General features: G+C 68.9%; 48 protein-coding genes, 6 pseudogenes and 1 riboswitch (1 of these 55 cut by a window edge). Of the genes and pseudogenes, 21 read left to right on the top strand and 33 right to left on the bottom strand.

Going from position 1 to position 56,933, the window contains the following annotated elements; genetic code table 11:
• Both ACZ3IC_RS19850 and bioB read right to left on the bottom strand, forming a co-directional pair.
• Positions 1 to 955, bottom strand: the 5' portion of a protein-coding gene (locus tag ACZ3IC_RS19850) for an adenosylmethionine--8-amino-7-oxononanoate transaminase (RefSeq protein WP_467417791.1). It extends 350 nt beyond the left edge of the window; 955 of the gene's 1,305 nt are visible here — the first part of the coding sequence; its start codon is at positions 953 to 955; the stop codon falls past the left edge of the window.
• On the bottom strand, positions 948 to 2,243 hold the full coding sequence (gene bioB, locus ACZ3IC_RS19845; RefSeq protein ID WP_467417790.1) for a biotin synthase BioB: 1,296 nt from the start codon (positions 2,241 to 2,243) through the stop codon (positions 948 to 950). Before bioB ends, ACZ3IC_RS19850 begins: the two co-directional genes overlap by 8 nt.
• Before the next feature lie 142 nt (positions 2,244 to 2,385).
• Between bioB and ACZ3IC_RS19840 the strand changes: the two genes are divergently transcribed.
• The gene (locus tag ACZ3IC_RS19840) at positions 2,386 to 3,528 is read left to right on the top strand and encodes an 8-amino-7-oxononanoate synthase (protein WP_467417789.1); all 1,143 of its coding nucleotides are present in this window, start codon (positions 2,386 to 2,388) and stop codon (positions 3,526 to 3,528) included.
• Here ACZ3IC_RS19840 and ACZ3IC_RS19835 read toward each other — a convergent pair.
• Both ACZ3IC_RS19835 and ACZ3IC_RS19830 read right to left on the bottom strand, forming a co-directional pair.
• Positions 3,521 to 3,727, bottom strand: coding sequence for a DUF397 domain-containing protein (locus ACZ3IC_RS19835; protein ID WP_467417788.1), 207 nt, complete (start codon positions 3,725 to 3,727; stop codon positions 3,521 to 3,523). The genes ACZ3IC_RS19840 and ACZ3IC_RS19835 overlap by 8 nt on opposite strands.
• A 25-nt stretch (positions 3,728 to 3,752) precedes the next feature.
• Positions 3,753 to 4,613 (bottom strand): helix-turn-helix domain-containing protein, encoded by an 861-nt coding sequence (locus tag ACZ3IC_RS19830; RefSeq protein WP_467417786.1) that lies wholly within the window; start codon positions 4,611 to 4,613, stop codon positions 3,753 to 3,755.
• A 203-nt stretch (positions 4,614 to 4,816) separates the two neighbouring features.
• On the opposite strand from ACZ3IC_RS19830, the gene ACZ3IC_RS19825 reads away from it, so the two are divergent.
• The gene (locus tag ACZ3IC_RS19825; RefSeq protein ID WP_467417785.1) at positions 4,817 to 5,248 is read left to right on the top strand and encodes an ATP-binding protein; all 432 of its coding nucleotides are present in this window, start codon (positions 4,817 to 4,819) and stop codon (positions 5,246 to 5,248) included.
• A gap of 88 nt (positions 5,249 to 5,336) precedes the next feature.
• Positions 5,337 to 5,465: pseudogene (locus tag ACZ3IC_RS19820) on the top strand (LysE family translocator); the annotation flags it as partial.
• Positions 5,466 to 5,646: 181 nt separating this feature from the next.
• On the opposite strand, the gene ACZ3IC_RS19815 reads toward ACZ3IC_RS19820, so the two are convergent.
• The 6 genes and pseudogenes from ACZ3IC_RS19815 to ACZ3IC_RS19790 form a co-directional block, all read right to left on the bottom strand.
• The gene (locus tag ACZ3IC_RS19815; protein WP_467417784.1) at positions 5,647 to 6,120 is read right to left on the bottom strand and encodes a C40 family peptidase; all 474 of its coding nucleotides are present in this window, start codon (positions 6,118 to 6,120) and stop codon (positions 5,647 to 5,649) included.
• Between the two features lie 3 nt (positions 6,121 to 6,123).
• Positions 6,124 to 6,296, bottom strand: a riboswitch (cyclic di-AMP (ydaO/yuaA leader).
• A 432-nt stretch (positions 6,297 to 6,728) separates the two neighbouring features.
• Entirely contained in the window at positions 6,729 to 7,037 is a 309-nt protein-coding gene (locus tag ACZ3IC_RS19810; RefSeq protein WP_467417783.1) for a hypothetical protein, read from the bottom strand.
• Between the two features lie 7 nt (positions 7,038 to 7,044).
• Complete coding sequence (locus ACZ3IC_RS19805; RefSeq protein ID WP_467417922.1) at positions 7,045 to 7,680, bottom strand: ATP-dependent Clp protease proteolytic subunit; 636 nt, start codon at positions 7,678 to 7,680, stop codon at positions 7,045 to 7,047.
• Between the two features lie 180 nt (positions 7,681 to 7,860).
• A complete protein-coding gene (locus ACZ3IC_RS19800; RefSeq protein WP_467417782.1) occupies positions 7,861 to 8,067 on the bottom strand; it encodes a hypothetical protein in 207 nt (68 codons plus the stop codon).
• 287 nt (positions 8,068 to 8,354) lie between these two features.
• Positions 8,355 to 8,468: pseudogene (locus ACZ3IC_RS19795) on the bottom strand (DUF6766 family protein); the annotation flags it as partial.
• A 562-nt stretch (positions 8,469 to 9,030) separates the two neighbouring features.
• Positions 9,031 to 9,156: a hypothetical protein gene (locus ACZ3IC_RS19790; protein WP_467417780.1), complete on the bottom strand. Its 126-nt coding sequence runs from the start codon at positions 9,154 to 9,156 to the stop codon at positions 9,031 to 9,033.
• A gap of 113 nt (positions 9,157 to 9,269) precedes the next feature.
• On the opposite strand from ACZ3IC_RS19790, the gene ACZ3IC_RS19785 reads away from it, so the two are divergent.
• The 8 genes and pseudogenes from ACZ3IC_RS19785 to ACZ3IC_RS19750 all read left to right on the top strand — a co-directional run bounded on the left by ACZ3IC_RS19785 (position 9,270) and on the right by ACZ3IC_RS19750 (position 18,057).
• On the top strand, positions 9,270 to 10,160 hold the full coding sequence (locus ACZ3IC_RS19785; protein ID WP_467417778.1) for an SDR family oxidoreductase: 891 nt from the start codon (positions 9,270 to 9,272) through the stop codon (positions 10,158 to 10,160).
• Positions 10,161 to 10,730: 570 nt separating this feature from the next.
• Positions 10,731 to 11,228, top strand: a pseudogene (locus ACZ3IC_RS19780) (DUF2867 domain-containing protein); the annotation flags it as partial.
• A gap of 4 nt (positions 11,229 to 11,232) precedes the next feature.
• The gene (locus ACZ3IC_RS19775; RefSeq protein WP_467417777.1) at positions 11,233 to 12,603 is read left to right on the top strand and encodes a cryptochrome/photolyase family protein; all 1,371 of its coding nucleotides are present in this window, start codon (positions 11,233 to 11,235) and stop codon (positions 12,601 to 12,603) included.
• Positions 12,604 to 12,616: 13 nt separating this feature from the next.
• A pseudogene (locus tag ACZ3IC_RS19770) lies at positions 12,617 to 13,049 on the top strand (cryptochrome/photolyase family protein); the annotation flags it as partial.
• 317 nt (positions 13,050 to 13,366) lie between these two features.
• A complete protein-coding gene (locus ACZ3IC_RS19765) occupies positions 13,367 to 14,509 on the top strand; it encodes a polyprenyl synthetase family protein (RefSeq protein ID WP_467417776.1) in 1,143 nt (380 codons plus the stop codon).
• Entirely contained in the window at positions 14,506 to 16,071 is a 1,566-nt protein-coding gene (gene crtI, locus ACZ3IC_RS19760) for a phytoene desaturase family protein (RefSeq protein ID WP_467417774.1), read from the top strand. Before ACZ3IC_RS19765 ends, crtI begins: the two co-directional genes overlap by 4 nt.
• The gene (locus tag ACZ3IC_RS19755; protein ID WP_467417772.1) at positions 16,058 to 17,053 is read left to right on the top strand and encodes a phytoene/squalene synthase family protein; all 996 of its coding nucleotides are present in this window, start codon (positions 16,058 to 16,060) and stop codon (positions 17,051 to 17,053) included. The genes crtI and ACZ3IC_RS19755 overlap by 14 nt, the downstream gene beginning before the upstream one ends.
• Positions 17,050 to 18,057: a DUF5914 domain-containing protein gene (locus tag ACZ3IC_RS19750; protein WP_467417770.1), complete on the top strand. Its 1,008-nt coding sequence runs from the start codon at positions 17,050 to 17,052 to the stop codon at positions 18,055 to 18,057. Before ACZ3IC_RS19755 ends, ACZ3IC_RS19750 begins: the two co-directional genes overlap by 4 nt.
• Positions 18,058 to 18,131: 74 nt before the next feature.
• On the opposite strand, the gene ACZ3IC_RS19745 is transcribed toward ACZ3IC_RS19750, so the two are convergent.
• From ACZ3IC_RS19745 to ACZ3IC_RS19725, 5 genes are all read right to left on the bottom strand, one after another.
• Complete coding sequence (locus tag ACZ3IC_RS19745) at positions 18,132 to 19,625, bottom strand: FAD-dependent oxidoreductase (RefSeq protein ID WP_467417920.1); 1,494 nt, start codon at positions 19,623 to 19,625, stop codon at positions 18,132 to 18,134.
• Between the two features lie 53 nt (positions 19,626 to 19,678).
• Positions 19,679 to 20,410 carry a methyltransferase domain-containing protein gene (locus ACZ3IC_RS19740; RefSeq protein WP_467417769.1) on the bottom strand — a complete coding sequence of 244 codons (732 nt, stop codon included), beginning with the start codon at positions 20,408 to 20,410 and terminating at the stop codon, positions 19,679 to 19,681.
• Entirely contained in the window at positions 20,407 to 21,630 is a 1,224-nt protein-coding gene (locus tag ACZ3IC_RS19735) for a lycopene cyclase family protein (RefSeq protein ID WP_467417768.1), read from the bottom strand. Before ACZ3IC_RS19735 ends, ACZ3IC_RS19740 begins: the two co-directional genes overlap by 4 nt.
• A complete protein-coding gene (locus ACZ3IC_RS19730) occupies positions 21,627 to 22,337 on the bottom strand; it encodes an SDR family NAD(P)-dependent oxidoreductase (RefSeq protein ID WP_467417766.1) in 711 nt (236 codons plus the stop codon). Before ACZ3IC_RS19730 ends, ACZ3IC_RS19735 begins: the two co-directional genes overlap by 4 nt.
• 408 nt (positions 22,338 to 22,745) lie before the next feature.
• On the bottom strand, positions 22,746 to 23,729 hold the full coding sequence (locus ACZ3IC_RS19725; protein WP_467417919.1) for a MerR family transcriptional regulator: 984 nt from the start codon (positions 23,727 to 23,729) through the stop codon (positions 22,746 to 22,748).
• 164 nt (positions 23,730 to 23,893) lie between these two features.
• Between ACZ3IC_RS19725 and ACZ3IC_RS19720 the strand changes: the two genes are divergently transcribed.
• On the top strand, positions 23,894 to 24,499 hold the full coding sequence (locus ACZ3IC_RS19720) for an RNA polymerase sigma factor (RefSeq protein WP_467417764.1): 606 nt from the start codon (positions 23,894 to 23,896) through the stop codon (positions 24,497 to 24,499).
• Positions 24,500 to 24,853: 354 nt separating this feature from the next.
• Entirely contained in the window at positions 24,854 to 25,138 is a 285-nt protein-coding gene (locus tag ACZ3IC_RS19715) for a type II toxin-antitoxin system Phd/YefM family antitoxin (RefSeq protein WP_467417763.1), read from the top strand.
• An 87-nt stretch (positions 25,139 to 25,225) separates the two neighbouring features.
• Here the strand turns inward: ACZ3IC_RS19715 and ACZ3IC_RS19710 are convergent.
• From ACZ3IC_RS19710 to ACZ3IC_RS19680, 7 genes and pseudogenes are all read right to left on the bottom strand, one after another.
• Positions 25,226 to 25,536 (bottom strand): annotated as a pseudogene (locus ACZ3IC_RS19710) (ABC transporter permease); the annotation flags it as partial.
• Between the two features lie 142 nt (positions 25,537 to 25,678).
• Positions 25,679 to 26,248: pseudogene (locus ACZ3IC_RS19705) on the bottom strand (amino acid permease); the annotation flags it as partial.
• Positions 26,249 to 26,379: 131 nt separating this feature from the next.
• Positions 26,380 to 30,558 carry a hypothetical protein gene (locus ACZ3IC_RS19700; RefSeq protein WP_467417761.1) on the bottom strand — a complete coding sequence of 1,393 codons (4,179 nt, stop codon included), beginning with the start codon at positions 30,556 to 30,558 and terminating at the stop codon, positions 26,380 to 26,382.
• Positions 30,559 to 30,567: 9 nt separating this feature from the next.
• On the bottom strand, positions 30,568 to 31,461 hold the full coding sequence (locus ACZ3IC_RS19695) for a carbohydrate ABC transporter permease (RefSeq protein ID WP_467417759.1): 894 nt from the start codon (positions 31,459 to 31,461) through the stop codon (positions 30,568 to 30,570).
• The gene (locus ACZ3IC_RS19690) at positions 31,458 to 32,420 is read right to left on the bottom strand and encodes a carbohydrate ABC transporter permease (RefSeq protein ID WP_467417757.1); all 963 of its coding nucleotides are present in this window, start codon (positions 32,418 to 32,420) and stop codon (positions 31,458 to 31,460) included. The genes ACZ3IC_RS19695 and ACZ3IC_RS19690 overlap by 4 nt, the downstream gene beginning before the upstream one ends.
• Entirely contained in the window at positions 32,417 to 33,724 is a 1,308-nt protein-coding gene (locus ACZ3IC_RS19685; RefSeq protein ID WP_467417756.1) for an ABC transporter substrate-binding protein, read from the bottom strand. Before ACZ3IC_RS19685 ends, ACZ3IC_RS19690 begins: the two co-directional genes overlap by 4 nt.
• Complete coding sequence (locus tag ACZ3IC_RS19680; protein ID WP_467417755.1) at positions 33,721 to 36,642, bottom strand: alpha-L-rhamnosidase; 2,922 nt, start codon at positions 36,640 to 36,642, stop codon at positions 33,721 to 33,723. The genes ACZ3IC_RS19685 and ACZ3IC_RS19680 overlap by 4 nt, the downstream gene beginning before the upstream one ends.
• Before the next feature lie 309 nt (positions 36,643 to 36,951).
• Here ACZ3IC_RS19680 and ACZ3IC_RS19675 point away from each other — a divergent pair, with 309 nt between their 5' ends.
• Positions 36,952 to 38,556, top strand: coding sequence for an alkaline phosphatase D family protein (locus ACZ3IC_RS19675; protein WP_467417754.1), 1,605 nt, complete (start codon positions 36,952 to 36,954; stop codon positions 38,554 to 38,556).
• 470 nt (positions 38,557 to 39,026) lie between these two features.
• On the opposite strand, the gene ACZ3IC_RS19670 is transcribed toward ACZ3IC_RS19675, so the two are convergent.
• The 5 genes from ACZ3IC_RS19670 to ACZ3IC_RS19650 form a co-directional block, all read right to left on the bottom strand.
• Entirely contained in the window at positions 39,027 to 39,185 is a 159-nt protein-coding gene (locus tag ACZ3IC_RS19670; protein WP_393696294.1) for a hypothetical protein, read from the bottom strand.
• A 66-nt stretch (positions 39,186 to 39,251) separates the two neighbouring features.
• Positions 39,252 to 40,202: a cytochrome c oxidase assembly protein gene (locus ACZ3IC_RS19665; RefSeq protein WP_467417753.1), complete on the bottom strand. Its 951-nt coding sequence runs from the start codon at positions 40,200 to 40,202 to the stop codon at positions 39,252 to 39,254.
• Positions 40,203 to 40,314: 112 nt separating this feature from the next.
• Positions 40,315 to 41,340 (bottom strand): 6-phosphofructokinase, encoded by a 1,026-nt coding sequence (locus tag ACZ3IC_RS19660; RefSeq protein WP_467417751.1) that lies wholly within the window; start codon positions 41,338 to 41,340, stop codon positions 40,315 to 40,317.
• A 344-nt stretch (positions 41,341 to 41,684) separates the two neighbouring features.
• Entirely contained in the window at positions 41,685 to 42,413 is a 729-nt protein-coding gene (locus ACZ3IC_RS19655; protein WP_467417749.1) for a type 1 glutamine amidotransferase, read from the bottom strand.
• Positions 42,414 to 42,447: 34 nt separating this feature from the next.
• Positions 42,448 to 43,686 (bottom strand): Mur ligase family protein, encoded by a 1,239-nt coding sequence (locus ACZ3IC_RS19650; RefSeq protein ID WP_093893409.1) that lies wholly within the window; start codon positions 43,684 to 43,686, stop codon positions 42,448 to 42,450.
• Between the two features lie 114 nt (positions 43,687 to 43,800).
• Here ACZ3IC_RS19650 and def point away from each other — a divergent pair, with 114 nt between their 5' ends.
• Entirely contained in the window at positions 43,801 to 44,346 is a 546-nt protein-coding gene (def, locus tag ACZ3IC_RS19645) for a peptide deformylase (RefSeq protein WP_467417748.1), read from the top strand.
• A 12-nt stretch (positions 44,347 to 44,358) separates the two neighbouring features.
• Here the strand turns inward: def and ACZ3IC_RS19640 are convergent, their stop codons facing one another.
• Entirely contained in the window at positions 44,359 to 45,009 is a 651-nt protein-coding gene (locus tag ACZ3IC_RS19640) for a TetR/AcrR family transcriptional regulator (protein ID WP_467417747.1), read from the bottom strand.
• A 175-nt stretch (positions 45,010 to 45,184) separates the two neighbouring features.
• On the opposite strand from ACZ3IC_RS19640, the gene ACZ3IC_RS19635 reads away from it, so the two are divergent.
• Complete coding sequence (locus tag ACZ3IC_RS19635; protein WP_467417746.1) at positions 45,185 to 46,411, top strand: acyl-CoA dehydrogenase family protein; 1,227 nt, start codon at positions 45,185 to 45,187, stop codon at positions 46,409 to 46,411.
• Positions 46,412 to 46,558: 147 nt separating this feature from the next.
• Here the strand turns inward: ACZ3IC_RS19635 and ACZ3IC_RS19630 are convergent, their stop codons facing one another.
• A complete protein-coding gene (locus ACZ3IC_RS19630) occupies positions 46,559 to 47,047 on the bottom strand; it encodes a glutathione peroxidase (RefSeq protein ID WP_467417744.1) in 489 nt (162 codons plus the stop codon).
• Between the two features lie 190 nt (positions 47,048 to 47,237).
• Between ACZ3IC_RS19630 and ACZ3IC_RS19625 the strand changes: the two genes are divergently transcribed.
• Entirely contained in the window at positions 47,238 to 47,375 is a 138-nt protein-coding gene (locus ACZ3IC_RS19625; protein WP_467417742.1) for a DUF7144 family membrane protein, read from the top strand.
• Between the two features lie 33 nt (positions 47,376 to 47,408).
• Here ACZ3IC_RS19625 and ACZ3IC_RS19620 read toward each other — a convergent pair whose 3' ends face one another.
• Together ACZ3IC_RS19620 and ACZ3IC_RS19615 are read right to left on the bottom strand one after the other, a co-directional pair.
• Positions 47,409 to 48,764: a chloride channel protein gene (locus tag ACZ3IC_RS19620; RefSeq protein ID WP_467417918.1), complete on the bottom strand. Its 1,356-nt coding sequence runs from the start codon at positions 48,762 to 48,764 to the stop codon at positions 47,409 to 47,411.
• 473 nt (positions 48,765 to 49,237) lie between these two features.
• Positions 49,238 to 51,007 (bottom strand): cation:proton antiporter, encoded by a 1,770-nt coding sequence (locus ACZ3IC_RS19615; protein ID WP_467417741.1) that lies wholly within the window; start codon positions 51,005 to 51,007, stop codon positions 49,238 to 49,240.
• Positions 51,008 to 51,443: 436 nt separating this feature from the next.
• Between ACZ3IC_RS19615 and ACZ3IC_RS19610 the strand changes: the two genes are divergently transcribed.
• The 3 genes from ACZ3IC_RS19610 (at position 51,444) to ACZ3IC_RS19600 (ending at position 52,551) form a co-directional block, all read left to right on the top strand.
• On the top strand, positions 51,444 to 51,890 hold the full coding sequence (locus tag ACZ3IC_RS19610; protein ID WP_467417739.1) for a DUF6325 family protein: 447 nt from the start codon (positions 51,444 to 51,446) through the stop codon (positions 51,888 to 51,890).
• Between the two features lie 89 nt (positions 51,891 to 51,979).
• Positions 51,980 to 52,276 carry an SHOCT domain-containing protein gene (locus ACZ3IC_RS19605; RefSeq protein WP_467417737.1) on the top strand — a complete coding sequence of 99 codons (297 nt, stop codon included), beginning with the start codon at positions 51,980 to 51,982 and terminating at the stop codon, positions 52,274 to 52,276.
• Positions 52,277 to 52,311: 35 nt separating this feature from the next.
• On the top strand, positions 52,312 to 52,551 hold the full coding sequence (locus tag ACZ3IC_RS19600; protein WP_467417735.1) for a DUF6011 domain-containing protein: 240 nt from the start codon (positions 52,312 to 52,314) through the stop codon (positions 52,549 to 52,551).
• A 12-nt stretch (positions 52,552 to 52,563) separates the two neighbouring features.
• On the opposite strand, the gene ACZ3IC_RS19595 is transcribed toward ACZ3IC_RS19600, so the two are convergent.
• Positions 52,564 to 53,436 (bottom strand): acyl-CoA thioesterase, encoded by an 873-nt coding sequence (locus ACZ3IC_RS19595; RefSeq protein ID WP_467417734.1) that lies wholly within the window; start codon positions 53,434 to 53,436, stop codon positions 52,564 to 52,566.
• A gap of 46 nt (positions 53,437 to 53,482) precedes the next feature.
• On the bottom strand, positions 53,483 to 55,996 hold the full coding sequence (locus tag ACZ3IC_RS19590; RefSeq protein WP_467417733.1) for a DEAD/DEAH box helicase: 2,514 nt from the start codon (positions 55,994 to 55,996) through the stop codon (positions 53,483 to 53,485).
• Positions 55,997 to 56,134: 138 nt separating this feature from the next.
• Between ACZ3IC_RS19590 and ACZ3IC_RS19585 the strand changes: the two genes are divergently transcribed.
• Positions 56,135 to 56,926: a metal-dependent hydrolase gene (locus ACZ3IC_RS19585; RefSeq protein WP_467417731.1), complete on the top strand. Its 792-nt coding sequence runs from the start codon at positions 56,135 to 56,137 to the stop codon at positions 56,924 to 56,926.
• Positions 56,927 to 56,933: the final 7 nt, after the last annotated feature.

Here is a 56,933-nt window from a genome sequence, read left to right as displayed (position 1 = left end):
TCGGTCCGTGTGCCAGCACCGGCACTTTGCCGCGCGAGATGACCTCCGCCACCCGTGACGTGCACAGTGTCGCCGCCATCGTCAGATAGCCACCGGTCAGTGCCTTGCCCACGCACATGACATCGGGCGAGACCCCCGTGTGCCCGGCGGCGAACAGCTTTCCCGTACGGCCGAAACCCGTGGCGATCTCGTCGAACACCAGCAGCACGTCATGCGCATCGCACGCCTCGCGCAGCACCCTCAGATAGGCGGGGGAGTGGAATCGCATTCCACCCGCGCCCTGCACCACCGGCTCCACGATCACCGCGGCCAGCCGGTCGGCGTGCTCCGCGATCAGTTCCCACAGATGACGCACGTAGGCGGCATCCGGCTCCGCGTCGAAGCCGGCCGGGGGCTCGTCGGCGAAGATCTGCCGGGGCAGTACGCCCGACCACAGCTCGTGCATGCCACCCTCGGGGTCGCACACCGACATCGGCTGCCAGGTGTCCCCGTGATATCCGCCGCGCCAGGTCAGCAGCCGCTGCTTGGCGGGCCGCCCGGCCGAGCGCCAGTACTGCAGACACATCTTCACCGCGACCTCGACCGACACCGACCCCGAGTCGGCCAGGAAGACGTGGCGCAGAGGCTCCGGGGTGATCTCGACGAGCCGAGTGGCCAGCCGCACGGCGGGCTCATGGGTGAGCCCGCCGAACATCACATGACTCATCCGGTCCAGCTGACCGCGAGCCGCCTCGTTGAGCACCGGGTGGTTGTAGCCGTGCACCGCCGACCACCACGACGACATGCCGTCGATCAACTCGTGCTGTCCGTGGGCAGGTTCGGCGAGCCGGAGCCGCACCCCGGACGCGGATTCCACGACCAGCGGCTCCTGGCGTCCCGGCATCGGGCCGTACGGGTGCCAGACGTGAGCCCGGTCCAGAAACCGCAGCTCGGCCGGGGAGAGGGCCTCAGGCATTGGGGGCGAGATCCGTGCCCGCGCCGCGACGGCGGACCGCCACCAGATCCGTGCGTGCAGCCGGTGCCTCGGAGATCTCGGCAGTCGCCGCCCGAGCGGCTTCCGCGGGCGCGTCGCCGCAGGGCGCGCACCCGCCGTCGTGCGAACCGCAGCCGCCACCCGCCCGAGTATGGTGTGCGGGCAGCGTCGTCGTCTCGGCAGTCGCCGCCCGAGCGGCTTCCGCGGGCGCGTCGCCGCAGGGCGCGCACCCGCCGTCGTGCGAACCGCAGCCGCCACCCGCCTGAGCACGGTGTGTGGGCAGCGTCGTCGTCTCCGCTCCCTCCACCTCGAAACCGGCATCCGCGATCATGTCCAGATCCGCCTGCCCCGCCTGTCCCTCACTGGTGAGGTAGTCGCCCAGGAAGATCGAGTTGACCAGGTGCAGGGCGAGCGGTTGCATCGAGCGCAGATGCACCTCGCGCCCACCCGCGAGCCGCACCTCCACATCCGGGCAGACGAACCGGACCATCGCCAGAATGCGCAGACACCGCTGCGGGGTGAGGTTCCACTCCTTGGCCAGCGGGGTCCCCTCGAACGGGATCAGGAAGTTCACCGGCACCGAGTCCGGATCCAGCTCACGCAGCGAGAAGACGACATCGACCAGATCGGCGTCGCTCTCGCCCATCCCGGCGATCAGCCCGGAGCACGCCGAGAGCCCGGCGACCTGCGCCTGCCGCACGGTCTGCACCCGGTCCGCATAGGTGTGGGTGGTGGTGATGTCCCCGTACGTCCCCTCGGACGTGTTGAGGTTGTGGTTGTACGCGTCGGCGCCCGCCGAACGCAGCCGATCGGCCTGTCCGTCGGAGAGCAGGCCGAGGCAGGCACACACCTCGACGCCCTCGTGTCGCTCCTTGATCGCCTCGATGGTCTGCGACACCCGGTCGACATCACGGTCGGTCGGACCGCGGCCGCTCGCCACGAGACACACCCGCTTGGCGCCACCCGCCACCCCGGCGGCGGCTGCCTTCGACGCCTCGTCCGGTTTCAGCCAGGTGTACTTGAGGATCTCGGCCTTCGAGCCGAGCCGCTGCGAACAGTACGAGCAGTCCTCGGGGCAGAGCCCGGACTTGAGATTGACCAGATAGTTCAGCTTTACGCGCCGCCCGAACCACTGACGGCGCACCTTTCCGGCCGCGGCCACCACTTCGAGCAGATCGTCGTCCGAGGTCGCCAGTACGGCGAGCGCTTCTTCGCGGGTCGGCAGCTCGCGCCGCAGCCCCTTGTCCACCAGCGTGTTCAGGAGGTCCATGGTGTTGATCCTGACCTACGGCACGGCCCGCAGCCAAGGAGGAACCGGACAACAGGGCCCGTCGAGGGTGTGTGTATTGCCACACCATGACCTGCTGCGCCCCCGGTTAGGCTCTGTGAGCTGCCTACAAAAGGGACCACTCATGCCCTTCGCTCCGTTCGACTGGATCGACGACGAGGCGCGCCGCCGCGCCGACGCCGGACTTGTCCGCACGCTCCGCCCCCGGCCTGTCGAACCGGAACTTCTGGACCTTGCGAGCAACGACTATCTGGGCCTGACCCGGCACCCCGAGACCACCGCTGCCGCGGCCGAGGCCGCCCGCCGGTGGGGTGGGGGTGCGACCGGATCGCGACTCGTCACCGGCTCCACCGCGCTGCACACCGAACTCGAATGCGCGCTGGCCGAATTCTGTGGTTTCGAGGCGGCTCTGGTGTTGTCGTCGGGCTACGCGGCCAATCTCGCTGCCCTCACCGCCCTCACCGACCGCGGCTCGCTGATCGTCTCCGACGCGGGCAACCACGCCTCGATCGTGGACGGTTGCCGACTCTCCCGGGCCGAGACCGTTGTCGTGCCGCATGCCGATCCCGATGCCGTGCGCAAGGCCCTGCAGACACACGAGGGGCGCGCGCTGACGGTCACCGACTCGGTCTTCTCGGTCGACGGTGACGCCGCGCCGCTGGCAAAACTGGCCCGTGCCTGCCGGGCGGAGGGCGCCGCGCTGCTCGTCGATGACGCGCACGGGCTGGGCGTGCTGGGGGAAGGCGGCCGGGGCGCCCTCGCCGCCGCCGGTCTCGCGGGCGGCGAGGGAATCGTCACCACGCTCACCCTCTCCAAGTCCCTGGGCAGCCAGGGCGGAGCGGTCCTCGGTCCGGCCCGGGTCATCGAGCACCTGGTCAACACGGCCCGTACATTCATCTTCGACACGGGCCTCGCACCGGCCGCGGCGGGCGCGGCCCTGGGCAGCCTGCGGCTGCTCCGCCGCGAGCCGGAGCGCGCCGGCCGGGCCCGTGCGGTCGCCACCGCCCTGTACGAGCGGCTGACCGCCGCCGGTCTGACCGCCGTACGCCCGGACGCCGCCGTGGTCTCGGTGCGGGCCCCCTCGGCGGAAGCGGCGGTGCGCTGGGCGGCCGACTGCCGCACCGCGGGAATCGCGGTGGGGTGCTTCCGACCGCCGTCGGTGCCGGACGGCATCTCCCGGCTGCGACTGACCGCGCGAGCCGATCTGACCCAGGAGCAGATCGCCACCGCCGTGGCGATCGTGCGGCGAACCGCTCCCGTCAGCTGACCGAACCCCGGTGCAGGCCGGAGACGAAGGATGTCCAGGCCGCCGCGGAGAACCGCAGCGGTGGCCTGGACACGTCCTTGGAGTCCCGCACGGCCAGCCGTCCATCATCGAACGGTGCGGCCTCCACGCAGTTGTTCATACCCGTGCTGCGGCTGCTGCGCCGCCACCGTAGCTCGTGCTGTGCGAGGCAATCCGACATGACGCCCCCCTCGGGCGGTCCGGAGTCACTGACCGTCGCGGTCGATCGCGGCGATGAGGTCCAACGAGTGCTGCGGCGACAGCGCGTGTGACTGCATCGTGCGGAAGGCCGAGCTGTACGCCTCAAGGTCTTCTTTCCGCTCCAGATAGAGGCTACTCGTCAAATGGTCGAGAACTACCACGTCCAGATCAGAAGTGTTCGGAAATGAGAAGATAACGAAAGGTCCGGTGAGGCCGGCATAGCCGCCGACCGAGAACGGAAGCAACTGAATCTGTACGTGGGGAAGTTGAGCCACACGGGCCAGGTGGCGCAGCTGGTTTCTCATCACTCGGCGCCCGCCGACCTCGCGCCGCAGCACCGCCTCGTCGAGGACCGCGCTCAGTCGCAGCGGCGGATCGGTCCGCAGCACACCCTGCCGGGAGAGCCGCACCTCCACCAGCGAGTCCAGCTGGCCGGCGGGTAACCCGTCCAGCGATGCCCGGGTCACCGCGCGTGCGTAGTCGGCCGTCTGAAGGAGCCCCGGTACCACCGAGGTCTCCAGGGTGCGTGCGGTCCGCGCCTGGGACTCCAGACTGATGAAGTCGCGGTACTGGGGCGGGATCAGTCCGCGATAGGCATGCCACCACCCGGTGCCGCCACCGCCCGCCGAACCCGCCAGGGTCCCCAGGAGCGTCCGCAGCTGAGCGTCGTCCACGCCGTACGCGTCCAGCAGCCGGGCCACATCGACCGGCCGCACCCCACTGACACCGGTCTCGATCCGGCTCACCTTCGACTGGTGCCAGCCGAGCATCCGCGCGGCGTCCCGACTGGTCAGTCCCGACGCATGGCGCAGACTCCGGAGCTCCTCCCCGAGCTTGCGGCGTCGTACCGCGGGGCCGTGCTGCATCTGCGGCCTCCCTCCCTTTTCTGCCGAGCGGACAGTGTGACGCCCACTGACGGTCCTGCGGGGCAGGGTTCACCGCATTGAGCGACAGATATATGCATATCTTGGTGGATCGCCATCACAGAGGGCAGCATCAGTGGCAATCTGGCGCGAAGCGCAACCGGGCCGATCGCGGGTCGGTCCGGGTGGGAAAGGGACGGCTCGCCATGGCAGACCATCAAGAAGCAAGTGTCACTCTGCCGAGCGAGCCGGTCTCGGTCTCGGTGGCCCGGAGATATGTGGCCGGAGTGCTCACCGAATGGGGCCTGGTCACCGACACGGAGTTCGCTGACGGAATCCAGCTCATCGTCTCGGAGCTGACGACCAACGCCGTCCAGCACACGTTCGGACAGTCACCCACCTTCACCGTGGACCTGAGACTGGAGCGGGAGGAGCAGCTGCATCTGGGGGTGACGGACAGTCACCCGCGCTGGCCCCGGCGGCTGCCCGCCGCCGTTCAGCAGGACAACGGGCGCGGCATGGTGATCATCCGTGGCCTGACCAAGGAGTGCGGGGGCCGGCTCACCGTCACCCCCACCGCCGACGGCGGCAAGACGGTCTGGATCGCGCTCCCGTGGAGCATCCCCGTACAGAGCTGACGGACCTCCCGATCCGTCCGCTTCCCTCTCTCAATCCGCCCGTCTCTGCTCTCTCGAGCGCACGATCACCCGCCCTCGCCGCCCGGCCGCGCTCCTGGTGGACGGGCTGGGCGGGTGGCTGCGCCGGCCGCGTACCGCCCGCACCATCGAGGGTGGCAGCGGCGCGGCGCTCACCGCGTTAAGGCTGGTACTGGTGTTCGGCCCCCTGCTGCGCTGAGAACGAGCGGATCAGTGGCGGAGACCAGCGCTTGTCCGGCGGCCGAGCGTGGAGTCCAGCGCCTGTCCGGCGGCCGGACGGTGGAGTCAAGCGCCTCCGGCGGCCGGGCAGCGGGGCCCAGGGGACTGCCCGGCGGATCACGGCACGGCCGGGACCGCGCCCCTGATCCGCCGGACAGGCATCAGCGGACCCGCCCGTAATAGACACCCTTTGTCCAGATCTTCTCCAGCCGGACCACCGCGCCGGTCCGCGGCGAGTGCCAGATCTTGCCGTGACCGGCGTAGATCCCCACGTGGTAGACGCTGCGGCCGTAATGGAAGAAGACCAGATCGCCGCGTTTCCTGCGCGAGGGCTTGATATGGCGGGACTTGTTGTACTGCTGCTGGGCCGTGCGGGGGAGCTTCTTGCCCGCCTTCTTGAACGAATAGGCCGTCAGGCCCGAGCAGTCGAAGCGGTTGGGGCCCGTGGCCCCCCACCTGTACGGCGATCCTTTCTTCGACGCGGCGATGTTGAGTGCCTTCATCGAGAGAGTCGCTGCCTGGGCTTCTGTCGCGGCGCCCGGGGCCAGTATGGTGCCGCCGACGGCGGCCAGAGTCAGAACCGAGGCCGTACCGGCCCGGGCGAGCAGAGACGGGACATGAACCTGCGCAGCCATGCGCAACCCTTCGTCAGCCGCCTGTGAAGGATGACCTGTCGGGTTCGGGCTGGCGAAGTTGCCCGGCCGCGCTCGGCGGCTTCACCCCGAGGGTCGACCGGTGATCCGGCCGACCCGTTGTGCTCGGGTCCTCCACTCCTGCCGATCCACTTCTGTCGACCAGGCATCCGGACAGCGGCAGGACTCGGCGTCCGCCCGGACCGCCCCGCCGCGGTGGCGGGGGCTTGTCGTCCCAGGGATCTTGACTCACCTGCTGCCGGATTTCCGAGGGAGAACAGCGATATGTGTGGTTCCTCGCGACTGCACCGTTCGGGTGGACTTGATGATTTCGACGGCCGAGCCGGTTACTCGGACCGGCGTCGTACCAGGGGTGGAATGAAGGATTCCGCTCACTGGCCACGCGGAATACGCAAGTTGAGCTATCCCTCGTGAGGGGGAGTTTCTACGCCGAATGAGCGAGGAATTTCGAATTGCCTGCCGGGCGTGTCGAGCAGGGGAGTTGAGCGAAGCTGGTGGGAAGCGGGTGGAGTGAGTTGAGCGAGCCCCGTCGGGGGTGGGATCAGGGGGAGCTGACCGGTCCCTGCCGGGCGTGGAGACGAAGGGGCCGATCAACTCGTGGGAGCGGGGGGTACGGTGACGCGTCCGGCCCGCTGTTCCCCGTCGAGCACACGCAGCGCCCGCGCCAGGGTGGCGGCATGGATCCGCGTCTCGCCGCGCTCGTGCATCAGCGTGAGGGCGTCGCGCAGCGCACCCGCCCGTGAGACCAGCGCCTGTGCGGCGCGTAGTGCGCCGTAGGTGTCGCTGCCACGGGCCGGGTTGATCCGGCCCAGTTGATCGAGGACTTCGAGATAGCAGTCGATGAACTCCCCCTCGGCGCGCGTCAGTGCGGGGAGCGGCGGCAACTCCGGTGGCTGCACCTGGCGTTCACCTCGCACTGTGCGGCGGGAGCGATGACATTCGGTTCTCCATGATGTGGTCCACCAGGCCGTACGCCTTGGCGCCCGGCGCGTCGAGAATGAGGTCGCGCTCGATGTCGGAGGCGATCTGCTCGGCGCTGCGGCCCGTGTGACGGGCCAACATTGCGGTGAGCATCTCGCGGACCCGCTCCAGTTCCTGTGCCTCGATCTCCAGATCGGACGGCTGGCCCTGCACCGGCTCGGTGAGCGCGGGCTGCTGTACGACGACCCGGGCCCCGGGCAGTGCGTGCCGTCGGCCGGGAGCGCCTGCGGCGAGCAGTGTCGACGCACAGGAACCGGCCTGGCCGAGGCAGTAGGTCTCCACCTCGCAGGTGAGGTACTCCATCGTGTCGTAGATCGCGGACATGGCTCCGAACGATCCGCCGGGGGAGTTGATGTAGAGGGAGATGGGCCGGTCCGGGGCGGCGTGTTCCAGATACATGAACTGGGCGATCAGATCGTTGGCCACGGTGTCGTCGACCGGCGTGCCGAGGAAGACGATCCGTTCGGCGAGCAGCTTGGAGTACGGGTCGAGGGTCCGCGTCCCGTTGGTCGTGCGCTCGGTGAACTCGGGCAGTACGTAGCGGGCGGTGGGTCGGAACAGCATGGCGATGCCTCTCCTCCGGGGTTGTGCGGGGCCTGCGCAAGCGTCTGTACAAAATGTACAGGACGTACAGAAGGATATAATGGAGCGTGATCCTAGTGATCCACTAAAAGTCCCAGGTCGGAGGCTGTTTTCTGTTCGCTGAGGGCGGATATCTCACCATCTCTAGACGCTTGATCATCAGGCTGCTTCGCCCTCACTGAAACCGAGTACAGAAGTGAGGTGGTCCGAGGCGACGCGGAGGTCCTCGTGGCTCGGGTGGACGTACACCCGCTTGGTGAAGGTGGCTTTGGCATGCCCGGCCCATGCGGCGAGGACGACGTCCGGCACGCCGTTGACGGCAAGAACCTCGCCGCCATTCGAAAGCCAGTCGAGGTCGCAGGCCATCCCGTCACCTTCTGGGAGGAGCTGCCGCCTTACCGGCATGGCAGCCCGACGGAGGGTGCACAACTTCTAAAAATTTCACGCCTTGGCGGCCCCCGGCTTCGAGCTTGGGTATTTGAACCCCTTCGTGCGCATCGGCGAGCGCTTGAGTGCGACAATGCCTCTTCGAAACAGAGACCGTGATTGGCTCAAGGGGCTCTATGCGGATTTGAAGAATGCGTGCGCCGAGTGCCCATCGGGACGTGCAGATTGCGCCGTGCATGGGGATGCCTGGCCCGGCAACCGACGCGTCATCCCTCGACTCCGTTGGTTCCGTGAGGTGTTCCGACGGGTTTGGACTCCGGGGACCCACGCTGGCGTAGGTATACGGAGAAGGTGGCCATGCAGGCCACTGCGAGCAGCTCGGACTGCGAAGATGTAGAGGAAGAACTGCAGGTATTCCGATTGCCAGTTCTCCGTCACGTCGACGGCGAAGTCCGAGGGGACATCAGATGGGCGCCGAACCCGGTGCGCGCGAGGCCGTTGGTCGCGAGCTGGTCGTTGAACTCCGCGCTGCGTACGCCTTCGGGCCGTCCGTCAGCACAAGGTGAAGGGCTCTCCCGTTCTGGCGGACGGAGAGTCGCTATCGAAGGGAAGGTCGTCGGGCTGGCCCATAACGACAGCGACCTCGTCGAATTCCTGAGGTGTGCCGGGCTCGACGACGCGTGGGAACTTGTTGACGACCCCCACTGGATCGAATGGCAATGCCGTTGCTTTTAGTGGTACGTGCCACCGGTAGTTCAGGGTGACAACGGCCGGCGAACGATGGCTGCTGGCGGTTTCACCTGGGGCTTTGCTGGCGTAGCTGGTGATGCACGACCGGATTCTGCGGGGGCAGTCACGGGATTGTCGGCGGGTCAGCAGGCTGCGGCCGATTTCGGCGAGTCCGAGGCGTCGGTCCCGCCTGCGGGCCGAGGCGGTACTCGATCACCCGTACGGCGGGGCCTTGACGGTTCCGGCCGCCTCGCTGTGCTTGTTCGCCTCGATCCGGGCGAGGTAGCTGCCATCGGGCAGGACGCCTTGGTGGCCCAGTGTCCTGGCCCGTCCCGTCAAGGGGGGCCAAGGACGGGGCTGCTAAAAGTCGGTGTGACAGCGCCCGAGTGCTGACGGCGGCGTCCACCCCTACCGTGGGCTGGGAGACGCCGCCGCAGCGAGAGGAATGTTCCATGCCGGTCGCCAAGGGTCCACTGAACGGACGGACAGCTGTCGTGACCGGAGCGGCCCGTGGTTTGGGTGCGGCTATGGCCCGAGAGCTGGCCAGTCGGGGGGCGAAGGTAGCACTGCTCGGCCGTGAGGAGAGAACACTGGCCCAGGTCAGGGCATCTCTGCCGGGCACGACTGCCTGTTGGGAAGTCGATGTCACGGATGACCTGGCCATGGCCCGGGCCGGCGCAGAAGTTCGTGCGCGGTTCGGACCTCCTTCCGTGGTTGTTGCCAACGCAGGAGTGGCCGAGGGCGGCCCGTTCGCCGAGTCCGATCCGGCCACCTGGCGGAGGGTCGTCGAGGTAAACCTCATTGGTAGCGCCGTGACCGCGAGGTCGTTTCTGGGGGACTTGTTTGAGACCTGCGGTTACATCCTCCAGGTTGCGTCGCTTGCGTCCATCGGTGCGGCCCCCATGATGAGCGCCTACTGTGCTTCGAAGGCAGGAGTCGAGTCCTTTGCTCACGCGCTGCAGGCAGAGGTCGCCCACCGGCATGTAGGGGTGGGGATCGCTTACATAAACTGGACGGACACCGACATGGTGCGCGAAGCCGACGAGTACGCCGTGCTGCGGCAGCTTCGTGGTCACATGCCGCCGCCGGCGCGCAAGGTGTACCCCGTCGAGTACGTGGCTGGCCGGTTGGTCGCGGCGATTGAACGGCGCCGTCCGTCCGTGTATGTTCCCCGCTGGTTGTGGTCGGCCCAACTCGTGCGCGCCGCGATGCCTCCTGTGGTCACGATGCTGTCGCGACGCGAACTGCCTCGTCTTGCCGCACGGGAGCGGTTCGAGGCCACGGGGCTGCTCGGCGCAGGTGGCCAGGCCGACCAAGCCGGTTCCCGCTCGTCGCAGCGCTGAGCCTCTGCGCAGGTTTCCGGCCTGATTCAGGACACCAGGCGCCTTTCGCTTCCCCATCAAGAGGACTGGACGCGTCAGATCGGAGCGCTCTGACGCGCACCCTGCATCCATCAGCCCGCAGATCCGTGAAGTAGGTGGTGAGGCGGTACGGCCCGCTACTCCGGCAGGAAACGCTCATGACTCATGAACGGTGTGATGGTGGACATGGCGCACGCGGTCGGGGGCGGCTGGGCAAGGCAGCGACAGAGTCCGCTGATCACTTTTGGTGATTGCACCGCTACGGAAGGCGCGGTCACGCTGTGTTGGGAGGAGTGCTCGTGAACAGGGACGAACAGTGGAACGGGGAGCGACTGCACTGTCTGGTCACCGGCGCGTCCGAGTACGTCGGCGGGCGCCTGGTGCCTGAACTGCTGAGAACCGGTCACCAAGTCCGGTCCTGGCACGGTCCCCCAGTAAACTCCGAGACCACCCTGGACGAAGAACGCCGAAACGGTCCGTGGCGATGTCACGGATGCCACCTCCGTCGCCCAGGCCATGTTCGGCATCGATGTCGCTTACTACCTGGTGTGCGGCGAAAACGGCTGGTACTCCTTCCGCTCGCCTGGGCGGTCAGGGGGTGGCTGGACCGGTTCGTCGGCGGTGTGGGGCTCCGCCGTGGCCGACGCGACGCCGAGCACCTGCGCGTCGGGGACTCGCTGGACTTCTGGCCGGTCGAGGAGATCGAGCCCGGACGGCTGCTGCGGCTGCTGCGGCTGCGCGCGGAGATGCGGCTGCCGGGCCTCGCCTGGCTGGAGATGTACGCCGAGACCGGCGCCGACGGCCGCACCCGCTACCGGCAACGAGCGCTGTTCCACCCGCACGGCCTGCTGGGCCACGCCTACTGGTGGTCCGTCTTTCCCCTTCCACGCCGTGGTCTTCGGCGGCATGGCCCGCAACATCACCCAGGCCGCAGCCAAAGGCATGAGCGCGCACAAGACCAATTACCCGACGACCGCGTCCGGTAGGCCCACAGCAGGTGAAGAGTCCAAAAGCACAACGCACATCACCACTTCACGGCACCAGGAGTGACGCCATGACCGTCGCGGTCGTCCTGTTCACCTCGGATCTTCGTCTGCACGACCATCCCCCATTGCGCGCCGCGCTCGCGGCGGCAGACGAGGTGGTGCCTCTGTTCGTACGCGATCCGGGTGTACACGCGGCGGGCTTCGACGCACCCAATCGCAATGCCTTCCTCGCCGACTGCCTGGCCGACCTCGACGCTTCACTCTGCCGGCGCGGAGGCCGGCTCATCGTGCGCACGGGACCGGTCGCCCGCGAGGTCGCCGAGGTCGTCGCCAAGTGCGGCAGCACGGAGGTGCACATGGCCGCAGGCGTGACCAGGTACGCCCACCGGCGGGAGGAGGAACTGCGTGACAGCCTCGGCGAAAGAGGCGCGAAATTGCTTGTTCATGACAGTGTCGTCACGGCCGTCGCCCCCGGCAGCGTTACACCGGCTGACTCAGACCACTACGCCGTGTTCACTCCCTACTTCCGCCGCTGGAAGGGTGAGAGGCTGCGAGAGACATGCCCGGCACCGAAAGTCGTACGTGTCCCCGACGAGGTAATCGGCGAACCTCCGCCGCCCCGCGACGCTGCCGGAATCTCGCCGGGCCTGTCGAAGGGAGGCGAGAAGGAGGGGCGTAAGCGGTTCTCGCGTTGGATGCGGTCAGGATTGTCCGGGTACGAGGAACGACACGACGACCTCGCGGGCGACGAGACCTCCCGGCTGTCGCCGTTCTTGCACTTCGGCGCCATGTCACCGGTGGAGCTAGTCCACAGCACCCGCGCACACGGGGGGCCTGGTGCGGAAGCGTTTGTTCGTCAGCTGTGCTGGCGGGACTTTCACCACCAATTGCTGGCGGCCAGGCCGGAGGCGTCAATCCGGGACTACCGCACCCGTAACGACCAGTGGCGCGGTGAGGACGAGGCGTCCGATGATATCGCCGCGTGGCAAGAAGGGCGTACTGGCTATCCGGTCGTTGATGCGGGGATGCGACAACTGCGTCATGAGGGCTGGATGCACAATCGCGCCCGCCTGCTGGTGGCGAGCTTTCTGACCAAGTCGCTCTACGTTGACTGGCGGATCGGAGCCCGGTACTTCCTGGACCTACTCGTGGACGGCGACATCGCCAACAACCAACTCAACTGGCAATGGGTCGCCGGCACCGGCACCGACACCCGCCCCAATCGCGTCCTGAACCCCGTGCTGCAGGGGAAGCGTTACGACCCGGACGGCACCTATGTACGCCGCTGGGTGCCGGAACTGGCGGACGTGGACGGTAGGGCAGTGCACGAGCCCTGGCGTCTTCCGGCCGAACAGCGCGCTCAGCTCGACTATCCTGCTCCGCTGCTCGACCTCGCCGACGGGCTGGCGCGCTTCAAGCGCGCCCGTCGCCACGACTGAGGGAGAGAGCATCGTGCACTGGCTCTTCGGTGATCAGCTCGACCCGCACTTCCTCTCGCCGGGAGACGGAGGCCCCGGCCGTGACACCCCACTGATCATGATCGAATCGCGTTCGGTGTTCCGGCGGCGGTGCTCCCACCGGGCCAAGGCCCATCTGGTGCTGTCCGCGATGCGGCACCGTGCGGCGGAACTGGGCAACCGCCTCACCTACGTGCGTGCTGACACCTATCGAGAGGGCTTGGACCAGGTTGCCCGCGGAGGTCCGGTCACCGTTCACCATCCCACCTGGTACGCGGCCTCCGCCTCGTGCGAGCTCTTCCGTGACTGTGGGGCCCGCGCGGGGCTTTCTGGTGCCCATGACGGCCTTTGCGGAGTGGGCGGATGGTCACGGCGCCAAGAGCCTGCGCCAGGAGAACTTCTACCACTGGGTTCGGCGCGGGAACGATCGGCCGGACGAGCGTACCGGCAAGCACGCCCGCCCTTACACCACAGGCAACTGGACATTTCTCGAGCGGCACCGGAACCGGCTCGCGGGCAATCACCGCCCAGCCGGTGCGCCAACTGGACCGGCTCACCGATCTCGCGCAGATGCGCCGTCAGAAACTCGCCCGAGGTGACACACCACCATGACATGCACACTGCTGCGCCAGTGCAGCGACCCTGACCAGAACAGGCTCCGCACCGGGCAAGAATCAGCGCATCCGTACAAGAACACTTGCCAGAAGCACCGGGGTGCAGGTGACTGAGTAAGAAAGGGTTGTGCATGCTGAAATCGCTGCCCACAGTGGCCAAACCGGTTGGCTTCGTCGACGGTCCGCTCACGGCTCTGGACGCCGCCCACTGCGTGGAAGCGGAACTCGGGCATGTTCTAGACGACAGACTGCGCCAAGCCCGTGACGTAGACACGGTGTTCGCACGCGACGTGGCCGGCCGAGTCACCGCGTTCGTCCGCCGCGGCGGGAAGCGACTGCGCACGGCGTTCGCGTGGTGCGGCTGGCGGGCCGCAGGCGGCTCGGGCGACGCCACGGCGCTCCTGCGGACGGGAGCCGCTCTCGAACTCCTGCAGGCGTGCGCTCTCGTACATGACGACGTAATGGACGGATCACCGCTGCGCCGGGGCGCTCCGGCGATGCACGTTGACTTCGCCCGCATGCATCAGACAGCTCGCATGACCGGCGCACCGGAAGCGTTCGCGACGTCCGCCACGATACTTGCCGGCGACCTGGCTCTGGCCTGGGCCGACGATCTGCTGACCGACACAGCCTTGAGCTCGCCACACGGCGCGCGACTGCACCGCGAGTGGCAGGCTATGCGTGCTGAGATGGTCGCCGGGCAGTATCGCGACATTCACGCGCAAGCAACCGGGACGTCCGGCATCGACGAAGCAATCAGCATCGCCACGCTCAAGAGTGCCCTCTACACGGTTGAGCGACCATTGGCGCTGGGTGCAGCCCTTGCCGACGCCGACGAGCACACCCTCAACGCGCTGTACTCCGCTGGGCGATGTGCGGGGCTCGCCTTCCAGCTCCGCGACGACCTGCTCGGCACCTACGGAAACCCAGGCGAAACTGGCAAACCATCAGATGGTGATCTGCGTGCCCGTAAGCTCACTTACCTGCTCGCCGTCGGTATGCGGCTCGCCGAAGCAGCCGGTGACGAGGTGGCAACTGCCGCGCTCGGTCCTACCCCCGGCTCTCGCTCGGACGAAGCAGTGAACCGGATGAGAGCGGCACTGGACCATACCGGTGCGAGGACCGTCGTTGAGTCCAAGATCACAGAGTTGGCGGCGACGAGCCTGCGGCACTTCGCTGGGTCGGGCGCGGACCCCTCCGTACAGCGGGAGTTCACCGTGCTGGTCGAGCGTGCTTCGGGCGTAGCCCTGAAAACCACTGAGGGGGACAGGTGAGAACGGTACCAGGGCCGACGGACCATATTGTCGTGGTGGGCGCCGGATTGTCTGGCCTTGCCTGTGCCCTCCACCTGCTGGGTGCAGGCCGCCGAGTCACCGTCATCGAACGGGACTCCCGACCGGGCGGCCGGGCCGGCCGCGTGACACTTGGCGGCTACGAGGTAGACACCGGTCCCACCGTGCTGACCATGCCACACCTCGCCGACGAAGCCTTCGCCGCCGTCGGCGACAGTCTCAGTTCCCACGTCGAACTGATGGCCCTGCACCCGGCATACCGAGCGAGCTTCGCGGACGGGACATCGCTCGACGTCCACACCGACGGCGAAGCCATGGAGACGGAGGTGCGACGGTTCGCCGGACCGGGTGAGGCGGCAGCCTACCGGGAACTGAGGGCCTGGTTGGAGCGGCTGTACCGGGCGCAGATGCGCCGCTTCATCGACACCAACTTCGATTCCCCTTTCCAGCTCCTTCACCCGGACCTGGCCCGCCTGGCGACGCTGGGTGGCTTCGGACGCCTCGACCGCCGAATTGGCCGCTTTCTTTCCGACCCCCGCCTGCGCCGTGTCTTCTCCTTCCAGGCTCTGTACGCCGGAGTCGCACCGGCCAAAGCCCTCGCGGCCTACGCGGTGATCGCCTACATGGACACGGTGGCTGGTGTCTGGTTCCCCAAAAACGGCATGCACGCGCTACCTCGAGGCATGGCGAACGCGGCTGCCGACGCAGGTGCCGAGTTTTACTGGTCAGCCGAAGCGACCGGGCTGGAACGCACGGCCGGCAGAGTGCGTGCCGTACGCCTGGCCTCGGGCGAGCGGATCGTCTGCGACGCGGCGGTGCTGACGTGCGAGTTGTCCACAGCGCACCGTCTGCTCGGACGAACACCCAGTCGTCCAGTACGGCTGCGCCACTCACCATCCGCCGTAATCCTGCACGCGGGGACCAGCCGTACCTGGCCAGGACTTGCCCACCACACCCTCTCTTTCGGCGCGGCCTGGGGGCGCACGTTCGAAGAGTTGACCCGTTTGGGACAACTGATGAGCGACCCGTCCCTGCTGATCACCCGACCGACGGCGCACGATCCCGCCCTTGCCCCGCCAGGCAAGCACCTCCACTACGTGCTGGCACCCTGTCCGAACACCACCGTAGGCCCCTCAGCCGCTGACTGGGAGGATCTGGGCCCTCACTACCGCGACAGCCTGGTCGCCGAGCTGGAGCGCCGGGGTTTAGAGGGGTTCGCGGACAGCGTGCAAGAGGAGCTGCTGGTAACACCACTGGATTGGGCGGCACAAGGGCATGCGGCAGGCAGCCCTTTCTCGGTCTCCCACACCTTCTCTCAGACAGGCCCGTTCCGCCCGCGGAATCTGGTTCGTGGCTTTGACAACGTCGTGCTGGCCGGCTGTGGGACCACACCCGGCGTCGGCGTGCCAACGGTACTCATCAGCGGCAAGCTCGCCGCTGCTCGCATCACCGGAGGCGTCCCGGGTGGTCCCAAGCGTCCAACGCCGCGCGTGCCACGTGCCGCTGCGGCCTCGACCGAGGAGGGTACTTGTGACCCGTCGTGAACTGGACGCAGCCGGGATCACCGATCCCTCTCTACGCGCTGCCTACAACCAATGCAGGCAGCTGAACGCTCGCCACGGCAGGACCTACTTCCTGGCAACCCGCCTGCTTCCGGTGGAACGCCGCTCCGCCGTGCACGCGCTGTACGGCTTCGCCCGCCGGGCGGACGACATTGTGGACGACCTTGACGGGACCCGAACGCCGCAGGAACGTGACAGGCTGCTGCGGCATCTGGAGAGTGACCTCGCACACGGGCTGCGCACCGGCGATGGAAACGAGCCCGTGGTCCGGGCCCTGGCCGACACCTCCGCCCGCTACGCCATTGAACACAGCCTGTTCGCCGACTTCTTGGCGTCGATGCGCAGCGACCTGTATGTAACGGACTACGAGAGCTACGCCGACCTACGAACATATATGCACGGCTCGGCCGCCGTGATCGGACTCCAGATGCTGCCAGTGCTCGGGACAGTCGTCTCAAGCGAGGAAGCAGCGCCACACGCGGCGGCCCTCGGCGTAGCATTCCAACTCACCAACTTCCTGCGCGACGTCGGCGAAGACCTGGACCGGGGCCGCATCTACCTGCCGGCAGACCTGCTCACTGCCCATGGCGTGGACCGCCCCCTACTGGAGTGGAGCCGCCGCACAGGGCACCGCGACTCGCGGATCCGCGAGGCACTCGCGGCCGCCGAGTCCCTGACCAGAGACGTGTACCAGGAGGCGGAACCGGGCATCGACATGCTTGACCCGCGCGTACGCCCCTGCATCCGCACCGCGTTCACACTGTATGGCGGAATCCTCGACGCGATCGTGGACCAGGGGTACACGGTGCTACACAGCCGCGCAGTGGTATCGCGGCGGCGCCGTGCGGTCACTGCCGCCGCAGGAGTCGCAAGCATCGCCGCAGCGCGCTTGCGTACCGGCGCCCCGTTTCGGGCCCGCGAGCGGGAGCTGCAACACTTCCAGTGGAAGGGGCCGGCACAGTGACTGACCGAGCGAGCCGTGCCGGGTGGACACCGCCATTGAGACGGCGGCGCCAGTCGGACTGGGCCACGCAGACTCCCACTTGGCGAGAGGCGCGTCCGGCACTGATCTCCGACGCACTCAAAAGGGCTTCAGCCCGTCCTTCTGGAAACTGGTTCGTCGTCGGTTCCTCCCACAACATCCGCGCCGGTGGTCGCCCGTACGGCAGGACAGTAGGTGGTCTCGAAGTCGTACTGTGGCGTACCGACACCGGCGAACTGCTCGCCGGCCCGGGTGCCTGTCCGCACCTCGGCGCGCCCCTGCGCGACAGTCGGGTGGTATGCGGCACGCTGGTGTGCCATTGGCACGGTCTGGCCCTGGACGGCAGTTCGTTCGCCGGCTGGGATCCGTACCCGGTCTACGATGACGGCGTACTGATCTGGGTCCGGCTTGACGCGGTTGGCGGAGAGGAGCCGTCGGAGCGTCCCACTATTCCCGTACGGCCGATTACGAACGACGGAATCGATGCCGTGTTTACAACGGCGGGGCGGTGTGAGCCGCAGGACGTGATTGCCAACCGGCTCGACCCTTGGCACGGATCTTGGTTCCATCCCTACTCGTTCGTCGACCTGACGGTGACCCGGTTACCGCTGGCGGAGGCAGAAGACGCCTTCGTGGTCGATGTCTCCTTCCGGGTGACCAGCCGACTGGTGGTTCCGGTCCGGGCGGAGTTCACAGCTCCCGGACCACGTACCGTGGTCATGCGCATCACCGAAGGTGAAGGGGCCACATCCACCGTCGAGACTCACGCGACGCCGCTGAGCGGCGAGGCTGACGAGTACCCACGGACTGCCGTGACCGAAGCAGTCATCGCTGCTTCGAACAGGCGAGGTTTCGCTGTGGCTCGGGCCGCTGCACCTGCGCTGCGCCCGTTGATGCGCCGGACGGCCCGCCGGCTGTGGCGTGACGACCTGGCATACGCGGAGCGGCGCTGGGAGCTACGCAGCAACGGACGGCTTCCAGGGTGAACTCATGTGCAGGTCATAGCCCTTGCCGAACCGCAAGGCTTGCACGACGTCAACCGGCTTTCTCAAACGCTCAGTTAGCGGATGCCGAGCTTGGCAAGTGCCCGCATTGCGGATGAACGGCCCGCACGGGGTACCGTCCATAGCACCTGGCCTTGCACGCCCCAGTTGGCGAGCAGCCAGTTGGCTGCCAGGAAACCGGTTGTGGCGGCACGCTCCATCAGTGCTACGGGCAGGTCGCAGCGGATTGCGTCACCGGCAAGCGTCACCCGGGGGTGGGGGGTGAACACTGTGGGACGCCGTGAGTAGGAGCCGATCGGGAAGAGAGGACAGTCGGAGCGCCATTCGTGCCGGGCGTCCACGATCTGCGCCCGCTGTGTCTCTGGGTAGACCTGGCGCAGGCGATCAACGAGGTCGGACTGCACCGCCTCGCGTTTCGCGTCGGCGACGGCGTATGCGTGTAGTTCCACTACCGAGCCGCCACTACGGGCGGCCCATCGGGCGGCCTCGCCCTCATAGCGTTCCAGGACACTGATGTTATCGAGACCGCCGTATCCACTGGTGCCGAGAAACCCGGCGCGGTCGGCGCGGACCGGCCGGTCGAGCCAGAGCCGGGAGACGAGGAAGGGAGGTGCGGTGCGCAGGGCGGAGATATCCTCGCGCCAGGCTGAGCTGCCCAATTCGGGTGACGCCGCGACAACCTCCCGCAATGCCCCGGGGTCGAGGGCGAGAACAGCCGCGTCGTGCAGGTCTGCGGCGGTGTCCGTCTGTACTTCCACTCTGTCTCCGTCGCGCGGCTGGATGCCGCACACGGGCGTGCTGGTGCGGACGTGCGCCCCGAGGCGCCGGAGATATTCACCGAGCGGCTGCCACAACGCTTGGGGGAAGGGCCCGTTCGGCACGTCGAAGAGCAGGCCTTCGGCGGAGCCGAGGAAATAGATGTGGAACATCAGCAGGAGTTCTGCGGCGGACAGTCCGCGTGGGTCGGCGAAAAAGCTGCGCGAGAAAACTTCGAAGGCCAGGTGACGTGCGGCTTCAGGGAAGCGAATGCGTTCCAGGAAGCGGGTCGCGCTGACGGAGTCGAAGCGCCCATAGACCTCCGGCACGCGAACATCGAGGAGAGGCAGCGCCGCGCGGGCGTCCATGGCTGCAAGATCGCGCCAGCCGAACGTGGGGCTCAGGGCTGCGAACCCGAGGGCACTGAATGGTGGTGTGCGTGGGACGCGGGCAAAGCTGTCGGTAAGACCGCTGCTGTGTCGTAGCGGGTAGTCGGACAGCGGCTGGAGACGAGCGAGTGCGGGATCAGTCCGCCGCAGCAGGCCGCGCAGGTTGTAGTACTGGCGGAAGAAGGCGTGAAAGCCGCGGCTCATGGTCACCTCGCTACCGTCGGCGAGGCGGGTTGACCATCCTGCGAGTCGGCCCCCGAGTGACTCCTGACGTTCGTACACCGTTACACGGACACCTCGTTCGCCCAGGAGGGTGGCCGCAGCGAGACCTGCGATCCCTCCACCGATCACGGCTACACTCGGTGCGTCCGTAGGTGCGAACCGCTTTTTGCCGGGTGCGGGCATGACGACCTCGGCTTTGCGGTCGCGGCCCCGTTGGGCAGCACGGTGCGAGATGCTCACCGTGCGCGCTCCGTTGTCACGGCGGAACCGTTGGCGGCGACGAAAGTGTGCACGATTCCGGTCTGCCACCCGGCGACGGGCAGCGCGCGCACTTCCGTAAATCCTGCGCTTCTCAGACGGCCGGCGAATTCAGAGACCGTGTCGAAATTGAGGACGCTTCGCCACAGGTGACGGTAGAGAACCCGGTCACCGCTGAGGGTTCCCGCAGGGATGATCAGCCCTCGGCACACGGCCGTCCACAAGGCGCGATGGGCTGCCGAACCGCTGAGGCTGTACTCGTGGACGGCGAGCCGGCCCCCCGGTCGCAGCAACGCTCGGACATCAGTGAGGATGGCGTCCGGGTCGGTGACATTACGGAACAGGTAGGCAGCGAACACCGCGTCGTAGAGTCCCTTCCCGATCGCGGCCAAATCTTCGGCAGCCAGGTGCCGGAAGCGAACGCGAGCCGGCCACGGTTTGGTCCGTGCGCGCCTCAGCATTCCTGACGACACGTCGATGGCTGTGATCTGGGCGCGAGGTGCGGACTGCAGCAGCGCACGGGTGGATGTCCCTGTTCCGCAACCGAGGTCGAGGACGTGGAGGCCAGCCCCTGCCCGCGGCAGACACAGCCGTCGTGCCGAACGGAGGAGGTCGGTGCGGTAGCCGGGGTTGAATGCTGTGAGGCGGTCATAGGTGTGCGACGCGTGGTCGAAGGCGCGTGCCAGGTCGTGGTCACGCAACAGTGTCATCGGTGGCTCTCTCCGATTCGTGATACTGGGTGGAGGCGACGGGGCAGAAAGGGGAGTTCGACAGCGGTCCGAAGCATGGGGCCGATAGGGGTGTGCAGGCCGATGCCCCACTCCTCCCAGGGCGAGGTGCCGCCGTTGAGGAAGCGCAGCAGACGTTCTGGTGGGATGCTGCGGAACAGGCGGGTGAAGAAGGTGTGGCCGTCGATCCGTCCGGTGTCCAGGGCCCGCAGCAGGATCGCGTCCATGGTCATTGCTCGCCGCCCGTGAGGTCGGGGCGTGATTACGTGGCCATTGCGCAGGGCGTCGGTGATGGCCTGGCTCTGTCGCTGTACAGCGGCGAAGGTGTAGCCCGTCGCCGGGCGGGTGGCGCCCCCGGCGGTCCCGATCCGGAAGATCGCTTTCCCGATCCGACGGGGAAAACGCGCGTCGGTCATGGGAATGACACCTTGCTCCGCCGTTTCGATAGTGAACGCGCCGAGCTTGAGTGTCTCTCGGCTGTAGCGACCAAGTGCCGTCTCGTAGGCCGTTTTAGTCAGCGGCGTCCGGGAGAACTCGGTGTACTCGACAAGCGCCCGATTCGGCGCAAGCGGCAGTACGTAACCGAACGCGAGCCCGTGGCTCGGCTGTGGCACCCGGAAGTCCATCAGGTCGGCAACTGCAGCATCGAACTGGTCCGTTTCCGTGTGCACGAACCAGCCGCGGAAGTGTTGGAACAGCTGTGTCCGGGCCGGTGGCAGGGCATGCAAGGGGCGGGAGTCGAAAACACAGCGGGCGTGGAGTACCAGGGCCCGACCATCAGGTGCAGTGCAACGGACTTCCGCTCCGTCAGCCGTGTCGCGCACTGTGTCCGCCGTCGCGCGCAAGACGCGCGCACCGGGCGACCGGGCAAGCCGAGAGTGCACCCACTGCTCGAACGCTCTGGAGCGGACCATGTGGTAGCGCAGCGGAGACGGGTTCATGGCGATAATGCCGCCTTTGGCGTCATGAACCCGCAGCCGCGACCAGGAGGCGCTGACCACTTCACCGAATTCGCTGATGCCTTCCTCCCAGTAGCACCAGGTCCGCTCTGGCGGTCGACATGGACCGTCCGGTGCCTCCACCAAGGTTACGGTCACGGAACCGATCGCCGTGAGTTGCTGCGCGAGGCTGAGCCCGGACGCGCCGCCGCCGACGATGATGACGTCGGAGCTCTCGTCCGCGGCGTCGGGCCATCGGTTCACCAGGCGCGCCTTTCGATGACGAGCGCTCCGTCCGGGGCAGTGCGCAGCAGCTCTGCGTCCGCCGCCATGGCATCGGCGATGGCAACAACAACCTGACGCGGGTCGCCCCCCGCTGGCATCGGCGGTGCCGTGCCCGCGACCGCCCGGTCGGCGAAGCCGGTTTCCAAGTGACCGGGCCGGACTTCCAGTACCCGGATGCCGAGGGTCCGTGTTTCCCGGCGCACGGCGTCGAGCCAGGCACTCAGTGCGGCTTTGGAGGCGCTGTAGTCAGCCATCTCCGGCTGCGGGCGCTCAGCGACCACACCGGTGAAGGCGGCGATCACGGAACTCGATTCCATCATGGCAAGCGCGGCACGGAAGAAGGCCGCAGGTGCGAGAAGGTTGACTGCCATCAAATGCTCCGCGACCTCGTCACCTAACTCCGCCGCACGGCCAAAGGCGACCGATCCGAAGGCCGTCACAACTGCGTCCAGCCCACCCAAGGAGTCCGCCGCGCCATGCACGGCGAGGGCGCAGGACGCAGGGTCGTAAGCGTCGAACAAGAAGGTCGGAACACCCGCGTGCGCCTGGGCGGCGCGGGCAAGGCGCCCGGGGTCTCGACCCGCAAGTACCGGACGCGCTCCACGGCCGGAGAGCTCCACGGTGAGAGCAGCACCCAGCACGCCGGTGGCTCCTGCCACCAGCACGCGTGCGCCGCCGATATCCACGTCACTCTCCGATCACAGGGGCAGGTCAGCTACTTTCCTTCGCGCATCTATGAATTCCTTGAGCCGGCAGCCGAAGGATGCGCCGGGTATGCACTAATTGATCATTCCAGAATGAGGTCCGGAGTCGCCCCAAGTGGTACGTGCGCGTCGGCTCCATCCGCCAGCCCCATCGGCACGCCGTTGGGCGGCCGGTGGGGCCGGCTGACAGGGGTCGGGGCCGTGCCCGCGCGACCGTACGCCACGGCTTCATCTCGGGCCGTCTTCTGCAACGGCCAGTAACGCAGACTCAACCACGCGCCAGGTCGCTGAGCACCTCTCGGGCGGCCCGAGTGCCAGTCCCCCCGACCACGTTCCGTCTGCCGACCGTGGGGCGCCACTTCGCCCCAGTAGCCGCCGGACGGCATCTCGTCACCCGAGCGCGACCGACTCCACGGCCGAAACCGCCTCCGCGAGCCCCGGCGGATGGGGTAGCCCCGGCACGCTCTGCCCGAACCAGCCAGGTCCGAGTGTCAGGACGACTGGCTTCCTACGGGCGCCGCGCACACCCCATTCGATCGCAGCCACATGCTGGGCCAGGGCCCGGCTCGCGGTGGTACGCGACTGCGCCCATAGTCCTACCGCGACCGGCCCGGTTCTGCGCACGGCGGACTCAAGTGAATCGGCGGGCAGCGCGCTGCCGAACATGCGCACCGGGAGACCTCGTTCAGCCAGTGCGGCTGAAAGCACTTCCAGTGGCAGGGTGTGGTTTTCCGCAGGCACGCAAGCAAGAACCGTGATGGCTCCTGGCCAGTCGGCGACCACGGGCGGGGCGTGCCGCCGCAACGCGCCGGATACATGCCAGGACAGGAAGTGCTCGACCTCGACATAGCGCTCGCCCGAGCTCTCCCATTTGCGGCCGACCGCCTGCAGCGTTGGCATGATCACCCCTGTCCAGGCGGCGACCAGACCATGCTTATCAATCGCGGCCTTCAGCAGCTCGTCAAGCGCGGAGGCATCCAGGCGCAGGGCTGCGCGCGCCACTCCCTTGCACTCCTGACGCACGTCTCTCAGCTGAAGGCCGGCACGGGCCCGACTGCGCCGGCGGGCTGCTGCCCCCGGAGTGGCAGTGGGATTTACCCGGAGCAGGTGCGCTTCCGGGCTCGCCGCGCCGAGCGCTACGCGCGCGGCTTCGGCGGGTGGCAGTCCAGTAGCTGTCAGGTCGCACATCTGCTCCAACCGCGCCACATCCTTGGCCGTCCAGCGGCGATGCTGGCCACTTGTGCGCACGGTGGGGCCAAGACCATAGCGGCGATCCCACGAACGGATAGTGGTGGGCGCCACCCCGAGACGCCGCGCCACCTCACCGGTGGTAACCCCTTCATCACGCCGCGCGTCGTCGATTGGGTCGTCCAGGCTCACGCTTCTACTTTACGACGCATAACCGACGCATGTTGAGTTCGTCGTTTGCACTCACAAGACTTTTTCTCAGGCGTTCGTGCACCTCGGCGCGCGTGCCGAACAGCCGATTCGAAGTCGGCCCTTCGCCGCGCACGAGACGCATGCAGGAGGAATAGGCCATGATCACGAATACGCGGTCGAGCAGTGTGCCTTCCACGGCCGCAGAGGAAAGCCTCTATGAAGACGAATTGGTCCGTGGCCTGCGCGCTGCGGACGAGAACGCGTTCGCTGCTGTCTACCGGCGTTGGGGCGCCCTCGTCCGCACCATGGCCACCCGCTCGCTCGGTGACACCTACGAGGCCGAGGACGTGACCCAGCAAGTGTTTCTTGGCGCATGGCGCGGCCGGGATGGCTTCCGCCCGGAGCGCGGCCCCCTCGGCTCCTGGCTCGTCGGCATCACGCGTCGAAAGATCATTGACGCACTCGCAGCCCGGACGAGGCGCCTCACGCTCATCGACTCGGTTGCCCCGGACACTTGCCCGCAGCGAGTCAACGAGGCAGCCGAAGAGGTTTTGGACCGGGTCTTGTTGGTTGACGCGCTGTCAGGGCTATCGAGCCACCAACGTGAGGTGCTCTGTCTGGCCTTCTACGGGGACTTGACCCAGGCCGAGATCGCCGAACGTACCGGAATGCCGCTGGGTACCGTGAAGAGCCACGCCCGGCGTGGTTTGCACCAGCTCCGCCGAAGAATCGAACAAGACTGTGACGACGAAATTGGTCCCTGACCTCGATGTTTCGTGACGGTCCGTCGGTTCATCCAGCGGACCGTTTCGGCTGCTCGGGCAGGCGGCGGGGGTGGTCGTGGCCCGGCTGTCGCGTCGGGTGGGCGCCGGGTTCCACTGCTCCGGTCGCGGAACGGCTCGTCGACCAGGACCCTGTCGGTGAAGACCAGCTTGTGATCCGGCCCGGCTCCGGCGGCCCGCTTGCGCTCTCCGCCACGACGCTCACTCGCGGAGCACGCGCTGACCCCGCCGCTCAACGAGGAGAGCGCAGGGGAGCACGCGAGAGCCTCTGACCTGGACAATCGCTGTCGCCACGGACCACGGCGGACCAGGCGGACATTACATAGGCTAGGGAGCATGGCCTACGAGATTCCGGTAACGCAAGCCCGAGCTGAGCTCGCCGAACTGATCAACCGCGTCGTCTACGGCGGCGAGCGAGTGGTTGTGACGCGGCACGGCAAGCCGCTCGTCGCGCTCGTTTCGGCCGCTGACCTGGAGCGACTCGAAAGCGACGAGGCAGTTGCCGACGAGCAGGTGATCAGCTCGGTCTCCTCGATCGGCTCCTCGGTGTCCGCTCCCGGCGAACGGCGGCGCTTCGGTATCGCGGCGGAACACAGAGGGCATCGCGAGCCGGGCAACTGAGCGCCCCGCTGGCGTCCGGTAACGCGGAAGCGTCGTGCACCCCCGCCCGCTGCGGCGGGGGTGCACGACGTGTTCGAACGGGGGTCGGCCCACCAGGGCCGGCTCCAAGGTGCTGGGAATGGGCGCGGCCATGGCCCGGGCCCGGCGCCGACCACCGATGAGCACCGCCGCCAGTCCGAGCGCCGACCACAGGGTCAGGGTGAGCAGCGCGCCGCCCGCACCGTTGCCGTCGAAGAAGGCGACCGACCGCAGCAGTGAGCCGCCCGCATCCGGGGCATCAGCTGACCGACCGTCCCGATCGGCCGGGGCAGCAGCTCGGGCGAGCCGGTGACACCGGACAACGGGTTTGCGAGCAGCACCATCACACCTATCTGCTCACGGGCAGGACCGACCGCAGCGATGTGGCGTGCGCCCCGCACGCCACACCGAAGCCGTAACGGTCACAGGCCACGGGTACGGGCGGCCGGCGGTCTCGAACCTCCGGCCGCCCGTTCTCGCATACGGGCTCCGCCTCATGCCTTCCGGTCGTACGTCTCCAGCCCCTACTGTGATCAGCGCCAGGATCGACACGATGAAGACCGCGGTCGGCAAGACGAACGCACGCGCGGAATCGACGATCCCGCGCAGATTTACCGCGGTGATCAGGGCCAGCACGCCGAGACACAACCACAGCCGGTCGTCGTACAGACCGGGGAAGGCGGAGGTCAGCGCGGCCACTCCTGCGGTGACGGCGACCGCGACGTTGAGGACGTAGTCGAGGACCAGTGAGGCGGCGGCGACCAGGCTGGTGCGGCGACCGATGTGCGTCCTGGCGACCGCGTAGCTTCCGCCACCGTCCGGGAAGGCCGCGATGACCTGGCGGTACGAGGCCACGAGGACGGCCAGGAGGGCGGCGATCGCCACTGTGACGGGGAGCGTGAAGCCGAGCCCGTGCCCTCCCGCCGCCGCCAGCACCAGGACGATCGCCTCGGGCCCGTACGCCACCGAGGCCATCGCGTCGAGAGAAAGCGCGGCGAGGCCGGTGAAGGCGGTGAGCTTGTGGCGGGCCCCGGTGTCCGGAGGTTCCTCGGCACTCGGTGCCGTACCGGGGTCGGAGGTCAGAACAGACATGAGTTTCGCGGTCCTTCGGTCGGGTCCACTCAGGGTGTTCCCGCTTCCGGCCGGTGATGGCCGTCAATGGCGCGTTCTTGGCGCGAAGCGGTGATTGCTTCGCGCGTTCTTGACGGGGGGTCAGGATGTCGTCAAAACTGGGTGGTCAGGACGCCGTCAAAGCTGCCCCTGCCCCCATCCCCTTCGGAACTGCCGACCCGCAGCCGCACAGGACCCAGCAGGCCGCTGACACGCTGGCCCGGGAACACGAAGTGGGTCGGGCTCGTCGCGTCCAGGTGGGGCGCCAGCGTCCCGAACACAGTGATGTCGAGGGTATGGGCCCCGGGCCCGACCAGACCCGTCAGATCGAAGACGTAGGGGGAACACACCCGTACCCCGGCGGCGACCCCGCCGACCCGCACCTCCGCCGTCCCCCGGACCCGGCCGAGGTCGAGCGACACGTGCCCCGCGGCGGCCTCGGCGGGCAGGGTCACCACGCGACGGTAGCGCACACCGCCGCTGTACTCGGCGAGACCATGAGTCTCCCAGTCGCCGACGCGAATCCGCCCGGGGCCGACCTCACAGCGCACCGGACCGGCCAGGGCGGCGCCCCCCTCGTAGCCGGGGCGCGTCCGGATGCGCAGGGCCGCGGTCCGGGGCCCGGAGGGACCACCGGCCGCGAGGTCGACCGCCACGGTCCGTATGCCCCGCGTGTCGACATCGGTGACGGGGGCGGCGCACTCGGAACCGTCCACGAAGACAGTCGTCTCGCCGTGCACGCGCGCGGTCAACCGGGTGGCGCCGGGCGGTAGTGCGCACCACAGCCACTCCACCGCTCGCCGATGCCCCGGGGCCGCGAACCGTACCGGCACCACCGTGCCGTCGTCCGCGTCCGGGTCCAGCCAGGCGGCGCCCGGCAGCGGGTGAGGGCGGCGGCGCAGATGCAGGGCGGCCGGGTCGCCCACCGGCTTGCGACGCACCATGACCGGCACGCGACCCGTCGTACTCTCGACCCACCACCGGGCGTCGCTGTGCAGGGTTGCGACACGGTCGCCGTTCCCGTCGTCGAACACGGCGTCCACCAGGACCGCGCCGTCGTCGTCGCCGGATGTCTCCACCACGATGTCGTTGTCACCGATGAGCAGGGCCGCGGCCACATCATGCCGTCGCACGCGTGGGACCGCGTGTGCGGCGTAGGGGTCGAATCCGCCCTGACGGCCCACCACTTGTCCATTGACACGCAGTACGCAGGCTGTGCACGCGGCCACTTGGACGACGGCCAGGACGGGCAGGGCCGCGAGACGCAACGTCGTGCCCATCGCCCTGGGCGCGTGAATCCGATGGGGCGCGTGAATCCACTCCGGGCGACGGTAGCGCCCGGGATCACGTACGAGCGCCACATGCGCCCGCAGATCGCAGTTCTGATCAGGCGTCAGAGACAGTTGCAGCAGATGGCGGCCTGCCGCCACTCGTACCGGGCCCATCGCCAGGTGGCCCCCGTCGTCGAGAGTGACGGGGACGCCGTCGAGCCGGGCCCGCTTCGCCGCCGCGGCCCCGATCGCGAGGTGTCCATCGAAGGCGTCGTCGAGGAGCAGGTCCATCCGCAGCCGCGCCACCACTCCGGCGGCCGTGGGGCCGATGTGCAGGAACTCCTCCGGCACATGACCCTTGGGCCCCAGGACGGCGCGGTGGATCGGGTCCTTGTGCACGCCCAGGGTGTCGGACCATTCGAGGGGGGACGGGACCTCGTGGCCGGGGTGTTCGCGGAGCACGACCGCGCGTGGGCCGAACGTCGCGTGGACCGTGGCCGTGACCGGCTCATCGGCGCGGTCCGGCATGGCCCATCCGTCCGTTACGCCGTTCTCGCCGGCCGCCTCCACCCGGTGCCGGAAAGTCCGGCACTCGGTGACGGGCGAACCGGTGGGCGGGCCGGTCGCCGGGCGCGCGAAGTCGCCCCAGGTGTTGTCGAGGGTCGGGACGAGCGTCATGTCCCAGTCCGCGTCCGGAGGGATCTCGATGGCGGTGACGCCCGCTTCGGCGCCGGACTGTCCGGCGCCGGGCGGCCCGGGTGCGCCGGACGCTCCGGCCGTGGCCGCCTCCCGGGTCCGTGCCGGAAGGACCAGCACCGCTGCGGGGCCCGTATCGAAGGGGACATCGACCTCGACGGCCCGGGCGTCGTCATCGGCGGGCAGCACCGGCAGTATCCGGGGAGCGCCGCCGAACGGGTCCAGCAGGACGGCCGGGCCCAACACGTCCCGCACCCGTACCCGTGCGCCGCGCGCGTAGCGGTCCGGGTCGAAGTCGTAGCGGGCGTCCAGCCAGCCCAGCGCGGCGCCCCGCTCATCAGGGGCCGCGACGGCCGCCCGGGTCGCCCGCGGGGTGGCCGCGGTCAGGAACACCACGGTGGCGCCCTCCACACGACGAGCAAGGGCGGGGACCGGGGCCCGGACCACCGGGCGCGCCCCCGCGAGCGCCGCGGTGAGCGAGTCGGCCGGATCGTCCGTCATGGGCACGAACACGGCCCGGCCGTCGGCGAAGCACGCGCGCAGTTCGGCGAGCACGGTGGCCGCACCAGGGCCGATGACCTGCTCGGGGAGGGCGTCGAGCGCGATCACTTTTCCACCGGAGGTGGCGAATTCGATGAGCCGGTGTGCCGTTTCCTGTTCGAGGACCGTGCACGCGGGCAGCACGATGGTGGTGTACGCCTCGTCCGCGACCTTCAGCCGCACGTCGCTGTCGAACGGCACGATTCGGGCGCGCGCCACGGATGCATCGTCGATGACGTCGGCGTCGAGACCGAGACGGTCCACGATGCCCGGCCGGGGACGGAACCAGGCCATGTCCCCGACGAGTTTGAGATACGTCGACTGGGCCTTCGCCGCCGCATCCGTGACCCCGTCCATCGCGGTCCCGGCCTGGACCGTGGTGGTGGGCAGCAGTATCGCGATGTCGCACAGATGGTGGCCGAGACTCAGAATCGCGCACAGCCGGGCCACGGCGTCGGCGAAGACGCGGTGGTGGCGCCAGTACGGCTGACGCCAGTCGGTCGCGGGCGGCGCCCACTCCCACCAGCCGCCCCTGGTCGTGTAGTAGACGGCATGCGGGTTGTAGAGGGTCGCACCGGCGCGGAGCCACGGCAGCAGCCAGTCGAAGGTCTCCTCCAGCGTGCCGCCCCAGCCGGTGGAGTGGAAGGCCTCGATCCAGGTGCGGGGGCGGCCGTAGAGGTGGGCGAGCGAGGAATGAATACGGGCGTCCCCGTGGTGGTCGGAGCCGGGGGCCGAGAACCAGCGGTGGGTGCGGGCGTAATCGGCATACAACTCCACGCCCGCGACGGGGTGTCCGGCACGGGCGGGGTCCTGCTGGTCGCAGCCGATGAGCAGGCCGCGGCGGTCGTGCCAGTCGGCCAGCGGCCGGAAGAACGCCTCCTCGGCCAGCTCGGCGCGGGTCACCTGATAGTCCCTCCGGATCCGGTGCGTGTCCGGATCCGTGCTGTCGCCGTACAGGGCGTCGAGCCGCGCGGTGATGTCGTATCCGCGAAGGCGCAGAAAGGCGTCGGCGAAACCGGTGGACCAGGTGGGCAGGGACGGCAGCTCGTCCTGGAACGAGCCGACGACAACGGTCCCGAGCCGGTCGCCGAGCCTGCGCTCGAACTCCCCGTGCACCCGGTCCAGCAACGCCGCACAGGCCTGGGAACCGAGGTAGTCGAAGCCGAGTGCCACATGATGATGGAGCGTCAGACGCCAGCGTCCGGGACCCGGTGCCCGTACGACCCCGTCGTCCACCGCCACCGGGATCGCCGGGCCGACGGTCCGGCCGTCGCCGTCGACCGGTTCGGCGCGGCCCGCGAGCGGCCGGCTGTGAGGAGGGCACCGCAACTCTCCGGTCCGTACCGTCGTGGAGTCGACGACGGCACGCAGACGGTCGAGCCGACGGCCCGCGTGGGCGGGTTGCTCGTCCACGAGGCGCGCCTGGAGATCGGCGCCGGAGAAGCCGAGCTGATCGTAGAACCACAGGCTGACGCCCAGCTCGCGGGCGTCGTCGCACACGCCGTCGAGCAGAGCCCACCACGCGTCGGACAGAAAGGGCGGGTCGTCGGCGTCGGAGCCGAACAGAGGGCCCGACGGCGCCAGGTTGAGGAGAACGAGATGGTGTACACCGCCCTCCGTGAAGCGTTCCAGCTGCGCCCGAAGCCGCGCGCGGTCGAGCCGTTCCCCGCTCCACCACCAGATGGCGGTGGGCGAGAAGGCGCGCGGGGGTTCGGCGAAGACGGCCGCGATGCTCGGGGGGAGTGGAGGGAACTGGGGAAGCAGTGGGTGCGCCGGACGTGTCATGAGATGTCCTCAACCCTTGAGGCCGCCTGCGAAGCCCTTGATCACATAACGCTGGAGGAGCACGAATATCACCAGGATCGGCAGCGCGGCCAGCACCAGTCCGGCGAAGACGAGTCCGTAGTCGGAGACGTACTGACCGACGAACGCGAACACACCGACGGGCACGGTCTCCTTGTCGGAACCGCCCAGGTACAGCAGCGGGGTGAAGAAGTCGTTCCAGATGAACACGGCGTTCAGGATGATCACGGTGCCGGTGATGGGGCGCAGCAGGGGAAAGACGATCCGGGCGAACGCCTGTCGGTGGGTGCAGCCGTCCATGAGCGCTGCCTGTGCGTAGTCCTGCGGCAGGGCCCGGATGAAGCCGGTGTAGAGAAAGACGGTGAACGGCAGTTGGATACCGGTGTAGAAGAACACCATGCCCCGGTACGTGCCGAGCCAGCCCAGGTCGTCGAGGAGTTCGTAGAGCGGGATCATGCCGAGCTGGAACGGCAGCACGATGCCGAGCAGGAACAGAATGTACAGCCCGTAACCGATGCCGCGGGCGCGGCGGGCGAGGTAGTAGGCCCCGGTGGAACCCAGGATGATGAGGAGCAGCAGGCTGACGACGGTGATGATTGTGCTGTTGAGCAGGGCAGGGCCCAGCGAAGCGGAGGACCAGGCGTCGCCGAAGTTGGCGAAGGTGGGCGGGGAGGGCACCGCGAGGGGCGATTCGGAGATCTGCCGGGGGTCCTTCATCGCCAGGGTGATCAGGGCGTACACCGGGAACAGGAACACGACGGCGACGGCGATCATGACCACTTCGAGGGCGTACTGCCCGTACCGCGGCCTGCGGCCCCTGCGTACGGGATTCTGTTCCGCGGGTCCGCCGATCGTCACGGGTACGCGGGGCGTTGCGGTGCTCACGCGGTGGCCTCCCTCGCGCGCAGATAGCGGAGCTGGACCAGGGAGACCGCGGCGACGAACAGCGCGAGGACGAGGGCGACGGCGGTGCTGTAGCCGAACTTCCCGTACACGAACGCTTCCTTGTACAGCACGGTCGACAGCGTCTCGCTGGAGGTGCCGGGCCCGCCGTTGGTGGCGGCGTAGACCTGGTCGAAGAGTTTGAGACCGCCGATGGTCGACAGCATGAGGTTGATCGTCAGGGCCGGGGCCAGAAGCGGCCAGGTCACATAGCGAAAGCGTTGCCAGGAGCCGGCGCCGTCGATTCTCGCGGCCTCGTGGAGTTCGGCGGGCACGCCCTGGAGACCGGCGAGGAAGACAACCATCGAGTAGCCGGCGTACTGCCACACGACCATCGCCGCGACGGACCACAGGGCGAGAGAGGGATCGCCGAGCCAGTCCTGACGCAGACCGCCGAGTCCGACCGCGTTGAGGACACCGTTGAGTCCGGCGCCGTTCTCGGGGTTGTAGACGTACTTCCACAGGATCGCGACCATGACGGGGCTGACGACGGCGGGTGCGAAGAAGATCAGCCGCAGCAGGGCGCGGGACTTGATGCCGGCGTGAACGCCGAGCGCGAGCAGCAGACCGACGCCGTTCTGGACGACGACCACGGCGATGGTGAGCAGCAGGGTGTTGCTGACGGACTCCAGGGCCCGGCTGTCTTCGAGCAGGGTGCGGAAGTTGTCCAGGCCGGTGAAGGAGAAGCCACCGATGCCGGACCAGTCGGTGAAGGCATACATCACCCCGGCAAGGCTCGGATACAGGACGACGACGGCGTACACGACGAGCGCCGGGACCACGAAGATCCATGGCGGGACGGTGTGGTCGAGATGCCGGGCCGAGCGGCCGCGGCCGGAGCGCGGTCCGCCTCCGGCCTTGGCGACCGTGCTGGGGGCGGACCTCTTGGATGTGCTTGTCACGACTTCTTCCCGTAGGCCTCATCCATCTGTCGCAGGGCGCCGTCGACGTCCGTCTTGCCTGCGAGGAGGTTTTGTACGGCGGCGAAATGGGCGGGCTGCACCTCGGCGTTGGGCCAGCTCTGGTCCATGAACGGGACGGCCCGGTTGTCGTCGATGATGGGCAGGAATTCATCGAGGACGGGGTCTGTCTCGGTGGATGCGTCGCGCTTGAAGGGGATCGCGGCCACGGACTGCGCCCAGCGGTCGACGTTCTCCTGCTTGCCGAGGAATTCGATGAACGCCTTCGCCCCGGACGCCTTCTCGGACCGTGCAAAGACGCCGAGGCCGACGACGATTCCAGCCGGGATCCAGAGATTCGCCGCGTCGTCACCGCCGGGGAACGGGAACATGCCGAGGTCGTCCGGGGTCCGGGTGGCCTGGCGGAAGTTGGCGAGTACGGCGGATACCTGGACGGCCATCGCCGCCTTGCCGCTCGCGACCATCGAGGTCTGCTGCTCGTACGTCGTTCCGTTGGGATTGTCGTTGAAGAAGCCCCGGCGCTGCAACTCCTGGTACTTGCCCATTGCGTCGGCCCACCCGGAACCGCGGAAGTGTGCCCGCCCCGCGGCCATCTCGGCGTCGAAACCGGGGTCCTTCGCGTAGACGGCGTTGGGTACCAGCGCGTAGGTGATCAGCTGGGTGACCCAGGGAGTCTGTGTGCCGAGCGCTATCGGTACCACGCCCTTTGCCTTCAACTTGGCGCAGACATCGAGAAGTTCACTCCATGTCCTGGGCGGTTCGACTCCGGCCTCGGCGAAGGTCTTCTTGTTGTAGATGGCGCCGATGGCGCTGCTTCCCGCCGAATACAGGTACGTCTTGCCCTCGTGCCGGTACGCGGGGTGGAAATTCGCCGGGACTTCCTTGGCCCATGCCTGGTCGCTGAGGTCGGCGAGCAGCCCGGCCTTGGCCAGCTCGACCATGGACATGGCGCTGCCGCTGCCGGGATAGAGCACATGTACATCGGGGGCGTTGCCACCGGCGAGCTGGGTACGCACCACCGTCTGTACCTGGTCCGTGGGTGCGAAGGAAATGGAGAAATCGTTGTCGGGATGGGACTTGCGGTACAGCCCGACGAGCTCCTCGATCGGCTTCTGCTGGTCGGCGACGCCGACGATGCGCAGCTTGCCGGAGCCGCTGCTCGCATCCGAGCAGGCCGTCAGGGCGGGAGGAAGGGCGGCGAGCACCGCGACCCCGCCGCCGATACGGAGAAATTCCCGGCGGTCGACCGCGCTTTGGCCCGGCCGGCTGTGAGAACCCGTCGTCATGGTGTGTCCTCCTCGTGCGAACGAGCGAACGATGGTTTCGCCGCCGGTCCTGCTGCGCGTCGGCTCGGGATGGGCGACGGCCGGGGCCGGTCCACCTGAGGCGTCTCGGCGTCGACGTCTGCCGACGGGCAGGTCGCGGTGAAGCGGTAGGTGCCCGAGGACACGCGGTGGACTACGTGGTCGGAGGCGATCGTGAGCAGCGTGATGTGGCGGTTGTCGGCTGTCGGTGCCACACCCGATTCGCGGATCGAGCGGGGGTCGGCGGTGGGCACGTACACATCGGCGGTGGCGCCCGGCGGCACCAGTACGCGCAGGTCCAGCCGGTCGCCGTGCCTCTCCCAGGTCACCTCGACGGTGCCGCGAACCGATTCGTGGCGGGCGCTCGCGTGGCGCAGGGGGCCTGGGCGGGGCCGTATCCGCAGATGCCGGTATCCGGTGGAGTCCGGCGCCTGGTCGAGGCCGGCGACACCGCGGTAGAGCCATGCGCCGATCGAGCCGAGCGCGTAGTGGTTGAAGGAGTTCATCGACGGTGCGCGGAACCCCGTATCGGGGGTCCACCCGTCCCAGCGTTCCCAGATCGTCGTGGCGCCGTGCCGGAGCGGAAACCGCCAGGAGGGCACTTCGTCGCGGTGCAGGAGGGCGTGGGCGAGGTCGGCCCGCCCGTGGGCGTCGAGGACAGGCGCGGCGAGCGCCACCCCGAGGAAGCCGGTCAGGAGGGCGGGCCCGGCCGACTCGATGAGTTCGGCGAGTCGGTGTGCGGCGGCGCCGGTGAGGTCTGCGGGCAGCAACTCGAAGGCGAGCGCGACGAGATAGCCGGTCTGGGTGTCCCCGGCGATACGCACCGCAAGAGGCTCGGCGGCGGCATGCCCGACCGTGACGAAGTGCTCGGTGAATGTGCGGCGAATGTTGTCGGCCAGCCGATGGTAGCGGTCTCCGACGTCCTTGTGGCCCAGGACCTCGGCAGCCCTCGCGGTGAGGCGGGCACTGTGCGCGAAGTAGGCCGTGGCGATGACATCACGTGGAGTGGGAGCACCCGGGGCGAGCCAGTCGGAGAAGTGCGGCCCGACCCGCCTGCGCCAGACCAGGTCCGTGTTGTGACGATGGATCAGGTCCACCCAGGCGCACATGCCCTCCAGCGCCCGGGCGAGGAACCGCGGGTCGTCGTAGGTGCGGTAGAGGTGCCACGGGATGATGACGCCCGCATCGCCCCAGCCCGGCGCTCCTTCGTCGGAGACGCCCACGAGGCGTGGGGCGACATTGGTGAAGCCGCCGTCGGGCGTGCGGGCGTCATCGATGTCGCGCAGCCACTTCGTGAAGAACGCGGCGACATCCGCGTTGAGTGCGGCGGTCGGCAGGAAGACCTGTGCGTCGGCCAGCCAGCCGAGCCGCTCGTCGCGCTGCGGACAGTCCGTGGGCACACTGACGAAGTTTGAGCGCTGCCCCCACGCCACACAGTCGTGGAGCCGTCGGAGATCGGGGTCCGAGCAGTCGAACTCCCCGGCCCACGGGGTGTCGCTGTGCAGCGCCACGGCAACGATGTCGGACTCGGTCAGCTCCGGGACTCCGCTGATTTCGGCGTAACGGAACCCGTGATAGGTGAAGCGCGGCTCGAACACGATGTGTCGGCGTCCGTCCCCGACGAGCACATCGGTCGCGGCGGCGGTGCGCAGATTGGCCGTGTACAGATGGTGCGACTCGTCCAGTACCTCCGCGTGGCGGATCACCACCCGTGCCCCGGCGGCGAGTTCGGAGATCCGGAGCCGCACACGTCCGGCGAGGTTCTGGCCGAAGTCGACGATGTGGGCGTTGGGGGAGATGCGCGTGACCGAGCACGGGCGCAGCTCGGACATCGCCCGCACGGGCTCGTCGACGGACGCCACGAGCAGATGGTGGTCGGCGTCCGTGATCAGGGCCGGGGACCAGCCGGAGTCGTCGAACCCGGGCAGTTCCCAGCCGTCGGCCGCGTACCGCAGGTCGTGGCACTCGCCCATCAGCAGATCTGCGTGACGGATGACTCCTGTGCCGGTGCGCCAGGTGTCGTCGGTGACGATCGTGGTGCTGCGGCCGTCCGAACCGGTCAGGTGGAGTTCGGCCAGCAGCTGGGGGAACGAGCCGTAGTGGGCTCCGGCCCTGCGCGGTTCGAAGCCGACGAATCCGCTCCACCAGCCGTCGGCGACCGTCGCGGCGAGGACGTTCTCACCTTCACTCAGCAACTCGGTCACGTCGTACGTCTGGTACTGGACGCGGCGGTGGTAATCCGTCCAGCCGGGGGCGAGTTCGGCGTCGCCGACCCGTACGCCGTTGAGCCGGACCTCGTACAGGCCGCGCGCGGCGACATGGAGCCGGGCGTGCGTGCCGGTTGAGCCGTTGAAGGTGTGTCGCAGGACGGGGCATGGTGCGAGCCCGTGGTCGTCGAGGGCGAACTCGCCCTCGGTGGGGGCGTCCATGACGTCGACCGGATGTGGATCGTGGGTGATCCACGACGCCTGCCACGCCCCGGCGTCGGTGAACGCCGTCTCGAACCAGGACGTGGCCTCGGCGGGTGCCGCCGTCCCGGCCGGCCAGACGCAGACCCGCCAGTGATAACACGTACGGCCATGGAGGGCGGGTCCGGTGTACTCGACGGCGGTCGCATCGGGATCGGCCACCCGGCCCGTGTCCCAGAGGGGTTGACCGATCCCGTCCAGGTCCTCGGGGCGTTCGGCGACCAGGACCCGATAGGCCACGGGGTCGTCGCCGCGGCGGTCGGACGCCAGCCGCCAGGAGAGCCGGGGAGCGGGTTCGTCGATACCCAGCGGGGTGGCGCGGTGCTCGCATCGCAGGCCGTACGGCCGTAGCCTCCGGTCTTCGTGACGGTCGGCCGCTGTTCCTTCGGCGGGGCGGGGACCGGGCACATCCGCTGCCGAGGGACGGGACACGAGAACGTCCTTCCGTCGCACCGATTTTCCCGATGTGAAATCTAACGTTAATTCTGTGGCGTGGAGACTATGAGCCCCCCTGAGGGGTGTCAAGGGTGCTGCCGACCTGTACTGCGTCGCCGCGGGAAATGGTCGATGTCTCCCCAACTAACCGCTTCTGAACGGCATTACGGCCACCGATGCGTGGCCTTGTGGCGTGTGATTCCCCTGTGATATCCAGCCTGTGATTACCACATGGGCGGACGTGAAATCAGGCGCTGATCCCACCTCATACCGGACGGGATCCCGCCCGACGAAGGGACGGGTTTCATGCAATTGAACAGTGGGTCGGGTGGCACCGGAGGGTTCAAAAGGCGGGTGATGCTCGGCGGCACGGTCGGGATGGCCCTCGCCGCGGCCGGCCTGTCGGCGGGCAGCGCCTGGGGTGGCGCGGTCTTCCACGACGACCCGTTCACCCTGGGAGTCGCCTCCGGTGATCCCTGGCCGGACGGAATCGTGCTGTGGACCCGCCTCGCGCCCCAGCCCCTCGCTCCCGACGGGGCCGGAGGCATGCCGCCGTACTCCGTCGAGGTGCAGTGGGAGGTCGCCCGCGACGAACGCTTCCGATCCGTCGTACGCCGGGGACGGACCCGCGCGGTGGCCGAACTTGCCCACTCCGTGCATGTCGAGGTCTCCGGACTGCAACCGGGCCGGCACTACTACTACCGCTTCCGCGCCGGCGGTGTGCACAGCCCCGTCGGACGCACCCGCACCGCACCCCCGCCGCACAGCCGTCCCAAGGGGCTCGACTTCGCCTTCGTCTCCTGCCAGGCGTGGTTCGAAGGCTTCTACACCGCCTACCGGCACCTTGCCGAGGAGGACGTCGATCTCGTCCTGCACCTCGGCGATTACATCTACGAGAACGCCATCGACGCGATGGGCGGTGTACGCAACGTCCCCGTCGCCGCAGAACTGCGCCCCGAGCCGATGAACCTCGCCCAGTACCGCAACCGCCACGCCCTTCACCGCTTCGACCCCGACCTCATCGCCGCCCACCGGGCCCACCCGTTCGCCGTGGTCTGGGACGACCACGAGGTGGAGGACAACTGGGCGCGCGACAGATCCAAGGCCGACACCGAACCCGACCAGGACCCGGCAGTCTTCCGGCAACGTGCAGCGGCTGCCTTCCAGGCGTACTACGAGCATCTGCCGCTGCGGCTGCCGAACAAGCCGAACGGCTTCGAGACCCGGATGTACCGCAGCCTGCGCTACGGCCGGATGGCCACGTTTCATATCCTCGACACCAGGCTCTTCCGCGACGACCAGCCCTGTGGCGACGGCACCAAGAGCGGCTGCGACGAACGGCTGACACCGGGCCGCACCATCCTCGGCCCGGAACAGGAAAGGTGGCTCCACCGCGGCCTCGGACGTTCCGACACGACGTGGAACATGATTTCCCAGCAGATCCCCGTGACTCAGGTCGACACCGACCCGGGCCCCGGCCAGGCCTTCGTGATGGACTTCTGGGACGGCTATGTGGACGCACGCCAGCGGCTGTTCAAGGAGATCACCGACCGCGGCGTGAGCAACCCCGTCGTACTCACCGGTGACATGCACCGCCACCTCGCCGCCGACCTCAAGCAGAACTTCGACGACCCGGAATCGCCCACGCTCGGCGTCGAGTTCGTCGGTTCGTCCATCTCCACCGCGAAGGACGGGATGGATCTGGACCCCTCCGGTGCCAGGCTCGTCGCGGCCAACGAGCACATCAAGTTCACCAACTTCCAGCGCGGGTACGTTCGTTGCTCACTGACCCGGGAGAGTTGCCGCGCCGACTTCCGGGTCCTCCCGTACGTCACCACCCCCGGCGCCCCCGTCTCGACCCGTGCCTCGTTCGTGACCGAGGCGGGACGGCCAGGGATTCAGACCGCCTGAGAACGCCGACCGCCCCCTGCCGGGAAAGCGGCAGGGGGCGGATCGGGCCTGCGTGTCCCTTGCCCGGCCCTCGGCCCCGTCGCCGCCTTTACGGACGGCGACGGAGAGGCCGGGTCAGGCGGGTGCCCCAGAAGAGGGTGCCGCCTCTCTGGCGTCGGCTTCGGGTTCGTCAACGCGACATCCCGGCGCGCGACCGGCTCACGGAGCACGATCGCTGATGACGGGAGGTGTGCCCGGGTCCGGGCCGCGTGTTCCGCCCGTACGGGATTGCGCGCGGGGGCCGGCCTCGCCGGGGCGGTGTCTGCCCCGACATGTCCCTCACGGCCGCGGTGCCCGCCGCGGCCGCCCCGTCCGAGGACGGCCCGTCGCCTGGCAGCGGACGTTCCCCGACGCCTGTGTGATGGACTCGGCCACCGGGCCGGTCCTCCGCTGCTGAGCCCGGACCTCCTGAGCCGGGTGACCCACCCGGCTCAGGACTCGCGCGTCGCGGCCATCCCCAGGGTGATCAGGCCGAGCACCACCCATCCGAACCAGAGCCAGCCGCTGCTCCCCAGGGCCACCGTGTAGGCGGTGACCACCACCAGGGCCACCACGGTGATCACACCCATGGTCTTCGTGGATCCGGACATGCCCGCACCCTCCTCGTCGGCCGCGCGGCCGTGGATGTCATCGTCACCCCGGAGGCATGCTCACCGCTACTGCTCGCGCGCCTGCAACGAGGCGAGATAGGCGTTGTACGCCCGCAACTCCTGGTCCCCGTTCCGGTCGGCCGCACGGTCGGAACGCTTCGCGGTCCGCTGCTCGGATCGGTACCACTGGAAGACCAGTGCGATCAGCACCAGCACCGACGGGATCTCGCTGAATGCCCAGGCGATGCCGCCCGCCCAGTTCTGATCGCTCAGTGCGTCGATGCCGAGCGACGCCGGCGGATGCTTGTACGTCTCCACCATTGGTGTTGTCGCCATCATCAGCGCGATACCGAAGAACGCGTGGAACGGCATCCCCGCGAACAGCTCCAGCATCCGCATCACATAGCCGGGCCGGTGCGGCCCCGGGTCGACGCCCATGATCGGCCAGAAGAAGACCAGGCCGACCGCGAGGAAGTGCACCATCATCGCGATGTGCCCGGCCCTCGAACCCATCAGGAAGTCGAAGAGCGGGGTGAAGTACAGCGCGTACAGGCTGGCGATGAAGAGCGGAATCGTGAAGACCGGATGCGTGATGATCCTCATGTACCGGCTGTGCAGCAGCATGAGCAGCAGCTCGCGCGGGCCGGTGCGATCGCGTCCCGCGACCGGAAGAGCACGCAGCGTGAGGGTCACCGGAGCGCCCAGCAGCAGGAGGATCGGCGACAGCATGCTGATCACCATGTGCTGCACCATGTGCACGCTGAACATGACCATGCCGTAGTCGTTGAGCTTGGTGCACATCACCAGGGCGATGCTCAACACACCGAGGACGAAGAAGACGATCCGTCCGACCGGCCAGCTGTCCCCGCGCCTGCGCAACCGCAGCACGGCGTATCCGTACAGGCCGAGCGCGAGCACGCAGCCGATGAGGAAGAACGGGTCCGGGGAGAATTGGAGCCCACGCCCCAGCGTGAACGGCGGCAGATCCATGTTCATGCCGTGCCCGCTGTGATCCATTTGTTTCACTCCTGCTGGGGACATCCCCATTTCGTGCCGGCTGTCCCGACCAGACTAGAACTGCCCCCGGCCGCAGCTGCGGCCGGGGGCAGTTCGTCGGACAGGGTGTCGCTCAGAGCACGCACTCCGCCTCGGCGTACCGCTCGGCCGGGACCGTCTTCAGGCTCTCCACGGCCTCGCTCAGCGGCACCATCACGATGTCCGTGCCGTGCAGCGCCGTCATCATGCCGAACTCGCCGCGGTGTGCGGCCTCCACCGCGTGCCAGCCGAAACGGGTGGCGAGAACACGGTCGTACGCGGTCGGGGTGCCGCCGCGCTGTACATGGCCGAGGATCACCGGGCGGGCCTCCTTGTGGAGGCGCTGCTCCAGCTCGATGGAGAGCTGCGTGGCCACCCCGGCGAACCGCTCGTGCCCGTAGATGTCCTTGGTGCCCTGCTCGAACTGCATGGTGCCCGCGCGCGGCTTGGCGCCCTCGGCGACGACGACGATCGCGAACTTCTTGCCGGCCGAGAAGCGCTTGCCGACCAGCTCGGTCAGCTCGTCGATGTCGAAGGGGCGCTCCGGTACGACGATGGCGTGCGCACCGGCCGCCATGCCCGAGTGCAGGGCGATCCAACCGGTGTGGCGGCCCATGACCTCGACGATCAGCACCCGCTGGTGCGATTCGGCGGTGGTCTTCAGGCGGTCGAGGGCCTCGGTGGCGACACCGACGGCGGTGTCGAAGCCGAAGGTCACATCGGTGGAGGCGATGTCGTTGTCGATCGTCTTCGGTACGCCGACGATCGGCAGGCCTGCCTCGGAGAGCAGATGGGCCGCCTTCAGCGTGCCCTCGCCGCCGATCGGAATGATCGCGTCGAGACCGAGATCGGCGACATGGCCCCTGGCCTGTTCGACGCCGCCCCGCAGATGGGCGGGCTGGACCCGGGAGGAACCGAGGATCGTGCCGCCGCGAGCGAGAATGCCGCCGACCGCGTCGAGGTCGAGTTTGCGGTAGTCGCACTCGAGGAGCCCCTTCCACCCGTCGTGGAAGCCGATGACCTCGTCGCCGTGGTCGACCACCGCGCGGTGCACGACGGAACGGATGACGGCGTTGAGGCCGGGGCAGTCGCCGCCGGAGGTGAGCACACCAATTCGCATTGCCCGGGAAACCTTTGCAACGTGGGCCGACGACCGGACCACGTCGTCCGGTTGGATCCCCGCCACCCTACCGGCGCAGGGTGGCGGGACCGAACCGGGCGTCCGCCTGCTGGACGCCGCTCAGCTGAACGAAAACAGGAGCGTCCGGCAATCGGGGGGGGGCGGGTGAAGGAGCGGGGCTGGGCACGCGCATCTGCGGTGTTGTCGTCGGTCACCAACTCCCCCATAGCCTTAAAGGCATGGGGGGACCCCCTTCGCGTTGCCTCCCTCCTCCGCCTTGCAGCTGCACGCACCCAGCCCCGCTCCTTCATCCACCCCCCGATTGCCGGACGCTCTGTGCCTCATCAGGCAGGCTGGGTCGCTGAGGCGATGCGCTCGGCGCGCAGCGCCTCGTACCAGCGGTCGTCCGTCGGCGGCAGGGCGTTGACATCGAGGGCCAGCTTCAGCAGCAGATCCGCGATCAGCGGGTTGCGCGCCATCACGGGCCCGTGCATGTACGTACCGAAGACGGTGTCGTTGTACGCACCCTCGGTGCCGTCGCCGGTGCCGTTGCCCCGCCCGAACTGCACCCGGGCGAACGGCCGTGCCGTCGGGCCGAGATGGGTGATGCCCTGGTGGTTCTCGAAACCGGTCAGCGGCGGCAGGCCGAGGCGCGGGTCGATGTCGGCCAGTACGTCGCCGACGCACCGGGACCCCTCACCGCGAGTGGAGATCACGTCGAGCAGCCCGAGACCGGGCTCGCGCTCACCGAGGTCGTTGATGAACTCATGGCCGAGGATCTGATACCCGGCACACACCGAGAAGATGATCGCGCCGTTGGACGCGGCCCGGCTGAGCCCGCCGTCGCGGCGCAGCCGCTCCGCGGCGAGACGCTGCGGCCGGTCCTCACCGCCGCCGATCAGATAGATGTCGCCGGACGTCGGGACCGGCTGGTCGCTGCGGACATCGACGCGCTGCACCTCGAGACCGCGCTGCCGGGCCCGGCGCTCCACCACGAGCGCGTTGCCCTGGTCGCCGTAGGTGCTGAGGAGGTCGGGGTAGACCCAGACCAGACGCAGACCGTTGTTGCTCATGCTTCGTCCTCTCCGGAGGTGGCCGGGGCCGGGGTCAGTTGCCGACACGACGGCGCAGATCCTGGAAGGCGGTGTAGTTGGCGATGACCTCGATACGGCCGGGCGGGGCCTGCTGCACGGCCTCGTCGAGGTTCTCGCAGACCCGGAAATCGAGACCGGCCACTTCGAGACGGACCGCGAGGTCCAGCTTGCGGTCGCCGAGCACGAAGATCGGGTGCCCCGCCAGCTGGGTGTAGTCCACGTCCCACAGCCACGAGGTGTCCGTGCCGTCCGCGCCGCGGGCGTTGACGGAGAGGATCACCGGAGTGGGCGGCGGGTCGATCAGGGAGAACGTTTCGAGCCAGCCCGCCGGGTTCTTCGCCAACAGCAGCCGCAGCTCACGGCCGAGGAAGCTCACCACGTCGTAGCGGCCCGCGACGGCCTGCACCTGGTACATGCGCTCCAGCGCGACCTGCGGCGGCACACCGAAGACGGCGGCCACGGCGGCGGAGCTGGTGGCGTTGGCCTTGTTGGCGCGGCCGGGCAGCTGGAGGTGGATCGGCCATGCCGAACCGTGCGGGTCCAGAACGTAGTCCCCGTGCAGGACCCAGCTGGGGGCGGGGCGGCGGAATCCGCACTCGCCGCAGAACCAGTCGTCGCCGGGGCGCTGCATCACGCCGCCGCAGGACGGGCAGGACCAGGCGTCGTCCTTCCACGCCTGGCCGGCCGCGACCCACACCACATTGGGGGAGGAGGACGCCGCCCAGACGATCAGCGGGTCATCGGCGTTCGCGACGATCACGGCCTTCGAGCCGGACAGCCCCTCACGCCACTTCTCCGCGAGCATCCGGGTCTCCGCAGCGCGGTCCAATTGGTCGCGGGAGAGGTTGAGCAGCGCGATCACCTTGGGCGTCGTGTCGCGTGCGACCCCGGCGAGGTACTTCTCGTCGACCTCTATCACGCCGTACTTCGCGTCCGAGCCGCCCGCCAGCGCCGAGGTGATGCCCGCCGGCATGTTCGCGCCGAGCGCGTTCGACACGACCGGGCCCGCGGCCCGCAGTGCCTCGGCGATCAGCCGGGTCGTCGTCGTCTTGCCGTTCGTCGCCGACACGAGGATCACGTCCAGGTGCTGCGCCAGCCGCCCCAGCAGGTCGGGGTCGAGCTTGAGCGCCACCCGGCCGCCGATCACCGATCCGCTGCCGCGCCCCGCAGCGCGCGACACCGCCGCCGCGGCCTTACCCGCCGTCACGGCCAGCTTGGCCCGCGGCGACAGCGGCTCCGTGTTGCCTGCCATCGTCCTAGATCCTCCTTGCATCGGTCCAGGCCCAGCCTATCGATGTCCGGCGCGGCGACCGCACCGCGGCTCCGCCGGGAAGGTGGAGGTCACGTGGAACGTACGATTGCCGTCATGCGAAACCGCCCGATCCCCGGCAGTTCCGGACTGATTCGTGCCATGAGTCTGCTCGGCGATCCGGTGCTGCACAGTGCCTGCGAACCCGTCACGGACTTCGGCCCCTCGCTCGCCCGCCTCGTCGAGGACATGTACGCCACCATGTACGCGGCCCAGGGGGTCGGGCTCGCGGCCAATCAGGTCGGCGTTCCGCTGCGGGTGTTCGTCTACGACTGCCCGGACGACGACGACGTCCGTCACCTCGGACATCTCGTCAACCCGAAGCTGGTCGAGGCGGACGGCATCACCGTACGCGGCCCGGAGGGCTGTCTCTCGCTGCCCGGCATCGAGGCCGGAACCCCGCGCTTCGACCGTGCCGTCGTCGAGGGCGTGACCGTCGGGGGTGAGCCGGTACGGGTCACCGGCACCGGCTTCTTCGCCCGTTGTCTGCAGCACGAGTGCGACCACCTCGAAGGCATGGTCTACACGGACCGGCTGACCGGGCTGCGCCGGGCGAGGGCGCTGCGCGCGGCCCGCCGGGCGCCCTGGGCGCCCGGCGGCTGACCGCACGGCCCCTCAGAACCCCGGGCCGCCGGGCCGGTCGTCAGCGGCGGCCAGCCTGCCCCACAGCAGATCCGCCAGGCTGCGTACCAACTGCTCGCGGGAGCAAGGGCGTTCACCCAGCCACCAATCGCCCGCGGCATGCATCATGCCGACGATGCCGTGGCCCCAGATACGGGCCATGACCTCGCTGTCCGGGCCCAGGTCCACCCGCTCGGCGATCACCAGGGCGAGCTCCTCGCCGAGCCTGCGCAGCAGCGGCGCGGAGTGCCGTCCGACGTCGAAGCCCTGCTCGGTGGAGGGCGCCGCGTCGTCGGCGGGGTGCATCAGGAAGCGGTAGACCTGCGGGCGGGCCTCGATCGCCGCGAGATAGGTGTCGAGCGTCGACTCCACGCGCCGGCGGCGCTCCGCGGGTGCGTCGAGTGCGGCCCGCAGAGCGAGCAGCAGGGCATCGGTGTGGCGCTTGGCGAGGGCGCGGTAGAGGCCGCCCTTGTCACCGAAGTGCCGGTAGAGGATGGGCTTGGTGATTCCGGCCTCCGCCGCGATGGCGTTCATCGAGGCCCCCGGCCCGTCCCTGAGCACCACGCGGTCGGCGGCCTCGAGCAGCTCGCGGCGGCGGCTCTCGGCCGCTGTCCGCTGCCGCTCGGCCTGTCGTGTGGTCTCCATGTCGCCTCTCCCCACCCCTGGCCTTGCAATTGCGTCCTGCCTGCGCAACGTAACACCCTGCCCTGCGGTGTGCGGATCGGAATCCGAGTGGTTGACAGAGGCTACTTGCCGGTAACAGACTGCGGTTACCGCAAGTAACGAGTGATATTTCCAGGGCAGTTACGTGGAGGGGAACATGGCCGAGTTCACGCTCGAACTCAACGACGACCAGAAGAAGGTCCGTGACTGGCTTCACGGCTTCGCCGCGGATGTGATCCGGCCGGCGGCTTCGGAGTGGGACGAGCGTGAGGAAACGCCCTGGCCCGTCATCCAGGAGGCGGCCAAGGTCGGCATCTACTCCCTCGACTTCTACGCCCAGCAGTTCTTCGACCCGACGGGCCTCGGCATCCCGATGGCGATGGAGGAGCTCTTCTGGGGGGACGCGGGTATCGCCCTGTCGATCGTCGGTACGGGCCTGGCGGCCGTGGGCGTCCTCGCCAACGGCACCGAGGAGCAGATCGGTACCTGGATCCCGCAGATGTACGGCGACGCCGACGATGTCAAGGTCGCCGCCTTCTGCTCCTCCGAGCCGGACGCGGGCTCCGACGTGGCCTCGATGCGTACCCGCGCGGTGTACGACCAGGCCAAGGACGAATGGGTGCTGAACGGCACGAAGACCTGGGCGACCAACGGCGGCATCGCGGGCGTCCATGTCGTCGTCGCCGTGGTCGACGCGGAGCTCGGCTCCAAGGGGCACGCCTCGTTCATCGTGCCGCCGGACACCCCCGGCCTCTCCCAGGGGCAGAAGTTCAAGAAGCACGGCATCCGTGCCTCGCACACCGCCGAGGTCGTCCTCGAGGACGTCCGGGTCCCCGGTCACTGCCTGCTCGGCGGCAAGGAGAAGCTCGACCAGCGCCTGGCCCGGGCCCGCGAGCGCGCCGCGTCCGGCGGCGAGCGGGTGAAGAACGCGGCGATGGCCACCTTCGAGGCCTCCCGTCCCGCGGTCGGCGCCATGGCTGTCGGCACCGCCCGTGCCGCGTACGAGGTCGCGCTGGACTACGCGAAGACCCGTACCCAGTTCGGTCGGCCGATCATCGACAACCAGGGCATCGCCTTCCAGCTCGCCGACATGCGTACGCAGATCGACGCGGCCCGGCTGCTGGTCTGGCGCGCCTCCTGGATGGCGACCACCGGCAAGCCGTTCACCTCCGCCGAGGGCTCCATGTCCAAGCTGTACGCGAGCGAGACGGCGAAGAAGGTCACCGCCCAGGCCGTCCAGATCCTCGGCGGCAACGGCTTCACCCGTGAGTACCCGGTGGAGCGGATGCACCGGGACGCGGCGATCTACACGATCTTCGAGGGCACGAGCGAGATCCAGCGCCTGGTGATCGCCCGCACCCTCTCCGGCATGCCGATCCGCTAGCGCGGAGGGGGGTGCGGCCGCACGGTTCACGCTCGTGCGGCCGCACCCCCGTGCCGGCTGTCCTCGATCGCCGACGGGCCGAAAGCGAGCCCTTCCGGCGATCGAGGACAAAACGGCCGTAGGGCGGGACCGGTCGGTCGGGACCGGTCAGGCGGGCAGGTGGGACTCGATGGCCGCGACGAGTTCCGGGGCCTGCGGCTCCGTGCCCGGGCGGAGGCGCGCGACCGGCTCGCCCGCCGGTGAGATGAGGAACTTCTCGAAGTTCCACTGGACGTCACCGGCCTCACCGTCCGCGTCCGCGAGCTGTGTCAGCTCGGCATACAGAGGGTGGCGCCCGTCCCCGTTCACGTCGGACTTCTCCAGCAGCGGGAAGCTGACACCGTACGTCGTCGAGCAGAAGGTCTGGATCTCCTCCGCGCTCCCCGGCTCCTGACCGGCGAACTGGTTGCACGGCACGCCGAGCACGGTGAAGCCGCGGTCCGCGTACTCGTTCTGGAGCCGCTCCAGGCCCGCGTACTGCGGGGTGAGTCCGCACTTGGACGCGACGTTCACCAACAGGACCGCCCGGCCGCGGTAGTCGGCCAGGGAGGTGGGCTCGCCGGTGAGTGTGCGCAGGGGGATGTCGTACAGCGTCATGAGGCTCTCCTTGTGAGGGTGGCTTCCACTGCCATTGTGGCGCGCACAAGTTGATCGGCACGAACCCGATCGTCCGAATTCTCCGACCGACGGCGAAGCGCGGTGCTGCCCGGAGGACATCTATGGACTCGCTGCCCGATCCGATGCCCCCTGCGCGAGGCCGACCGCCTGGGCACGCGTCGCGGGCATCATGCTCGCAGGCCCGGTCGCACTCGCCAACTTCCTGTGGCCGCCTTTCTACCCGTTCTGGTCCCTGGTGCTCATCGCCATGAGTGTCTTCCTGCTCTGGGTGCTGTGCGCGAGCCCGCAGGAGGAGGAAAAGGCCTGAGGCCACGGCCGGGGTCCGTCACCCTCGACCCGGTCACGAGCCTGCCCCCGTCGGGGCTTCGGGTGCCGCGTGTTCGGCGGCAGGGGGCGGAGCGAGCCTGAGCGTGACGACATAGGAGACCACGACCGAGACGATCACCAATGGCATGACGGTGAGGCCGTCGGCCCCCAGCAGCAGGGTGGCCAGCAGCACCGACGTCATCGGGAGCTTCAGCATCGCCACGCACATGGCGCCGATGCCCATCGCGAAGCCCGACGTCAGGTTCAGCCCCGGGAGGTGGGACAGTGCGATTCCGCCCGCCGCTCCCACGAACATCGCCGGAAAGACGGGGCCTCCCCGGAAACTGCTCAACGACGCGCAGTACGCCAGCGCCTTGCAGACGACGAGCACCAGGAGCGTGGCCACCGAGTAGCCCGCGCTCTCGGTGAGCAACGGGTCGAGCGCGCTCTCCCCGGAATACAGCACCCCGGACGCGTCCCTTCCCGTGCCCTTGGCGTACACGAACGCCACCAGTCCGACGACCAGGCCCATGACCGCGGTGGCCACCACCGTCCGCCGCGCCACCCGGTCCTGGAGGAACAGGGCGAGCCGCTGAATTCCCGTACCGGCGACGGCTGCCGCGAGGCCCAGGACGACCGCCCAGCCGAACTGCGCGATGTCCGGCTCCTCGGCGTGGGGCACATGATGAAGTGCCAGGGAGTACGTTCCCAGGCCGGTCCACGAGCCGAGACCGATGAAGATGAGCGAGCCGATACCGGCGGCGAGCAGGCCCGGCACCAGGGCCATCCCGAGCAGCATCCCCGCCAGCCCGGAGGCCTCCATCAGGAGAAAGGCACCCAGGAGCGGCGACCCCAGCAGCGCGCTGATGGCGGCGAAGCTCCCCGCGGCCCCCAGCACGGCACTCGCCTCGGGACTGACGCCGGGTCTGACCAGGCGCACCGCATACACGGCAACCCCGCCGCCGAGCGCGATGAGCGGCGCCTCGGGGCCGAGCACCGCCCCGACGCCGAGCGAGGTGAGCGCCGCGCAGGCGATGCCGGGCAGCTCCACCGCCGAGGGTGCCCCCGTGTTCATCAGACCGTCGGCGGGCCGGTGACCGCCCTCCCCGGGGAGGTGGCGGACGGTCAGCCCGACCAGCAGGCCGGCCACGGCGAGCAGCGGCACCGGCCACCAGGACGGTGTGCCGTCGAAGCCCAGCGCCTCGGGCAGATCGTTGTAGGTGAGCGACTGGAGTTCGTGGACAAGGGCGAGGAAGCCGAACGCCAGCGCCGAGACCGGGATCCCGAGAAGCGCCGCCATCACGAGGAGCGCGATGTAACCACGGGTGCGGATCAGCGCGAAGGGGGACGATGGCGCCGTGGTGGGTGCTGCGACAGGCTTGGCCGACATGATCGTGGTCTCCTCGGTGTCGGAACCCATCCGGAACACGCTGTCCCGCAAGCGTCCACAAGGAGTTAGCACAATGCGGGGATACAGCTGTGATGCACCCGCTGTCTGCGGGCGGTGATTCTCGTGCGGGCCATTCCCCTGGACCAGCCCCGTGGGCGGGCCCGCCCACGGAGCCACAACGGCCGGGACCGACTCCCGGTACGGGCGCGCGTCAGAGCGGCGGGGGTCCAGGTGCAGTGCGCGCAGGCCGCGCTTCCACGAATCCTGCCCCGGCGCCGCCGGACAGACCCGTACCGCATGTGCCGGGCGGTCTCTCCTCCGCTGACACCGCAGCCGACACGCACAGCAATCCAGGCCCCGCGGCACCAGGAGCCCCCTGTCGCACCCGCCGCCGCGGCGACCACGGGCCTGCCCGAGCAGGTCCGCGCCCGCGAGCGCAACCGACGGCGGCAGGGACCCGGTCCGGTGGGTGATCAGGCCGACGGGCGCCGGGGCGGGGGACTCAGCAGGACGGCGATGTCGCCCGGCTGCGCGGTGGGCATGTGGATGTTCGTGACCGGCGCGAGCCGCCCGTCCGGGCGGACGACGAACAGCACGTCGTGCCCCACCGGGACGGCTCCGTCGACCCGATGGGTCACCACCCGGGCCCCGGCCTCGTACCGGCGGGCCAGCTCCGGCCCGGTCAGTCCCGCACCGAAGAGGGGCTCGCCCCCGGTGTACGGCGCCACCACGCCCTGGCTGTCGGCGGGCGGCCCGAGACGGTGGACCGGACCTTCGACGCTCTCCCGCAGGGTCATGGCGGCGAGTGCGTTGAAGTCGTCCTCCTCGGTGAGCAGCAGCACGCCGGTGATTCCCTCCAGCTCCGCCCCGGCCCCGGTGGCCGCCGCGAGGAGCTCGCCCGGTGCCAGGGCCAGCCCGGCCTCCTCGATCCGCGCCCGCTGCCGGCCGGCACCCGCCCACATCAGCACGTCCAGACCGGCCGCACTGAGCGCACGCCCCAGGTCCACCGCCCAGGGGGCACCGCCGACCAGCAGTGGCCGGGACCGTGCGGGGCGCAGCACGCCGAGCCGCCGGGCTACGGGAAGCGCCGTCAGGCCGTACAGCATGACGGTGGCGACGATCACCACGAACGTAGCGGGCAGGATCCGTTCGGCGCCGTCGATGCCATGCGCCACCAGAGTGGCCGAGAACGTGGAGGCGGTCGCCGCGGCGACGATGCCACGGGGAGCCATCCACCCGATGAACCACCGTTCCCCGCCGCGGACATCGGTGCCGACGGTCGCCACCAGCGCCACGAGCGGTCTGACCACCAGGACCAGGAGGGCGACCAGGGCGAGCGCGGGCAGCGCCACATGCCGCAGGGAGGCCGGGGTGATCGTGGCCGAGATGGAGATGAACAGCAGACCGATGATCAGCGAGACCAGTGTGTCGAGGAACGGCCGACGCGCCGGAATGTCCAGTCCCGGCAGGTTCGCCATGGCCATCCCCATGACGACCGCGGAGATGAGTCCCGAGTCGTCGCGGAGCGCGTCACAGGCGGCCGCGATGCCGATCACGGCGGCGAGCTGCGCCGAGGCCGCCAGTTCCTCGCTCAGCCGCACATGACGGAGCAGCAGCCACAGCAGACACGCGCCGACCGCGCCGCCCACCGCTCCCACTGCGACGCTGGCCGAGAACTGCGCCAACTGGTCCCCGAAGCCCCGGTGCTCACTCGCGGCGACGCCATGGAAGACGAGCGCCGCCAGGATGCCGCCGACCGGGTCGATCAGGGAGCCCTCCCAGATGAGGATCCGTTGCAGGCGCTCGGTGGGCCGTACGAAGTTGAGCAGCGGCCCGACGACCGTCGGCCCGGACACGACCAGGATCGCTCCCAGCATCACGGCCGCGCCCTTGGACATGTTCAGCACCGGAATGGCGAACAACGCGGCGGACACCCAGGTGAGGAGCGCCCCGAGCCAGATCAGCCGGACCACGATGCGGCGCGTATGGCCCTGGAGCCGCTTGATGTCCAGGCCGAGCCCGGCGTCGTAGAGGATCACCGCCACGGCCAAAGAGACCAGTGGGGAGAAGGCGACGCCCAGCAGTTTCCCGGGGCCGACATCGTCCGTCAGGGCCCCGGCGGTGAAGCCGACCGGTAGCAGGATCAGCAGTGCGGGGACACGCAGCCGGCTCGCCAGCAGTTGGGAGCCGACCGCCAGCACCACGATGAGCCCCACACCTACCAGGACGTGGTCGGCTGTCACGGCTGTGCCTCCTTCGGCCGCCGTGCCACTCGAACGGGGGCAGCTTCCGCCGGGGGAGTCATGCCGTCGGTGATGTCCGACGGGTCACCCGTCCGGCGGTAGGGGACCAGTGGCAGCCGCTGCCGGCCCGCGTCGGCAGGTGAAGCCATCGCTGTCTCCCGTCCTGAGCGCGCGGTGGCGCCGGAACTCCGCAGGAATTTGGGCCCGCCACGCGGACCGTCCGCGCGTGACCACCATCCGCGGCGGCGGGGGACAGGAGGGGTGCGGCTCGCACCACTCGGCCATGGGCGGTATCCGCTGTCCGTCCAATGGAGTCATCCGGGCCCACGCCCGTCCGCATCCATGACCGAGATGCGTTCCGGTCCGCCCGCTGCTGCAATGGCGGAGGCCGTGGTCTCCGGCGGAACCGGGGCAGTCGAGATTCTGAGGAGCTGGCGTGAGTGGCGAGAGCTACGAGACGGGACCGATCGACTACCTGGTGGTCGAGTTCCCGGCGGAAAGCCGAATGACGGGCGAAGGAATGCCCCTGCTGGTCGACCTGGTCGACCGGGGCATCATCCGGATCCTGGATCTGATCTTCGTCAGAAAGAACCAGGACGGAACGGTCGAGGGCGTGGAAATCTCCGAGTTGACCGGGGACGGCAGCGATGACCTCGCCGTGTTCGAAGGGGTGTCCTCGGGCCTGCTCGGACAGGACGAAATCGACGAGGCGAGCGCGGTTCTCGAACCCGGCAGCGCCGCCGGGATCCTCATCTACGAGAACGTGTGGGCGGGACCGTTCGCGGCCGCCCTCCGCCGCTCCGGAGGCCGGCTCGTCGCCAACGGGCGTATCCCGATCCAGGAGGTCCTGGCCTCGCTCGACGCGGCCGAGTCCAGGGTCTGAGCCGATCACGGCCCCGTCGACCCGGCCGCTTCCCGCGGAGTCCCGGCCGGGCCGACCGCCCCCGCAGAGCCAGTCAAAGGAGATGCACCATGCCAGGCCTTCTTCGAGGTGTCGCCCGTACAGCGGTGATCGCCGGAACCGCCACCTCGGTCTCCAACCGGGTCTCCCGGCGGCAGGCAGGCCGCTGGGCGCAGCAGGACGCCGTCCAGGCACAGGCCCAGCCCGCCCCCGCAGCGCCTTTGCCGCCCGCTCCCACGTCTCTCGCGCCGGAGGACGAGATGAGCAACAAGATCGCCCAGCTCAAGGAGCTCGGCGACCTCAAGAGCCAAGGAGTGCTGAGCGACAGTGAGTTCGCGGCTCAGAAGGCCAGGATCCTCGCCCCCTGACCGGTCCGGGCGCGCCACCTTGAGAAGATCGATTCGTGGAGTCCGCTGAGCCCTTCCCCGAATCCGGCATCGAGCCCTTGCCCGAGGACGGTCCGCCCGACCGGACCGCGCGCCGACGGGTGGTGCGCTGCCGCATGTGCGGCCGCCCGCTCACCGGTACGGAGTCACGCCGCACCGGCCTCGGCCCCGCCTGCGACGCCAAACTGCACCCGGCGCCCCCGGACATCCGCACCCGCCGCCACGAGGTCGAGCAGGACCCGCTCCCCGGCACCTGAGCCGGGGCACGGCTACTCGCCCAGGCGGCGGAACAGCCCCTCCTGCACCACGGACACCAGCAAATTGCCCCCGCGGTCGTAGATCCGCCCGCGCGCCAGCCCTCGTCCACCCGTCGCGACCGGCGACTCCTGGTCGTAGAGGAACCACTCATCCGCCCGGAACGGCCGGTGGAACCACATCGCGTGGTCCAGCGACGCCATGTCGAAACCGCGCGGACCCCACAGCGGCTCCACCGGGATACGGACCGCGTCGAGCAGCGTCATGTCGCTGGCGTACGTCAGCGCACAGGTGTGCACCAGCGGGTCGTCGCCCAGCGGGCCGACCGCACGCATCCAGACCGCGCTGCGCGGGTCCGCACCCTTGACCTCGTCCTGCGTCCAGCGCAGCCTGTCGACGTACCGGATGTCGAAGGGCTGCCGACGGGCCATGCGCTCCAGCGCCTCCGGGAGCGCCCCGAGGTGCTCACGCACTTCCTCCGCGACGGTCGGCAGCTCCTCGGGGTCGGGGACCTCGCGTGCGGGCGGCAGCTGGTGTTCGAAGCTTGCCTCCTCCGGCCGGTGGAAGGACGCCGTCAGATTGAAGATCGTCCGGCCCTGCTGTACGGCCGTGACCCGGCGGGTGGTGAACGACCGGCCGTCCCGGATGCGCTCCACGTCGTAGACGATCGGCACACCCGGACGCCCCGGACGCAGGAAGTAGGCGTGCAGCGAGTGGACCGGCCGGTCCCCGTCGGTGGTACGGCCGGCTGCCACCAGCGCCTGCCCGGCGACCTGCCCGCCGAAGACCCGCTGCAGGGACTCGTGGGGACTGCGCCCGCGGAAGATATTGACCTCGATCCGCTCCAGGTCGAGCAGATCGACCAGGCGCTCGGCGGGGTTCGTCATGCGCTTCGTCTCCACTCTCGCGGCGCCGCCGCCACGGTGTACGTTCTCACAGCTGGCCGACGGAGGTGACGCGGACGACGGCCCGGCCCTGCTCGTCGGAGGCGGCCAGATCGATCTCCGCGCTGATGCCCCAGTCGTGGTCGCCGTTCGGGTCGGCGAAGGTCTGCCGGACCCGCCACAGACCGTGCGCGGCGTCCTCGTCGATCTTCAGCAGCTTCGGACCGCGGGCGTCCGGACCGGTGCCCAGATCGTCGTACTCGTCCCAGTAGGCGTCCATCGCATCGCCCCAGGCGTCCTCGTCCCAGCCCGCGTCGCCGTCCAGCTCGCCGAGCTCGCCGACCTTGTCCAGCGCGGCCAGCTCGACCCGGCGGAACATCGCGTTGCGGACCAGCACCCGGAAAGCGCGGGCGTTGGCCGTGACCGGCTTCACCTCGTCGGCCCGCTCCTGCGCCTCCTCGGCGGTCTCCACCTCCGGGTTGGCGAGCTGCTCCCACTCGTCGAGGAGGCTGGAGTCCACCTGACGGACCATCTCGCCGAGCCAGGCGATCAGATCCTCCAGGTCCTCGGACTTGATGTCGTCCGGGATGGTGTGCTCCAGAGCCTTGTACGCGCTCGCGAGATAGCGCAGCACGATGCCCTCGGTGCGGGCCAGCTCGTAGTTCGAGGTGAACTCGGTGAAGGTCATGGCTCGTTCGTACATGTCCCGGATCACGGATTTCGGCGACACCGGGTGGTCGCCCACCCACGGGTGGCTCCTGCGGTACACGTCGTACGCGTGCCACAGCAGCTCGCTCAGCGGCTTCGGGTACGTGACGTCCTGGAGCAGCTCCATCCGCTCCTCGTACTCGACACCGTCCGCCTTCATCTGCCCGACCGCTTCGCCGCGCGCCTTGTTCTGCTGGGCGGCGAGGATCTGCCGCGGGTCGTCGAGCGTCGACTCGACGACGGAGACCATGTCCAGCGCGTACGAGGGGGAATCGGGGTCCAGCAGGTCGAACGCGGCCAACGCGAAGGTGGACAGCGGCTGGTTGAGCGCGAAGTCCTGCTGGAGATCGACGGTGAGCCGGACGATACGGCCCTCCGCGTCCGGCTTGTCGAGCTGCTCCACGACACCGCCGTCCAGCAGCGAGCGGTAGATCGCGATGGCTCGGCGGATGTGACGCAGCTGCGCCCTGCGCGGCTCGTGGTTGTCCTCCAGCAGATGCCGCATCGCCTCGAAGGCATTGCCGGGACGGGCGATCACGGACAGCAGCATCGTGTGCGTGACCCGGAAGCGGGAGGTCAGCGGCTCCGGATCGGATTGGATCAGCTTGTCGAAGGTGGTCTCCGACCAGGCGACGAAGCCCTCGGGGGCCTTCTTGCGGACCACCTTGCGCTTCTTCTTGGGGTCGTCGCCCGCCTTCTTGACAGCCTTCTCGTTCTCGATGACGTGCTCGGGCGCCTGCGCCACGACAAAACCCGCCGTGTCGAATCCGGCCCGGCCCGCCCGGCCCGCGATCTGGTGGAACTCACGGGCGCGCAGCGTACGGACCCGGGTGCCGTCGTACTTGGTGAGCGCCGTGAACAGCACGGTGCGGATGGGTACGTTGACACCGACGCCGAGGGTGTCCGTACCGCAGATCACCTTCAGCAGGCCGGCCTGGGCGAGCTTCTCCACCAGGCGCCGGTACTTCGGCAGCATGCCTGCGTGGTGCACCCCGATGCCGTGCCGCACATAGCGGGAGAGGTTCTGGCCGAACTTGGTGGTGAAGCGGAAGTTGCCGATCAGATCGGCGATCTTCTCCTTTTCCTCCTTCGTGCACATGTTGATGCTCATCAGCGACTGCGCCCGCTCGACGGCCGCGGCCTGGGTGAAGTGCACGATGTAGACGGGCGACTGCCTGGTCTCCAGGAGTTCGGTGAGGGTCTCGGTGATCGGGGTCAGCCGGTACTCGTAACTGAGCGGGACCGGCCGGGTCGCGGAGCGGATCACGGACGTGGGGCGGCCGGTGCGGCGGGTCAGGTCCTCCTCGAACATCCTCACGTCACCGAGGGTGGCCGACATCAGGACGAACTGGGCCTGCGGCAGCTCCAGGAGCGGGATCTGCCAGGCCCAGCCGCGGTCCTGCTCGGCGTAGAAGTGGAACTCGTCCATCACGACCTGGCCGATGTCGGCGTACTTCCCGTCGCGCAGCGCGATCGAGGCCAGCACCTCGGCCGTGCAGCAGATCACCGGGGCGTCGGCGTTGACGGAGGCGTCACCGGTGAGCATGCCGACGTTCTCCGTACCGAACAGCTTGCACAGGTCGAAGAACTTCTCCGAGACCAGTGCCTTGATCGGCGCGGTGTAGAAGGTGACCTTGTCCTGGGCCAGGGCGGTGAAGTGCGCAGCCGCCGCGACCAGGCTCTTACCGGAGCCGGTCGGAGTGGAAAGGATCACATTCGCGCCGGAGACCACCTCGATCAGCGCCTCCTCCTGAGCGGGATAGAGGGTGATGCCCTGCGTCTTCGTCCATGACGAGAAAGCCTCGAAGAGGGCGTCGGGGTCGTCGGTCGGGGGCAGCTGATCGATAAGGGTCACGCCCCCATCTTGCCTGCCTTCCGCCCGGATGAGGGAACCGGACGATCGTATGAAGATCACGGACGATACGCTGCCCACTCAACTCGGCCGTGCCCGGGCGGCGATGGCAGCAGGACGATTTTGGGGGCGGGAAGAACCATGATGGGACCGGCACACTCTCTGTCAGGGGCGGCGGCCTGGCTGGGGGTGGGCGCGGCGGCGGCGGCCGCCGGCCACGCGATGCCGTGGCCCGTCCTGGTCGTCGGTGCGCTGATCACCGCCGGAGCAGCGCTGGCCCCGGACCTCGACCACAAGTCCGCGACCATCTCGCGCGCCTTCGGGCCTGTCTCCCGGGGACTCTGCGAGATCGTCGACAAGCTCTCGCACGCTGTGTACAAGGCGACCCGGGGTTCCGGGGACCCGCGCAGGAACGGCGGCCACCGGACCCTGACGCACACCTGGCTGTGGGCGGTCCTGATCGGCGCCGGGGCCTCCGCCGCGGCGATCACCGGCGGCCGGTGGGCGGTCCTCGCGATCCTCTTCGTCCACATGGTGCTCGCAGTCGAAGGACTGCTGTGGCGGGCCGCCAGGATGTCCAGTGACGTCCTGGTGTGGCTGCTCGGCGCGACCAGCGCCTGGATCCTGGCCGGCGTCCTGGACCAGCCGGGGAACGGCTCGGACTGGCTGTTCAGCGCCCCCGGCCAGGAGTACCTGTGGCTCGGGCTGCCGATTGTGCTCGGCGCCCTCGTCCACGACATCGGCGACGCGCTGACCGTTTCCGGCTGCCCGATCCTGTGGCCGATCCCGCTGGGCCGCAAGCGCTGGTACCCGATCGGGCCGCCGAAGGCCATGCGGTTCCGGGCCGGCAGCTGGGTGGAGCTGAAGGTGCTGATGCCGGCCTTCATGGTGCTCGGGGGCGTGAGCGGGGCGGCGGCGCTGAACTTCATCTGACCGCCGG

It is taken from the genome of Streptomyces sp. NPDC002958 (assembly GCF_055563255.1).
Note: the sequence above shows the minus strand (reverse complement) of the source record. Positions and strands in the feature narration are given on the sequence as shown.

Coding starts and splice junctions, on each gene's coding strand:
- ACZ3IC_RS19620 (WP_467417918.1), bottom strand. CDS start 48,764: ATGTCGGCCAAGCCTGTCGCAGCACCCACCACGGCGCCATCGTCCCCC.
- ACZ3IC_RS19660 (WP_467417751.1), bottom strand. CDS start 41,340: ATGCGAATTGGTGTGCTCACCTCCGGCGGCGACTGCCCCGGCCTCAAC.
- ACZ3IC_RS19740 (WP_467417769.1), bottom strand. CDS start 20,410: ATGACACTGTTGCGTGACCACGACCTGGCACGCGCCTTCGACCACGCG.
- ACZ3IC_RS19715 (WP_467417763.1), top strand. CDS start 24,854: ATGGCCTACGAGATTCCGGTAACGCAAGCCCGAGCTGAGCTCGCCGAA.
- ACZ3IC_RS19825 (WP_467417785.1), top strand. CDS start 4,817: ATGGCAGACCATCAAGAAGCAAGTGTCACTCTGCCGAGCGAGCCGGTC.
- ACZ3IC_RS19685 (WP_467417756.1), bottom strand. CDS start 33,724: ATGACGACGGGTTCTCACAGCCGGCCGGGCCAAAGCGCGGTCGACCGC.
- ACZ3IC_RS19815 (WP_467417784.1), bottom strand. CDS start 6,120: ATGGCTGCGCAGGTTCATGTCCCGTCTCTGCTCGCCCGGGCCGGTACG.
- ACZ3IC_RS19655 (WP_467417749.1), bottom strand. CDS start 42,413: ATGAGCAACAACGGTCTGCGTCTGGTCTGGGTCTACCCCGACCTCCTC.
- ACZ3IC_RS19835 (WP_467417788.1), bottom strand. CDS start 3,727: ATGTCGGATTGCCTCGCACAGCACGAGCTACGGTGGCGGCGCAGCAGC.
- ACZ3IC_RS19625 (WP_467417742.1), top strand. CDS start 47,238: ATGCTCGCAGGCCCGGTCGCACTCGCCAACTTCCTGTGGCCGCCTTTC.
- ACZ3IC_RS19585 (WP_467417731.1), top strand. CDS start 56,135: ATGATGGGACCGGCACACTCTCTGTCAGGGGCGGCGGCCTGGCTGGGG.
- ACZ3IC_RS19830 (WP_467417786.1), bottom strand. CDS start 4,613: ATGCAGCACGGCCCCGCGGTACGACGCCGCAAGCTCGGGGAGGAGCTC.
- ACZ3IC_RS19670 (WP_393696294.1), bottom strand. CDS start 39,185: ATGTCCGGATCCACGAAGACCATGGGTGTGATCACCGTGGTGGCCCTG.
- ACZ3IC_RS19775 (WP_467417777.1), top strand. CDS start 11,233: ATGACCGTCGCGGTCGTCCTGTTCACCTCGGATCTTCGTCTGCACGAC.
- ACZ3IC_RS19630 (WP_467417744.1), bottom strand. CDS start 47,047: ATGACGCTGTACGACATCCCCCTGCGCACACTCACCGGCGAGCCCACC.
- bioB (WP_467417790.1), bottom strand. CDS start 2,243: ATGGACCTCCTGAACACGCTGGTGGACAAGGGGCTGCGGCGCGAGCTG.
- ACZ3IC_RS19840 (WP_467417789.1), top strand. CDS start 2,386: ATGCCCTTCGCTCCGTTCGACTGGATCGACGACGAGGCGCGCCGCCGC.
- ACZ3IC_RS19595 (WP_467417734.1), bottom strand. CDS start 53,436: ATGACGAACCCCGCCGAGCGCCTGGTCGATCTGCTCGACCTGGAGCGG.
- ACZ3IC_RS19765 (WP_467417776.1), top strand. CDS start 13,367: ATGCTGAAATCGCTGCCCACAGTGGCCAAACCGGTTGGCTTCGTCGAC.
- ACZ3IC_RS19605 (WP_467417737.1), top strand. CDS start 51,980: ATGCCAGGCCTTCTTCGAGGTGTCGCCCGTACAGCGGTGATCGCCGGA.
- ACZ3IC_RS19785 (WP_467417778.1), top strand. CDS start 9,270: ATGCCGGTCGCCAAGGGTCCACTGAACGGACGGACAGCTGTCGTGACC.
- def (WP_467417748.1), top strand. CDS start 43,801: ATGCGAAACCGCCCGATCCCCGGCAGTTCCGGACTGATTCGTGCCATG.
- ACZ3IC_RS19675 (WP_467417754.1), top strand. CDS start 36,952: ATGCAATTGAACAGTGGGTCGGGTGGCACCGGAGGGTTCAAAAGGCGG.
- ACZ3IC_RS19700 (WP_467417761.1), bottom strand. CDS start 30,558: ATGACACGTCCGGCGCACCCACTGCTTCCCCAGTTCCCTCCACTCCCC.
- ACZ3IC_RS19745 (WP_467417920.1), bottom strand. CDS start 19,625: ATGCCCGCACCCGGCAAAAAGCGGTTCGCACCTACGGACGCACCGAGT.
- ACZ3IC_RS19640 (WP_467417747.1), bottom strand. CDS start 45,009: ATGGAGACCACACGACAGGCCGAGCGGCAGCGGACAGCGGCCGAGAGC.
- ACZ3IC_RS19635 (WP_467417746.1), top strand. CDS start 45,185: ATGGCCGAGTTCACGCTCGAACTCAACGACGACCAGAAGAAGGTCCGT.
- ACZ3IC_RS19800 (WP_467417782.1), bottom strand. CDS start 8,067: ATGGCCTGCGACCTCGACTGGCTTTCGAATGGCGGCGAGGTTCTTGCC.
- ACZ3IC_RS19650 (WP_093893409.1), bottom strand. CDS start 43,686: ATGGCAGGCAACACGGAGCCGCTGTCGCCGCGGGCCAAGCTGGCCGTG.
- ACZ3IC_RS19665 (WP_467417753.1), bottom strand. CDS start 40,202: ATGGATCACAGCGGGCACGGCATGAACATGGATCTGCCGCCGTTCACG.
- ACZ3IC_RS19720 (WP_467417764.1), top strand. CDS start 23,894: ATGATCACGAATACGCGGTCGAGCAGTGTGCCTTCCACGGCCGCAGAG.